At 71.2% G+C, this 56,589-nt stretch carries 51 protein-coding genes, 7 tRNA genes and 3 pseudogenes (1 of these 61 cut by a window edge); 45 read left to right on the plus strand and 16 right to left on the minus strand.

The features are described from left to right. Nucleotides 1–265: 265 nt before the first annotated feature. A complete protein-coding gene (locus ACWC91_RS06595) occupies nt 266–1,633 on the minus strand; it encodes a serine/threonine-protein kinase (RefSeq protein WP_225076204.1) in 1,368 nt (455 codons plus the stop codon). A gap of 570 nt (nt 1,634–2,203) precedes the next feature. Between ACWC91_RS06595 and ACWC91_RS06600 the strand changes: the two are divergent. Further along, nucleotides 2,204–2,397, plus strand: a pseudogene (locus ACWC91_RS06600) (hypothetical protein). A 205-nt stretch (nt 2,398–2,602) separates the two neighbouring features. On the opposite strand, the gene ACWC91_RS06605 reads toward ACWC91_RS06600, so the two are convergent. The 5 genes from ACWC91_RS06605 to ACWC91_RS06625 all read right to left on the minus strand — a co-directional run bounded on the left by ACWC91_RS06605 (nt 2,603) and on the right by ACWC91_RS06625 (nt 3,066). Next, a tRNA-Val gene (locus ACWC91_RS06605) sits at nt 2,603–2,674 on the minus strand. Between the two features lie 37 nt (nt 2,675–2,711). Beyond that, nucleotides 2,712–2,783: transfer RNA gene (locus tag ACWC91_RS06610), tRNA-Val, on the minus strand. Nucleotides 2,784–2,808: 25 nt separating this feature from the next. Further along, a tRNA-Val gene (locus ACWC91_RS06615) sits at nt 2,809–2,880 on the minus strand. Nucleotide 2,881: 1 nt separating this feature from the next. Beyond that, nucleotides 2,882–2,955: transfer RNA gene (locus ACWC91_RS06620), tRNA-Cys, on the minus strand. Between the two features lie 38 nt (nt 2,956–2,993). Continuing rightward, a tRNA-Gly gene (locus tag ACWC91_RS06625) sits at nt 2,994–3,066 on the minus strand. 178 nt (nt 3,067–3,244) lie between these two features. Here ACWC91_RS06625 and ACWC91_RS06630 point away from each other — a divergent pair. The 3 genes from ACWC91_RS06630 (at nt 3,245) to ACWC91_RS06640 (ending at nt 6,030) form a co-directional block, all read left to right on the plus strand. Further along, nucleotides 3,245–4,297: a chorismate-binding protein gene (locus ACWC91_RS06630; RefSeq protein WP_281157068.1), complete on the plus strand. Its 1,053-nt coding sequence runs from the start codon at nt 3,245–3,247 to the stop codon at nt 4,295–4,297. Then, complete coding sequence (locus tag ACWC91_RS06635) at nt 4,294–5,115, plus strand: aminotransferase class IV (protein WP_281157067.1); 822 nt, start codon at nt 4,294–4,296, stop codon at nt 5,113–5,115. Before ACWC91_RS06630 ends, ACWC91_RS06635 begins: the two co-directional genes overlap by 4 nt. A gap of 90 nt (nt 5,116–5,205) precedes the next feature. Continuing rightward, nucleotides 5,206–6,030, plus strand: coding sequence for a GNAT family N-acetyltransferase (locus ACWC91_RS06640; RefSeq protein WP_281157066.1), 825 nt, complete (start codon nt 5,206–5,208; stop codon nt 6,028–6,030). 50 nt (nt 6,031–6,080) lie between these two features. Here ACWC91_RS06640 and ACWC91_RS06645 read toward each other — a convergent pair whose 3' ends face one another. Beyond that, nucleotides 6,081–6,611, minus strand: a complete 531-nt coding sequence (locus ACWC91_RS06645; protein WP_225076208.1) for a DsbA family protein — start codon at nt 6,609–6,611, stop codon at nt 6,081–6,083. Nucleotides 6,612–6,802: 191 nt separating this feature from the next. On the opposite strand from ACWC91_RS06645, the gene ACWC91_RS06650 reads away from it, so the two are divergent. After that, entirely contained in the window at nt 6,803–7,249 is a 447-nt protein-coding gene (locus tag ACWC91_RS06650) for a hypothetical protein (protein WP_225076209.1), read from the plus strand. A 138-nt stretch (nt 7,250–7,387) separates the two neighbouring features. Continuing rightward, nucleotides 7,388–7,540 (plus strand): hypothetical protein, encoded by a 153-nt coding sequence (locus tag ACWC91_RS06655; RefSeq protein WP_172633024.1) that lies wholly within the window; start codon nt 7,388–7,390, stop codon nt 7,538–7,540. A gap of 99 nt (nt 7,541–7,639) precedes the next feature. On the opposite strand, the gene ACWC91_RS06660 is transcribed toward ACWC91_RS06655, so the two are convergent. Continuing rightward, nucleotides 7,640–8,200 carry a CGNR zinc finger domain-containing protein gene (locus tag ACWC91_RS06660; RefSeq protein ID WP_225076210.1) on the minus strand — a complete coding sequence of 187 codons (561 nt, stop codon included), beginning with the start codon at nt 8,198–8,200 and terminating at the stop codon, nt 7,640–7,642. A gap of 235 nt (nt 8,201–8,435) precedes the next feature. After that, nucleotides 8,436–8,849 (minus strand): SsgA family sporulation/cell division regulator, encoded by a 414-nt coding sequence (locus ACWC91_RS06665; protein ID WP_004002642.1) that lies wholly within the window; start codon nt 8,847–8,849, stop codon nt 8,436–8,438. A gap of 192 nt (nt 8,850–9,041) precedes the next feature. Here ACWC91_RS06665 and ACWC91_RS06670 point away from each other — a divergent pair, with 192 nt between their 5' ends. The 4 genes from ACWC91_RS06670 to ACWC91_RS06685 all read left to right on the plus strand — a co-directional run bounded on the left by ACWC91_RS06670 (nt 9,042) and on the right by ACWC91_RS06685 (nt 10,543). Then, the gene (locus ACWC91_RS06670; RefSeq protein ID WP_281157064.1) at nt 9,042–9,506 is read left to right on the plus strand and encodes a TIGR02611 family protein; all 465 of its coding nucleotides are present in this window, start codon (nt 9,042–9,044) and stop codon (nt 9,504–9,506) included. 80 nt (nt 9,507–9,586) lie between these two features. Continuing rightward, a tRNA-Val gene (locus ACWC91_RS06675) sits at nt 9,587–9,658 on the plus strand. 327 nt (nt 9,659–9,985) lie between these two features. Beyond that, on the plus strand, nt 9,986–10,432 hold the full coding sequence (locus tag ACWC91_RS06680; RefSeq protein ID WP_225076212.1) for an SRPBCC family protein: 447 nt from the start codon (nt 9,986–9,988) through the stop codon (nt 10,430–10,432). 39 nt (nt 10,433–10,471) lie between these two features. Next, nucleotides 10,472–10,543 (plus strand) — tRNA-Val (locus ACWC91_RS06685). A gap of 44 nt (nt 10,544–10,587) precedes the next feature. On the opposite strand, the gene ACWC91_RS06690 is transcribed toward ACWC91_RS06685, so the two are convergent. After that, a complete protein-coding gene (locus ACWC91_RS06690; RefSeq protein ID WP_225076213.1) occupies nt 10,588–11,316 on the minus strand; it encodes a 3'-5' exonuclease in 729 nt (242 codons plus the stop codon). Between the two features lie 181 nt (nt 11,317–11,497). Here ACWC91_RS06690 and ACWC91_RS06695 point away from each other — a divergent pair, with 181 nt between their 5' ends. From ACWC91_RS06695 to ACWC91_RS06710, 4 genes are all read left to right on the plus strand, one after another. Continuing rightward, on the plus strand, nt 11,498–12,064 hold the full coding sequence (locus ACWC91_RS06695) for a DUF4365 domain-containing protein (protein ID WP_225076214.1): 567 nt from the start codon (nt 11,498–11,500) through the stop codon (nt 12,062–12,064). Beyond that, nucleotides 12,061–13,296 (plus strand): hypothetical protein, encoded by a 1,236-nt coding sequence (locus ACWC91_RS06700; RefSeq protein ID WP_450641384.1) that lies wholly within the window; start codon nt 12,061–12,063, stop codon nt 13,294–13,296. Before ACWC91_RS06695 ends, ACWC91_RS06700 begins: the two co-directional genes overlap by 4 nt. Nucleotides 13,297–13,427: 131 nt before the next feature. Then, entirely contained in the window at nt 13,428–15,404 is a 1,977-nt protein-coding gene (gene thrS / locus ACWC91_RS06705) for a threonine--tRNA ligase (RefSeq protein ID WP_281155404.1), read from the plus strand. Between the two features lie 90 nt (nt 15,405–15,494). Then, on the plus strand, nt 15,495–16,040 hold the full coding sequence (locus tag ACWC91_RS06710) for an HIT family protein (protein ID WP_281155405.1): 546 nt from the start codon (nt 15,495–15,497) through the stop codon (nt 16,038–16,040). 21 nt (nt 16,041–16,061) lie between these two features. Here ACWC91_RS06710 and ACWC91_RS06715 read toward each other — a convergent pair whose 3' ends face one another. After that, complete coding sequence (locus ACWC91_RS06715; RefSeq protein ID WP_281155406.1) at nt 16,062–17,729, minus strand: hypothetical protein; 1,668 nt, start codon at nt 17,727–17,729, stop codon at nt 16,062–16,064. Nucleotides 17,730–17,898: 169 nt separating this feature from the next. Next, complete coding sequence (locus tag ACWC91_RS06720) at nt 17,899–20,097, minus strand: elongation factor G-like protein EF-G2 (RefSeq protein ID WP_225076219.1); 2,199 nt, start codon at nt 20,095–20,097, stop codon at nt 17,899–17,901. A 227-nt stretch (nt 20,098–20,324) separates the two neighbouring features. On the opposite strand from ACWC91_RS06720, the gene pgsA reads away from it, so the two are divergent. The 15 genes from pgsA (at nt 20,325) to ACWC91_RS06795 (ending at nt 36,052) form a co-directional block, all read left to right on the plus strand. Further along, nucleotides 20,325–21,053 (plus strand): phosphatidylinositol phosphate synthase, encoded by a 729-nt coding sequence (gene pgsA / locus ACWC91_RS06725; protein WP_225076304.1) that lies wholly within the window; start codon nt 20,325–20,327, stop codon nt 21,051–21,053. Next, nucleotides 21,050–21,979, plus strand: coding sequence for a phosphatidylinositol mannoside acyltransferase (locus tag ACWC91_RS06730; RefSeq protein ID WP_281155407.1), 930 nt, complete (start codon nt 21,050–21,052; stop codon nt 21,977–21,979). The genes pgsA and ACWC91_RS06730 overlap by 4 nt, the downstream gene beginning before the upstream one ends. Continuing rightward, entirely contained in the window at nt 21,976–23,139 is a 1,164-nt protein-coding gene (locus tag ACWC91_RS06735) for a glycosyltransferase family 4 protein (RefSeq protein WP_376501567.1), read from the plus strand. The genes ACWC91_RS06730 and ACWC91_RS06735 overlap by 4 nt, the downstream gene beginning before the upstream one ends. Nucleotides 23,140–23,219: 80 nt before the next feature. Further along, nucleotides 23,220–23,762, plus strand: coding sequence for a LemA family protein (locus tag ACWC91_RS06740; RefSeq protein WP_141362720.1), 543 nt, complete (start codon nt 23,220–23,222; stop codon nt 23,760–23,762). A 139-nt stretch (nt 23,763–23,901) separates the two neighbouring features. Beyond that, on the plus strand, nt 23,902–24,816 hold the full coding sequence (gene pdxS / locus ACWC91_RS06745; protein ID WP_225076222.1) for a pyridoxal 5'-phosphate synthase lyase subunit PdxS: 915 nt from the start codon (nt 23,902–23,904) through the stop codon (nt 24,814–24,816). Nucleotides 24,817–24,856: 40 nt separating this feature from the next. After that, nucleotides 24,857–25,465: a pyridoxal 5'-phosphate synthase glutaminase subunit PdxT gene (gene pdxT, locus ACWC91_RS06750; protein WP_225076223.1), complete on the plus strand. Its 609-nt coding sequence runs from the start codon at nt 24,857–24,859 to the stop codon at nt 25,463–25,465. Between the two features lie 47 nt (nt 25,466–25,512). Continuing rightward, nucleotides 25,513–26,265, plus strand: a complete 753-nt coding sequence (locus tag ACWC91_RS06755; RefSeq protein WP_225076224.1) for a YebC/PmpR family DNA-binding transcriptional regulator — start codon at nt 25,513–25,515, stop codon at nt 26,263–26,265. 155 nt (nt 26,266–26,420) lie between these two features. After that, nucleotides 26,421–26,969, plus strand: coding sequence for a crossover junction endodeoxyribonuclease RuvC (gene ruvC, locus ACWC91_RS06760; protein ID WP_225076225.1), 549 nt, complete (start codon nt 26,421–26,423; stop codon nt 26,967–26,969). After that, a complete protein-coding gene (gene ruvA / locus ACWC91_RS06765; protein WP_388476701.1) occupies nt 26,966–27,571 on the plus strand; it encodes a Holliday junction branch migration protein RuvA in 606 nt (201 codons plus the stop codon). The genes ruvC and ruvA overlap by 4 nt, the downstream gene beginning before the upstream one ends. A gap of 15 nt (nt 27,572–27,586) precedes the next feature. Next, nucleotides 27,587–28,681 (plus strand): Holliday junction branch migration DNA helicase RuvB, encoded by a 1,095-nt coding sequence (gene ruvB, locus ACWC91_RS06770; protein WP_225076227.1) that lies wholly within the window; start codon nt 27,587–27,589, stop codon nt 28,679–28,681. A gap of 165 nt (nt 28,682–28,846) precedes the next feature. After that, complete coding sequence (yajC, locus tag ACWC91_RS06775; protein WP_225076228.1) at nt 28,847–29,338, plus strand: preprotein translocase subunit YajC; 492 nt, start codon at nt 28,847–28,849, stop codon at nt 29,336–29,338. 135 nt (nt 29,339–29,473) lie between these two features. Continuing rightward, nucleotides 29,474–31,243, plus strand: coding sequence for a protein translocase subunit SecD (gene secD / locus ACWC91_RS06780; protein ID WP_225076229.1), 1,770 nt, complete (start codon nt 29,474–29,476; stop codon nt 31,241–31,243). Nucleotide 31,244: 1 nt separating this feature from the next. Beyond that, complete coding sequence (gene secF, locus ACWC91_RS06785) at nt 31,245–32,372, plus strand: protein translocase subunit SecF (RefSeq protein WP_225076230.1); 1,128 nt, start codon at nt 31,245–31,247, stop codon at nt 32,370–32,372. After that, nucleotides 32,369–32,908 carry an adenine phosphoribosyltransferase gene (locus ACWC91_RS06790; protein ID WP_225076231.1) on the plus strand — a complete coding sequence of 180 codons (540 nt, stop codon included), beginning with the start codon at nt 32,369–32,371 and terminating at the stop codon, nt 32,906–32,908. The genes secF and ACWC91_RS06790 overlap by 4 nt, the downstream gene beginning before the upstream one ends. Before the next feature lie 606 nt (nt 32,909–33,514). Then, nucleotides 33,515–36,052: a RelA/SpoT family protein gene (locus ACWC91_RS06795; protein WP_225076232.1), complete on the plus strand. Its 2,538-nt coding sequence runs from the start codon at nt 33,515–33,517 to the stop codon at nt 36,050–36,052. Nucleotides 36,053–36,170: 118 nt separating this feature from the next. Here ACWC91_RS06795 and ACWC91_RS06800 read toward each other — a convergent pair whose 3' ends face one another. Together ACWC91_RS06800 and ACWC91_RS06805 are read right to left on the minus strand one after the other, a co-directional pair. Next, on the minus strand, nt 36,171–37,400 hold the full coding sequence (locus ACWC91_RS06800; protein WP_225076233.1) for a DUF349 domain-containing protein: 1,230 nt from the start codon (nt 37,398–37,400) through the stop codon (nt 36,171–36,173). A 146-nt stretch (nt 37,401–37,546) separates the two neighbouring features. Then, nucleotides 37,547–38,380 (minus strand): peptidylprolyl isomerase, encoded by an 834-nt coding sequence (locus ACWC91_RS06805; RefSeq protein WP_225076234.1) that lies wholly within the window; start codon nt 38,378–38,380, stop codon nt 37,547–37,549. Between the two features lie 168 nt (nt 38,381–38,548). Here ACWC91_RS06805 and ACWC91_RS06810 point away from each other — a divergent pair, with 168 nt between their 5' ends. Further along, on the plus strand, nt 38,549–39,262 hold the full coding sequence (locus tag ACWC91_RS06810; RefSeq protein ID WP_225076235.1) for an MBL fold metallo-hydrolase: 714 nt from the start codon (nt 38,549–38,551) through the stop codon (nt 39,260–39,262). A gap of 13 nt (nt 39,263–39,275) precedes the next feature. Then, on the plus strand, nt 39,276–40,538 hold the full coding sequence (hisS, locus tag ACWC91_RS06815; protein ID WP_225076236.1) for a histidine--tRNA ligase: 1,263 nt from the start codon (nt 39,276–39,278) through the stop codon (nt 40,536–40,538). Nucleotides 40,539–40,615: 77 nt separating this feature from the next. Here hisS and ACWC91_RS06820 read toward each other — a convergent pair whose 3' ends face one another. Continuing rightward, nucleotides 40,616–41,461 (minus strand): ABC transporter permease, encoded by an 846-nt coding sequence (locus ACWC91_RS06820; protein ID WP_225076237.1) that lies wholly within the window; start codon nt 41,459–41,461, stop codon nt 40,616–40,618. Next, nucleotides 41,461–42,319, minus strand: a pseudogene (locus ACWC91_RS06825) (ABC transporter ATP-binding protein). The gene ACWC91_RS06820 and the pseudogene ACWC91_RS06825 overlap by 1 nt, the downstream one beginning before the upstream one ends. A gap of 143 nt (nt 42,320–42,462) precedes the next feature. Here ACWC91_RS06825 and ACWC91_RS06830 point away from each other — a divergent pair. The 14 genes and pseudogenes from ACWC91_RS06830 to ACWC91_RS06895 all read left to right on the plus strand — a co-directional run. Beyond that, nucleotides 42,463–43,119: a vitamin K epoxide reductase family protein gene (locus ACWC91_RS06830; RefSeq protein WP_225076239.1), complete on the plus strand. Its 657-nt coding sequence runs from the start codon at nt 42,463–42,465 to the stop codon at nt 43,117–43,119. A gap of 59 nt (nt 43,120–43,178) precedes the next feature. Further along, complete coding sequence (locus ACWC91_RS06835) at nt 43,179–44,534, plus strand: replication-associated recombination protein A (protein ID WP_225076240.1); 1,356 nt, start codon at nt 43,179–43,181, stop codon at nt 44,532–44,534. Between the two features lie 344 nt (nt 44,535–44,878). Further along, entirely contained in the window at nt 44,879–45,493 is a 615-nt protein-coding gene (gene rpsD, locus ACWC91_RS06840; protein ID WP_100567868.1) for a 30S ribosomal protein S4, read from the plus strand. 187 nt (nt 45,494–45,680) lie between these two features. Beyond that, nucleotides 45,681–46,130, plus strand: a complete 450-nt coding sequence (locus tag ACWC91_RS06845) for a DUF948 domain-containing protein (protein ID WP_172633025.1) — start codon at nt 45,681–45,683, stop codon at nt 46,128–46,130. A 9-nt stretch (nt 46,131–46,139) separates the two neighbouring features. Next, on the plus strand, nt 46,140–46,514 hold the full coding sequence (locus tag ACWC91_RS06850; RefSeq protein ID WP_225076241.1) for a hypothetical protein: 375 nt from the start codon (nt 46,140–46,142) through the stop codon (nt 46,512–46,514). Then, entirely contained in the window at nt 46,514–49,186 is a 2,673-nt protein-coding gene (gene alaS / locus ACWC91_RS06855) for an alanine--tRNA ligase (protein ID WP_281155412.1), read from the plus strand. The genes ACWC91_RS06850 and alaS overlap by 1 nt, the downstream gene beginning before the upstream one ends. Before the next feature lie 13 nt (nt 49,187–49,199). After that, nucleotides 49,200–49,664, plus strand: a complete 465-nt coding sequence (gene ruvX, locus ACWC91_RS06860; protein ID WP_225076243.1) for a Holliday junction resolvase RuvX — start codon at nt 49,200–49,202, stop codon at nt 49,662–49,664. A 122-nt stretch (nt 49,665–49,786) separates the two neighbouring features. Continuing rightward, nucleotides 49,787–51,577 carry an endolytic transglycosylase MltG gene (gene mltG, locus ACWC91_RS06865; protein ID WP_450641983.1) on the plus strand — a complete coding sequence of 597 codons (1,791 nt, stop codon included), beginning with the start codon at nt 49,787–49,789 and terminating at the stop codon, nt 51,575–51,577. After that, nucleotides 51,558–52,397 carry a shikimate dehydrogenase gene (locus ACWC91_RS06870; protein WP_450641985.1) on the plus strand — a complete coding sequence of 280 codons (840 nt, stop codon included), beginning with the start codon at nt 51,558–51,560 and terminating at the stop codon, nt 52,395–52,397. The genes mltG and ACWC91_RS06870 overlap by 20 nt, the downstream gene beginning before the upstream one ends. Nucleotides 52,398–52,649: 252 nt before the next feature. Continuing rightward, on the plus strand, nt 52,650–53,834 hold the full coding sequence (gene aroC / locus ACWC91_RS06875) for a chorismate synthase (RefSeq protein WP_376501546.1): 1,185 nt from the start codon (nt 52,650–52,652) through the stop codon (nt 53,832–53,834). Next, a complete protein-coding gene (locus tag ACWC91_RS06880; RefSeq protein WP_141362772.1) occupies nt 53,831–54,349 on the plus strand; it encodes a shikimate kinase in 519 nt (172 codons plus the stop codon). Before aroC ends, ACWC91_RS06880 begins: the two co-directional genes overlap by 4 nt. Continuing rightward, nucleotides 54,346–55,437, plus strand: a complete 1,092-nt coding sequence (gene aroB / locus ACWC91_RS06885) for a 3-dehydroquinate synthase (protein WP_225076247.1) — start codon at nt 54,346–54,348, stop codon at nt 55,435–55,437. Before ACWC91_RS06880 ends, aroB begins: the two co-directional genes overlap by 4 nt. 165 nt (nt 55,438–55,602) lie before the next feature. Next, a pseudogene (locus ACWC91_RS06890) lies at nt 55,603–55,812 on the plus strand (Pro-rich N-terminal domain-containing protein); the annotation flags it as partial. A 90-nt stretch (nt 55,813–55,902) separates the two neighbouring features. Further along, nucleotides 55,903–56,589, plus strand: partial view of an AAA family ATPase gene (locus ACWC91_RS06895; RefSeq protein WP_450641998.1) — the 5' portion only. It continues 312 nt past the right edge of the window; only the first 687 of its 999 coding nucleotides appear in the window; it begins with the start codon at nt 55,903–55,905; its stop codon lies beyond the right edge, outside the window.

Raw genomic sequence — 56,589 nt, forward strand, 5'->3', positions numbered from 1 at the left:
CGTAGGCCTTGCCGGGCGGGTCGGGGTCCGGCTCGATGAGCCGAGGGATCGCCGGGCGCCCGGCCCAACGCCCGTGGCGGTTCCCGCCGGCCCTTACGGCCGCCGCGGTCGCGGTCGATTTTCAGGCGGCGACGAGTCGTCCTCAGCCGTGGGCCCCGCCCGACGAGCCATAGCACCCGCCGCCCAACGAGCCCGACGAGCGTTGCACCCGCCCGACCCCCGACACCCGACCCCCGAGATCCACCCCGGCGACTCCCGCCGGCCCCTACGGCTGCCGTGGCGACGGTGCCTCCGTCGTCTGCCCGTGCCGCTGCTCCCGGACGCCGTGGCCGTCGCCGCCCAGCCCCCGCGCGGGCCCCTGGCAGCCCTGCGCCGCCGCGATGCCGAGCGCGACCAGCAGCGTCACCACCACGAACACGATCAGACGCTGCCGCAGCAGCCTCGGATTGGCGGGCCGCAGGCCGCTCGACGTGCCGCGCGGCCCCGTCCGCCCGGTGCCGTCACGCCGCACCGGACGGCTGCCGCTGCCCGAGCGCGAACCGCCCCGGGACGCCGGTGCCGGGCGCGAACCGCCCGTACGGGAGGGACCGCCGCCCCGGGACGAGCCGCCCGTGCGGGACGACGTGCCGCCCCGCGACGGAGGCACCGAGCCCTGTGGGGCGGGGGTGCCCGGCGGACGCCGCCGGCCCCGCGCCTGCTCGGGCTGACCGGTTCGCCGGCGTCCCGGATAGCTGTCGACCAGGGGTCCGGTCGACCGCTCGGCCTCCGCTCCACGCGGCGCGGGGGGTCGTGCCTCGTCCAGGTCCTGAGCCTCGCGCGCGGCGATCTCCTTCAGGCGCAGCGACAACTGCAGCGTGGTGGGGCGCTCCTCGGGGTCCTTCGCCAGACACGCCCGGACCAGCGGAGCGAGCGCGTCCGGCACGCCGTGCAGCTGCGGCTCCTCGTGCACCACGCGGTACAGCATCACCTCGGAACTGCCGTGCCCGAACGGCGAGTCGCCCGTCGACGCGTAGGCCAGGGTCGCCCCCAGTGAGAACACGTCGGTGGCCGGGGTGACAGCGGCGCCGCGCACCTGCTCCGGGGCGAGGAAGCCCGGAGAGCCGACCGCCGTGCCGACGTGCGTGAGCGTGGAGGCGCCGGTCGCCCACGCGATGCCGAAGTCGATGATCCGCGGCCCCTTGGGGGACAGCAGGATGTTGGAGGGCTTGAGATCCCGGTGCACCACCCCGGCCTCGTGCACGGCGACCAGCCCCTCGGACAGCGCGGCCCCGATCGCCGCCGTCTCCGCCGCGCGCAGGGCACCCTCTTCGGCCACCTTGTCGTGCAGGGAGGGCCCGGGCACGTACTGCGTGGCGAACCACGGCCGGTCCGCCTCCAGGTCCGCGGCCACCAGCCGCGCCGTGCACCCGCCCCGGATCCGCCGCGCCGCCGAGACCTCGCGCGCGAACCGCGAGCGGAACTCCTGGTCCTCCGCCAGATCCGGCCGGATGACCTTCAGCGCCACGCGTTGGCCCTTCCGGTCGGAGCCCAGGTAGACCACGCCCATCCCGCCCGCGCCGAGCCGTCGGTGAAGCCTGAACGAGCCGACGACGCGCGGGTCCTCGCGCCTCAGGCGCATCATCGCCATGTTCATCCCCGCTGCCCGGTCCCTGTGACGAGCCACAGCTTACGTATCCGGGACCGCCTGCGCGCAGAGGCCGCGCCCTCTCGACCCGATCGATTGTCCGCGCGAGACAGCGGATTTGACAGGCGGTCAACATGCTTGGGGCGAGCCCGTCTTGTGTTGCTGCAAGATCCCAACCACCCGCCGGGGGAAGGAGGTTGGACCTGTGCCGGGCAACCGTGGAGGCCGGGGGCGGACGGGCCCCGCCGCCGGGGTGGGCAGGCCCCGCGCCGGGGTGCGGCCGAGGTGAGCGAAGTCACGCACAGCGGGGGCGGCTCATCCGGCGGACCGGTGAGGGCGGCGGTGCCGCGGGCGACCCCTCCGGGAAGACCCCGAGGCCCGGAGCCATGTCTCCACCCAGGGGAGTAGTCCCCGGCGCACGGCTCATCCTCCGGGAGGCCCTCCAATCGGTACGAGGGCATGACGCCCCGGATGCGCCGCACGCCTAGATTTGAGGTCAAGCGGCGGGTGCGGCACTCGTCCCCCGAGGTCAAGCACCCGCCGCTGCGAACGACAACCGAGACGGTCAGGAGAGGGACCATGGCCCTGACGGCACCGCGGACGCTGCTCCGCGCACAGGAGCGCCTCACGCGCCCCACCGTACGGGCCGCCGCCACCCCCTGGTGGCGACGCTGATGGCCCTTCCCCTGGCGGCCCTGCTCCTGCTCGTTTTCGACGGCTGGAACACGGTGGCCACACAGGCGTCGTCCGTGGGTGTGATGCTGGGGCGCTGAGCGGCGACCCCAGGCCCGGAAGAGCGGTCCGGGCGGGGACATCCACCCATGAAACCCCGTGGGGACGGGGGTGCGGCGGACGGCAGAATGCCGGCGCAGCTGGGGAGCTGCGCCGGCATTGTCTTGTGCCCCGGCGTCCCGGCCCCGGTCGCATGGAACGACGAAGCCCCCGGCCGTGCGCGACGGCCGGGGGCTTCCTGGTGTGTGGACGATACTGGGATTGAACCAGTGACCTCTTCCGTGTCAGGGAAGCGCTCTCCCGCTGAGCTAATCGTCCTCAAGATCATGATCACGGGTAGGGATCACGATCCGCGTGCGCGATACTGGGATTGAACCAGTGACCTCTTCCGTGTCAGGGAAGCGCTCTCCCGCTGAGCTAATCGCGCGGGTAAGGATCTTCGGCAGATCCAGTGGACGATACTGGGATTGAACCAGTGACCTCTTCCGTGTCAGGGAAGCGCTCTCCCGCTGAGCTAATCGTCCTTGGAGGTGGAGACGGGATTTGAACCCGTGTAGACGGCTTTGCAGGCCGTTGCCTCGCCTCTCGGCCACTCCACCAGGAGTACAGGAGATCCGGGAGATCCCCTCTTCCTGCGAGCGGACGACGAGGCTCGAACTCGCGACCTCAACCTTGGCAAGGTTGCGCTCTACCAACTGAGCTACGTCCGCCTGTCGTTTCGGTCCGCTTGCGCGGCCCGGCGACGTGTTGAACTCTAGCGGATTCCCGGGCCAGTACAAAAACGCGTTTGCGCAGCGTGCTGCGCTGCGCCCGCTCGGCGACCCGGCCGGGGGCCCGGAACGACACGCCCGGACCGCCCGGGACGGCGCCCGCCATAGACTCGACGGCGTGCTCGACCTGCCTCCTCTTGCCCGTTTCGGCGACCGTGTCGCCACCGGCCTGACCGATGTCACCAGCGATCCCGCGGCCCTGGACTCCAGCGGTTTCTGGGCCGTCGCCGCGGACTACGAGGGCCGGCTGACCTGCGCCCGCTTCCGTGACGTGCGGGAGGAGCCCGTGCCCGCTCCCGTCCCGGGCCGGTGGCGCGGCCCGGCGGCCGGTGACTGGACCTCTTCCCTCGGCCACGCCGCGTACACGGCCGGCGTGCGCCGCATCCGCGAGCACATCGCGACCGGCGAGGTCTACCAGGTGAACCTCTGCCGCGTGCTCGGCGCGCCGGTCGCCCCCGACGCCGACGTGGACGCCCTGACCGCCGTACTGGCCCGCGGCAACCCGGCACCGTATGCGGGAACGATTCGCCTGCCCGGGCACGGGGTGGAGATCGCCACCGCGTCGCCCGAGCTCTTCCTGCGCCGCGACGGCCGGACCGTCGAGTCCGGCCCGATCAAGGGCACCGCCCGCACCGAGGCGGAACTCCTGGCCAAGGACTACGCCGAGAACGTGATGATCGTGGACCTGGTCCGCAACGACATCGGGCGCGTCTGCGCCACCGGCAGCGTCACCGTCCCCGACCTGTGCGTCGTCGAGAAGCACCCCGGACTGGTCCACCTCGTCTCCACGGTCCGCGGCGAGCTGCGCGAGGGCGCGGGCTGGCCCGAGCTGCTCGACGCCGCCTTCCCGGCCGGCTCGATCACCGGAGCCCCCAAGTCGAGCGCCGTCAGGATCATCGACGCGCTGGAGACCGTGCCCCGCGGCCCCTACTGCGGCGGTATCGGCTGGGTCGACGCCGACCGCGGTACGGGCGAGCTGGCCGTCGGCATACGCACCTTCTGGATCGACCGCGCCGCCGACACGCCCGTCCTGCGTTTCGGCGCCGGAGCCGGGATCACCTGGGACTCGGACCCCGAGGGCGAGTGGCGGGAGACCGAGCTGAAGGCGGCCCGGCTGCTCGCGATAGCGTCAGGCACGTACGAGGAAAGTGGAGAGGGACTGCAACGGTGAAGATCTGGCTCGACGGCGCGCTGCGGGACATCGAGTCCGCCCGTGTCTCCGCGTTCGACCACGGGCTGACCGTGGGCGACGGCATCTTCGAGACGGTGAAGGCGCTCGACGGCAAGCCGTTCGCGCTCACCCGCCACCTGGACCGGCTCACCCGGTCCGCCCGCGGCCTCGGCCTGCCCGACCCCGACCACGACGAGGTGCGCCGCGCCTGCGCCGCCGTGCTCGAGGCCAACCCGATGCCACTGGGCCGGCTGCGCATCACCTACACCGGCGGTCAGGGTCCCCTCGGCTCCGACCGCGGGGACCATGGCCCGACGCTGCTGGTCGCCCTCGGCGAGACCACCCGCCGCCCCGACTCCACCGCCGCCGTCACGGTGCCCTGGACCCGCAACGAGCGCGGCGCGCTCACCGGCCTGAAGACCACCTCGTACGCCGAGAACGTCGTCGCGCTCGCCCGCGCCCACCAACACGGCGCCACCGAGGCCCTGTTCGGCAACACCGTCGGACGGCTCTGCGAGGGCACCGGCTCCAATGTCTTCGTCGTCCTCGACGGGGAGATCCACACCCCGCCGCTCGCCTCCGGCTGCCTCGCCGGGATCACCCGCGCCCTCGCGATCGAGTGGACGGGCGCGAAGGAGACCGACCTGCCGCTGGACGTCCTGAGCCGGGCCGAGGAGGTCTTCCTCACCTCCACCCTGCGCGACATCCAGGCCGTGCACCGTGTCGACGACCGCGAACTGCCGGACGCCCCGGGTCCGGTGACCGCCAAGGCCATGCGCGTCTTCGACGAACGCTCGGCACACCGACTGGACCCCTAGGGCCTCTCGTTCTGACACGGCGGTCCGGATCCGCACACGCGGGCCATAATCCGGCTGCCGCATCGTGCCGCAGCGGGTAGAACATCCCTGATGACCACGACCCTGCGGCCGACCGAGCCGCTGCAGCAGAACGCCGACGGAACCCGTTCACGCCGCTACCAGGTGTGCGTGAACAGCCGTCCGGTCGGCGGGATACACCTCGCCACGCACCCCGTCTTCGGGCCCTCCGTCGCCAGGGTCCTCGACCTGCACATCGACGAACCGGACCGCCGCCGGGGCCGCGGCACGGTGGCCGCGCTCGCCGCCGAGGAGGTGGTGCGCGGCTGGGGCTGCAAGCGGATCGAGGCCTCCGTGCCCGCCGACGCCGAGGCCGCGGTCCGGCTGGTCACGGCGCTCGGCTACGTCGAACGCAACCGCGCCATGGAGAAGCGGCTGGACGCCACCGCGCCCGAACTGCCCGCCGGCAGTCGGGGCAGGCCCATGACCCCGGCCGAGTACGGCCCGTGGCTCGAGGACAGCAGGCGCGGCTACGCGCAGAGCTGGATCGACCGCGGTGTGCCCGCCGACGAGGCATGGGCCAAGTCGGAGGAGGACCACGCCCGGCTGCTGCCCCAGGGCCCCGACACCCCGGGCATGGTGCTCAGCGTCCTGGAGCACGAGGGCACCCCGGTCGGCACGCTGTGGCTGGCGATCACCGAGGAGCGGGCCTTCGTCTACGACGTCGAGGCCGACGAGCGCTTCCGCGGCCGGGGCCACGGCCGCTCCCTGATGCTGCTGGCCGAGGCCCAGGCGCTGGCCGCGGGCAGACGTGTCCTGGGCCTCAACGTCTTCGCGGGCAACACCCCGGCCGAGCGGCTGTACGAGTCCCTCGGCTACCAGCCCGTGCAGCGGGCCGTCTACAAGGAACTGCTCTGAGGAACCGCTTCGGCACTCCGTGCGAACGGGGGGGGCGACGGACGGGCCGGTCAGTTCCCCTGCCCGGCCTCGGCCAGCAGCCGGTCCACGATCTCCTCGACGCGCTCGCGCAGCCCCTCCTGGCTCTTGCCGCCGTCCAGGCGCTCGCCCCCGACCACGTACGTCGGCGTGCCGGTCACGCCGATCGCCTTGCCCTCGGCCTGGTCGGCGTCGACGATCAGGATGTGCCGGCCGTCGATCAGCGCGGTGTCGAACTCCTCGGCGTCCAGGCCCAGTTCACGGGCCACCTCGATCAGGACGGGCTCGCCCTCGCGGGCCAGCCGCTCGACCCGGCCCAGCACCGCCTCCACGTACGGCCACCCCTGCCCCTGCTCGGCGGCCTCCTCCGCGGCCTGCGCGGCGGCGAAGGAGTGCTGGTGCTTCTCCAGCGGGAAGTGCCGCAGCCGCAGCTCCAGCCGGTCGCCGTACCGGGCGCGCAGGGCACGCAGGTCGTCGAGCGCGGTACGGCAGTCGGGGCACTGGAGCTCGCACCAGACGTCGAGGACCGGGACGGGGACGTGGGCGGGGGAGGAGTCGCTCATGGGGACAGTCTCCCAGGCCCCCCGCGGGCGCCCCAACCGGGATCACACGTCGTACGCCCCACCGGGACCTGCGGAGGAGACGACCCGGAGATCCCCCTGAAGTCCGCCCGGAACATGGCCTCCCCGGCGGTGGGCGGTGCAGGATGGAAGGGACGAACCACCCCGACCGGTGAGCCTGCCTGGAGGACCGGATGATCGCCGAGACCGTATGTTCCGCCGTTTCCGCGGCCGGCCTGGGCATCGCCGCCGTCACGGCGTACCGGCGGCGCTTCCTCGCCGCGGCCCGTATCGCCGCCTACTCCCTGATCCCGGTCGGCCTGGCGATGACCGGAATCGTCGGCTGGCTGGCCGACACCGCCCTCAGCCCGACCGCCTGGGCGGGATTCGGCCTGCTCGGCGCCGCCTGGCTGCTCTTCGCGACGACCCGGGCGGTGGAGCGCCGCCGTGGCGGCACGCGCAAGGAGCGCAAGGAGACGACCCGGACGGCGGAGCGGGGAGCGGTGGCTCCGGCGGCGTCGGCGCCGTCCCTGGGACCGGCCGCCCGCACCTCCGGCCGGCCCGCCGCGAAGCCGGCGGCGTCCGGGAGCGAGGACGACTTCAGCGACATCGAGGCGATCCTGAAGAAGCACGGCATATGACGGTGATCATGGGTGCGCCCGTAAGTGATCACGGTCCGCGCCGAAGCGGACCGAAGATCACGGAATCCGGCTGACTCCCGCACAATCCTGGTGTGTTGATCGCGTCAGCCGCGGCGGCTGCGTCATCATCGCCCCGAGATGGTGGACACGACACAGAGCGAGTCCGCGCCGAAGCAGGACGAGCCGCGCGGATGTCTCTTCGCCCTATCCCAGCCGCCGCTGATGATCTTCCTTGCGGTGATCGGGTGTCTGCTGCTCATGGCTTCGTTGCACGACCTGCTGTTGCTGTGAGCCGTATCCGTGGGTCCTCGGCGTCACCCGCCGGGGACCACGACAACCATCGACGCGGCACCGGGACGGCCCGGACAGGTCCGTCACCCGCCCCCCGGCTCAGCCGGCCGCCTCCTTGCGGCGCGCCCGGTAGGCGGCCACATGCAGACGGTTGCCGCACGTACGGCTGTCGCAGTACCGCCGCGAGCGGTTGCGGGACAGATCGACGAAGGCACGCCGGCAGTCGGGAGCCTCGCAGCGCCGCAGCCGCTCCCGCTCCCCGGCCACCACGAAGAACGCGAGTGCCATCCCGCAGTCGGCGGCCAGGTGATCGGCCACGGAGGCACCGGGCGCGAAGTAGTGCACGTGCCAGTCGTACCCGTCGTGGTCCGTCAGCCGGGGCGTGGTGCCCGCGGCGGCCACCAGCTCGTTGATCATGCCCGCGGCCGTCCGGCAGTCCGGGGCCGCGAAGATCCCCGCGAACCGGCCGCGGATCCTGCGCACCGCGGAGAGATCGAACTCCGACAGCACACCCACATCGCTCATCTTGTGGTTCGCCACGAAATCCGCGAGCGCCGCGACGTCCGCCAGCCCGTCCGGTGCTCCGTCATCCTCCGGTGCGGTGTTCACCAGATCCACCACGGTGTCCAGCGCGCACCGGGTGTCGTGGGTGATCAGCACGTTTCGCTCCCTGGCCTGGGGATCGGGCACACGCCCGCCGATGCAGGCCGATGGTAGTGGCTCCACGCGCCCCCGAGCAGCTCACGGCGCCGCCGCTGCGGCCATGCGAGCACACCGGCACCAGCCCCCGCGGGAGACCGGTGCCGGTGTGCTCGCGTATGCGGTTGTCCTGACCCGAGCCGTCTCCCCGAGTGGACGGCGACGGGCAGCTTGAAGGGTTTCGACGGGCCTGCTCCTAACTCTCCGCGAGGATGTGCGACAGCTCCTGATCCAGATCGAAGTGCCGGTGTTCCGTGCCGGGGGGCACGGCCGCGTCCGTTCGCTTCAGGAAGGACTCCAGGGCCCGCGCAGGGGCCTCGAGCAGGGCTTCGCCCTCCGGAGAGCTCAGGGCGATGCACACGACGCCCTGGCCATGGCTGCGCGAAGGCCAGACACGGACGTCTCCGGTACCCGTGGGTCGGTGAAGCCCCTCGGCGAGGAGGTCGCGGGCGAACACCCACTCGACGGTCTCCTCGGCTCCGGTATGGAAGGTGGCGTGCACGGCGTAGGGGTCGGCCGTGTCGTACCGCAGGCCTGCGGGGACAGGCAGAGAGGACTCGCTCGATACAACGAGGCGCAGGTGCAGCTCGCAGCTGACCGTGGTGTTCATAAGCGCCATGGCCTTTCGCTCAGTGTGCGCTCGGGGATTCGCACGTCGGCGAAATCGACATGCCACCTACGGTGCCGTTGTAAACCCCTCTGAGTGTTTTGCTTGGCTTTACGTAACTCTTCCGGCCGAGGGCGTGTTCGTACGGTACGCCCATTCCGGTGACCGGATTCTCGTCCGGTACGGTTGAAACGTATGAATACGGGGAGTGACGAACCGGAGAAGCCGGCCGAGGCGCCGGGACGAGCGAAGGCCGAGGCGGAGGCCGGCGAGGTGCCGGACCGGCGGGGGCTGGGGTCGCGGGCTCCCGTGTTCGTCCGGTCACGCCGCGTGCTGCACCTGGGCTGGCAGGCGGGGATCTTCCTCGTCGGACTCCTGGTCGTGATCGCCGGCGCCGTCATGCTCGTGCTGCCCGGACCGGGCTGGCTGGTGATCTTCGGCGGCATGGCGATCTGGGCCACCGAGTTCGTCTGGGCCCAGCTCGTGCTGCGCTGGACCAAGCGCAAGGTCACCGAGGCGGCCCAGCAGGCCCTCGACCCCGAGGTGCGCCGCCGCAACATCGCGCTTACCCTGATCGGCCTGGTGATCGTCGCCGCGCTGGTCGGGGTGTACGTCTGGAGGTTCGGCCTGGTGCCGCCCTGGGACGTCGGCGGCCGCTGAGCGCGGCGGGCGGCATCCGGTGCTCGCCGGGCCGTGGTCCCGGGCATCCCCTGACATGCGGTAATGTTCTCTCTGTGCCCGGGCGATTAGCTCAGTGGGAGAGCGCTTCGTTCACACCGAAGAGGTCACTGGTTCGAACCCAGTATCGCCCACCCGGAACCGGCGGCCCGTCTGCGATCACGCGGACGGGCCGCCGGCGTATGCCTGGGGCGCCAGAGAGCGCGGTGACGATCCGTTACTTCTGAGTGGAGCGCCGGCGAACGCGCCGAGAAGTCGACCATCTCCGTCCCGTTCCTCCCGAAGAAGTATTTGAGGATCAAGGAGAAGGCCGACTTCCGGGACTATGTCCCATTCCGGGAGAAGTGCCGGACGCCACCGCCGGAGAAAATCCCCGGACCCTTTTCCAAAACACCGTCACCTTTCTTCATGGATACGGAAGGAGAGATCCCGGACCGGCGGGCGTGGGCCAGACTCGTCCCATGGACTGGACCCACTACCGTTTCCGCACCTGGTGGACCCTGCCCGCACCGCCCGACGCCGTCCACCGGGCGCTGGAGCGGGTCGAGGACTACCCGCGCTGGTGGCGGCAGGTGCGCGAGGTGACCCGGACCGACCCGGCCACCGCCGTCATCCGGATCCGCTCCCTCCTGCCCCACGATCTGGCCTTCACCGCGCGCGAGGTGCGCCGCGACCCGGCCGCCGGAGTCCTGGAGGCCGCGCTCACCGGGGACGTCGACGGCTGGGCGCGCTGGACGCTCACCGCGCACGGCACCGGCACCCTGGCCCGCTACGACCAGGTCGTCGACGTGAACAAACCGCTGCTCAGGCGGCTCGCCGTGCCCGGCCGGCCCTTCTTCCGCGCCAACCACCGGCTGATGATGCGAGCCGGACGACGCGGACTGGCCGCCCACCTGGAAGCGGTTTGAACGAACGCCTCGCAGGCCTGTATGGTTCAGTGCGTTCCCGGGCGATTAGCTCAGTGGGAGAGCGCTTCGTTCACACCGAAGAGGTCACTGGTTCGAACCCAGTATCGCCCACCGGGTAAGGCCGGTCCGCACATGCGGACCGGCCTTGCACATGTCTACGCGGCCGCCGCCGGCAGGTCCGGACGCAGCGGCCACGACGGGTCCACCGTCTCCTCCGTCCCGCTGCGCGCGAACCACGCCTGAAGACCGCGGGCCTGCGCCGCGTGCCATCCCGTCTGCAGCGTGTGCAGTTCCGCCGGGGTCAGCCGCTCCAGGCGGGCCGCGAAGTGGCGGCCGAGCGCGCGGACCACCTCCAGCGCGGCCAGGGCGTCCGCCGCCGCGTCGTGCGCGTCCTGCAAGGCCACGCCGTAGTGCGCGCACAGGTCGGTGAGGGTGCGCCTGCCCTTGCGGTAGCGGTCGAGATGCTTGTCCAGCACTCGCGGATCCAGCACCCGCAGCGGCGACGCCTCGAACCAGCGCTCCAGCGACGAGGCCCGATGGCGGCGCAACTCCCGGTCCAGCAGGGTCAGATCGAACGGCGCGTTCATCACCACCAGCGGCCGCCCCAGAGCGGCCTGCTCCGCCAGCTCCTCGGCCAACTCGTACACCACCGGCGCCGGCCAGCGCCCGTTGCGCTGGAGATGCTCGTCGGTCAGCCCGTGCACCGCCGTCGCCGCCTCCGGAACCGGCACGCCCGGGTTCACCAGCCAGCGGTGAACCCGCGGCCGGAAGCCGGGGCCGTCCTGGACGACGACGGCGGCCGACACGATGCGGTCGGTCTCGACGTCGACGCCCGTCGTCTCCGTGTCGAAGGCGGCCAGAGGCCCCTCGTACCAGCACGTCATACGCCCACAACTCCTCGGTCCACCAGGGCAGCTGACGCGGCGTCTCCTGCGTTCGCCTTCTGCCCGTTTGGTGATACCCGGGCTGTTTGCGCCGTACGCCGGAAGGACACAACAGGAGTGCGGGTCTTTGCAGTTCACGCGCCCGCAGCGGGGATTCACCAATCGTGGAAGGCTGTTGGTCATGGTGATGGCGCAGCCCGAGCGGGGCGGGCTGCTGCCCGAGCGCGCGAGCGCCCCACGGGGCACACTCGCCACCACCGCCTGCATGGAGACACTTCAGGTGGGCTATCTGCACGCGGTCGCCGCGGCGGCCGGCTGCTCGCTGTCGCAGCCCTTCCCCGACAACGGCATCGACTGGCACGTCAGCCACAGCGCCCCCGGACACACCGTCGACGACGAGGTGACCATCAAGGTGCAGCTGAAGTGCACCTACCAGGTACCGCCCAACCCCCCGGGCCGGTTCTTCTCCTTCACGCTCGACAACGCCCACCTGACGAAACTCGCCCGCACCCCGGTCTCGGTGCACAAGATCCTCGTCGTGATGATCGTGCCCCGGTCGCAGGACCAGTGGCTGCGCGCCGGCCACGACCGGCTCGACCTCAGACACTGCTGCTACTGGGTCAACCTCGCCGGCCACCCCGTCACCGGCCGGCACCGCACCACCGTGCGGATCCCGACCTCGCGCATCTTCGACGACCGGGCCCTGTGCGAGATCATGACGCGGGTCGGGACGGGAGGCAGACCATGACGCACCGCCCCCTCGACGAGCCGCTGCGACCGGTGCGGCCGCACCCCGTCGACGCCCACCGCAGCCGCCTCCCCGCGCCCTCCGACGTCGACCCCGCAGTCCTCGGGGCCCTGCTGCGCCGGCACGGCTGGGCGCGGCGCGGCGGCGCCGCCGGCCGCTACGGCCGCTGGACCCCGCCCGGCCCCGGCGGCGCCGGCACCAGCCTGCTCGTGCCCGAGAGCCGCGCCTTCCCCGACAGCGACGACCTGCTCGGCGAGGCACTGGACGCCCTCGCCCGCAGCGGCACGCCCTCCGCGCGCGAGGTACTGGTCGCGCTCAGCCTGCCCAGCGACGAGATCCGCTGGTGGCGGGACGTGCCGGAGGGGCCTGCCGACGCCGCCGGCTGGACCGTCGAGGAACGGCTGCGCGGCGCCGCCCGGCAGATGCTGCTCGCCGCCGCGCTCGCCACACGCGCGCGTGCCGGCTACCACGGCGCCCGCCACCGGCGTACGGCCGCCGCGTGCCTGGACCACGTCCTCGTCGGCTCCGCCGCCGACGGCCGCGGCCTGACCGCCTTCGTCCCCGTCGACCCCGTACGCCCCCTCGCCGTATGCCTCCACCAGGCCCTGTACGCCGTCCGCGAGGCCGTCGACTACCGCCGGGCCACCGGCGCCATGGACGCCTTCGACGGCGCCGTCCGCGCGGGCGCCAGCCGTGAGCTCACCGAGGCCGTCGCCGCCCTCGTCCGCGGCACCGAGGGCGCGCGCGTCGCCGTCGAGTGGGCGCCCGCCGCGGGCGTCCCCGAGGCCTGCGCGGCCGCCGCGGAGGCCGTCGAGTTCTCGCCGGGCGACCTGCCCGTGCTGCGCGAGGCGGGCGCCCGCTATCTGCACGCCGAACCGTCGGTGCCCGCGCGGATCACCGGCACCGTGGTGCGGCTCCGCAGAGCGCAGCCGCGCGGCGAGGGCACCGTACGGCTGCGGGTGCTCGCGGGCGCGGAAGTGCCGTACGTGCGCGCGACCCTGGACGAGGAGGACTACCGCATCGCCGGGCACGCCCATCTGGTCGGCCTGCCCGTGCGAGTGGTCGGACGGCTGGAGAGCCGCGGCGGCTTCCGCCGGCTCACGGGAGCCTCCGGCGTCGTACCCGTGCAGGTGGACGACGAGGAGCGGGACCGGCTGATGAAGTCGTTGCAGGAGAACGCCAAGGACACGGACTACTTCGAGGAGGCGTGCGGCGGGGACGACCGCGACTGACGCGGACGACCGCGACCGACCGTGGACCGTGCGTAATCGTTTCGCGGTCACGGGCCCGGGGTCGGTACGATCCCAGTCATGCGCGCGCTCCAGGTATGGCGCCGCACCCCACCTGCAGTCAGGAGAGACCGGTGTCAGACGTCCGTGTGATCATCCAACGCGATTCCGAGCGGGAAGAGCGCACGGTGACGACGGGCACCACGGCCGCCGACCTCTTCGCCGGCGAACGCTCGATCGTCGCCGCGCGCGTCGGTGGCGAACTCAAGGACCTCGCCCACGTGATCGAGGACGGCGAGACCGTCGAGGGCGTCGAGATCTCCTCCGAGGACGGCCTCAACATCCTGCGCCACTCCACCGCGCACGTCATGGCGCAGGCCGTGCAGGAGATCTTCCCCGAGGCCAAGCTGGGCATCGGCCCGCCGGTCAGGGACGGCTTCTACTACGACTTCGACGTCGAGAAGCCGTTCACGCCCGAGGATCTCAAGGCCATCGAGAAGAAGATGCAGGAGATCCAGAAGCGGGGCCAGCGCTTCTCCCGCCGCGTCGTCACCGACGAGGCCGCCCGCGAGGAGCTGGCCGACGAGCCGTACAAGCTGGAGCTGATCGGTCTCAAGGGCTCCGCTTCGCACGACGACGGGGCGGACGTCGAGGTCGGCGCCGGCGAGCTGACGATCTACGACAACCTGGACGCCAAGACCGGCGAGCTGTGCTGGAAGGACCTCTGCCGCGGTCCCCACCTGCCCTCCACCCGGCTGATCCCGGCGTTCAAGCTGATGCGCAACGCCTCGGCGTACTGGCGCGGCAACGAGAAGAACAAGCAGCTCCAGCGCATCTACGGCACCGCCTGGCCGTCCAAGGACGAGCTGAAGGCGTACCTGGACTTCCTCGCCGAGGCCGAGAAGCGCGACCACCGCAAGCTGGGCAACGAGCTGGACCTGTTCTCCATCCCCGAGCAGATCGGCTCCGGCCTGGCGGTCTTCCACCCCAAGGGCGGCATCATCCGCCGGGTGATGGAGGACTACTCGCGCCGCCGCCACGAGGAGGAGGGCTACGAGTTCGTCTACACCCCGCACGCGACCAAGGGGAAGCTCTTCGAGACCTCGGGCCACCTGGACTGGTACGCCGAGGGCATGTACCCGCCCATGCAGCTCGACGAGGGCGTGGACTACTACCTCAAGCCCATGAACTGCCCGATGCACAACCTGATCTTCGACGCGCGCGGGCGGTCGTACCGGGAACTGCCCCTGCGGCTCTTCGAGTTCGGCACGGTCTACCGCTACGAGAAGTCGGGCGTCGTGCACGGCCTGACCCGTGCCCGCGGCTTCACCCAGGACGACGCGCACATCTACTGCACCCGCGAGCAGATGGCCGACGAGCTCGACAAGACGCTCACCTTCGTGCTGAACCTGCTGCGCGACTACGGCCTGACCGACTTCTACCTGGAGCTCTCCACCAAGGACCCGGAGAAGTACGTCGGCTCCGACGAGGTCTGGGAGGAGGCCACCGAGACCCTGCGCCAGGTCGGCGAGAAGCAGGGCCTGCAGTTGGTCCCGGACCCGGGTGGCGCGGCGTTCTACGGCCCGAAGATCTCCGTCCAGGTCAAGGACGCGATCGGCCGCACCTGGCAGATGTCGACGGTCCAGCTCGACTTCAACCTGCCCGAGCGCTTCGACCTGGAGTACACGGCCGCGGACGGCACCAAGCAGCGCCCGGTCATGATCCACCGCGCGCTGTTCGGAAGCATCGAGCGGTTCTTCGCGGTGCTCCTGGAGCACTACGCGGGCGCGTTCCCGGCGTGGCTGGCGCCCGTCCAGGCGGTCGGCATTCCGGTGGGCGACGCCCACGTGGAGTACCTCCAGAAGTTCGCGGCGGACGCGAAGCGGAAGGGCCTGCGGGTCGAGGTGGACTCCTCCTCGGACCGCATGCAGAAGAAGATCAGGACGCATCAGAAGCTCAAGGTGCCGTTCATGATCATCGTCGGTGACGACGACATGAACGCGGGCACGGTGTCGTTCCGCTACCGCGACGGTTCGCAGGAGAACGGCATTCCGCGTGACGAGGCGCTGGCGAAGCTCCTCGACGTGGTGGAGCGCCGCGTACAGGTGTGATGCGGCGGCCACCGACATAGGCCTTCAGGCCCCCGGGGTATCCCCGGGGGCCTTTGCCTGCCCGCAGGCCGCACGCCATATGCTGCACGCATGACGAGTGAGCCGGAGCAGCAGATCGGAGTGGGGACGCAGGACGCGTTCCAGCGCCTGTGGACGCCCCATCGGATGGCCTACATCCAGGGCGAGAACAAGCCGAGCGGCCCCGGTGCCGACGACGGCTGCCCCTTCTGCTCGATCCCGGCCAAGTCCGACGAGGACGGGCTGATCGTCCGGCGCGGCGAGCTGGTGTACGCGGTGCTCAATCTGTACCCCTACAACGGCGGCCACCTGATGACGGTGCCCTACCGTCATGTCGCCGACTACACCGACCTGACCGAGGCGGAGACCACGGAGCTGGCGGAGCTGACCAAGCAGGCGATGCGGGCGCTGCGCGCCGCCTCCGGCGCCCATGGCTTCAACATCGGCATGAACCAGGGCACGGTCGCCGGCGCCGGTATCGCCGCCCATCTGCACCAGCACATCGTGCCCCGCTGGGGCGGTGACACGAACTTCATGCCGGTGGTCGGCCACACGAAGGTGCTGCCGCAGCTTCTCGCCGACACCCGCGAGATGCTCGCGGAGGCCTGGCGGGCGTAGCCCGCCCGGCGGGCGTACGCCTCACGCGTCGTAGGAGTCGGCCTTCCTCGGCGACACGTCCTGGACGGCGCCGCTGAGGACCGCGGAGCGGGAGCCGAACTTCTCGACGTTCACGCCGTTCTCCTTGAGGACCTTGAGCGCCGCGGCGTGCACCACCCGCAGCACGGGGGTGGCGGCGCGCAGCGCGTCGTCGGCCATGAAGCGGTGCCGCCAGGGCTGGTCGGCCCAGGCGTGCCGCAGGCCGAACGGCTCGGGCAGGGTGAGGCTGCCGCCGAGCCACTTCAGCAGCGGCGGATACCAGGACAGGGGGGCGCGGGCGGCGAGCCGTACCACCTCGTCGGCGTCGATCAGGGGCAGTTTCACCTTGCGGGTCTCCCAGAAGCGGAGCGCCTTCTGGACTTCCTTCTCCTTGGCCGCCGGTTTCTCGTTGAACAGGGGGTTGACCGGTCCCAGGGCGTGGCCGGTGACCTCGATGCGCAGGGTGTCGTGCAGCACCGTGACGGTGACCAGCATGGTGATCACCAGATGGCCGTCCCAGAGGGTCCACTGGACGCCGAGGTAGTGGCGGTCGCCGCTGCCGAACTGCTGCTTGTTGCAGATGTCCTGTATGGCGTGCGTCTTGACCGTGTACGTCTCGACGTCGGTGCCGCTCGGCCGGGAGACCTCCTTGGCGTTCTCCCCGATCGGTGTGACGACCCAGTGGGTGACGGTCGGCTTGGGGAAGCCCCCGGTGTTGATGGAGGTGCGTTCGAGCATGACCAGGCCGCCCTGGATCGCGGTGATGACGTCCCAGCTGCGGAAGGGGTGGAACTCCTTGCCCGGTTCGGCGGGGACCAGTTCCTCGGCGAGCTGCCAGCTGCCCCAGCGGGTGCCCATGCCGAGTATGCCCTTGGGCCCGGCGTAGAAGACGGAGTTGGAGCGCTGCTCGGCGCTGAGCCGGGCGAGTTCCTTGCGTACTTGCTCGGCCGCGTCGCCGGGGTTGCCCGGAACGGCTTCGGGGATCTTGGCGCCCACGCCGCCGCCGGTCAGGAGGCCTTCCCAGCGCTCCCGCAGTTCGCGCGCCGAGCGTTCGCAGATCTGCTTGGCCCAGAACCAGCCGATCACGGGCATGACGACCGCCGCGCGTGCGTACCAGGCCCAGAAGTCGGTGAAGGGCATCTTGATCAGGAAGAGCACGGCGAGTGCGGCCATGGCGACCAGCAGGGTGTTGGCGAGCGCGCCGGCTCGTTTGTCCTCACGTTTGCCGATGGTGGCGCGCAGGGTGAACACGAGCAGCCACACGAGGAGGCCGGGCAGGAAGAGCAGCCCGCACAGTACGGTCACCGCCGTCAGCCAGTTGTCGCGGTCGCGGCGGATGCGGTGGGCGGCCAGGCAGTGCTCCACGACGACCTGGGGTTCGAGGCCGAAGGACTGGATGAGCGGTTTGCGCCCGGCGCCGAGCATGCGGTCGATCACCGCGCGGGAGAAGGCCTCGCCGAACCTGGGGCGGAAGATCTTCGCCCAGGGGCGCGGCAGGCTGACCTTGGACTGGTGCCATTCGTTGTCCGCGGCCAGGATCTTGGTCACTTCGTCGTCCCGGTAGGCGGCCGCGGCGAGCGCGTTGGTCGCCGCCGTCTGCCCCGCCGAGCCGGACAGGGGCACCTGAGCCCCGGGACTGAAATCGAATCCGTCCGTCACTTCCGCCCCCATTGCCGCCGCTCCTGCATCTGCGGCCTTCCCGACTTCCCTGCCCCGCACACCTGTTGATCAGGTCATCAGGGTATCGGCAGCGGAGCGCGTGGACAGGTGGACGGCCGGAGCCGTCCACCTGTGCGCAACGATGCGTTCCAGTGCCCTGGTTGTGCGCCGGGCGCGCCGACTATGAGGCCTCGCGCTCCTGTTGGCGTACCCGGTCGGCCACCTGGGGCGGCATCGGCTCGTGCCGAACGTACCGGCGGTCGAAGCGGGCCGTTCCGTGCGACAGGGAGCGCAGGTCGATCGCGTACCGGCCGATCTCGATCTCGGGCACCTCGGCGCGGATCAGGGTGCGGCCGCTGCCCACCTGTTCGGTGCCCAGCACCCGGCCGCGCCGTCCGGACAGGTCGCTCATCACGGGGCCCACGTAGTCGTCGCCGACCAGCACGGTCACCTCGGCCACCGGCTCCAGCAGGTGGATCCGCGCGTCGGCCGCGGCCTCCCGCAACGCGAGCGCGCCCGCGGTCTGGAAGGCCGCGTCGGAGGAGTCCACCGAGTGGGCCTTGCCGTCCAGCAGGGTGACGCGTACGTCGATCAGCGGGTGGCCGGCGGCGACGCCCTTGGCGGCCTGGGTCCGTACCCCCTTCTCCACCGAGGGGATGAACTGCCGTGGCACGGCTCCGCCGACGACCTTGTCCACGAACTCGATGCCCGAGCCGCCCGGCAGCGGTTCCACCTCGATCTCGCAGATGGCGTACTGGCCGTGGCCGCCGGACTGCTTGACGTGCCGTCCGCGCCCCGCGGACCGGTCCGCGAAGGTCTCGCGCAGCGAGACCCGGTGCGGTACGACGTCGACCTGGACGCCGTAGCGGCTGCGCAGCCGTTCCAGGGCGACGTCGGCGTGGGCCTCGCCGAGGCACCACAGCACCACCTGGTGGGTGTCCTGGTTCTGCTCCAGGCGCATCGTCGGGTCCTCCGCGACGAGCCGGGCCAGGCCCTGGGAGAGCTTGTCCTCGTCGGGTTTGCTGTGGGCCTGGATGGCGAGGGGCAGCAGCGGGTCGGGCATCTGCCACGGCTCCATCAGCAGCGGGTCGTCCTTGGCGGAGAGCGTGTCGCCGGTCTCGGCGCGGCCCAGTTTCGCCACGCACGCGAGGTCGCCGGCGATGACGTGCGTCACCGGGCGCTGCTGCTTGCCGAAGGGGGTGGAGAGGGCGCCGACCCGCTCGTCGACATCGTGGTCCTCGTGTCCGCGGTCGGCCAGGCCGTGTCCGGAGACGTGCACGGTCTCGTCGGGGCGCAGGGTGCCGGAGAAGACGCGGACCAGGGAGACGCGGCCGACGTACGGGTCGGAGGAGGTCTTGACGATCTCGGCGACCAGCGGCCCGTCCGGGTCGCACGGCCGCAGTTCGCGCGGGCCGCCGTCGATGGTGGTGACCGCGGGTGCCTCGTGCTCCAGCGGGGTGGGGAAGCCGCGGGTGATCAGCTCCAGGATCTCCACGGTGCCGATGCCCTGCTTGGCGCCCTCGGCGGCGGGCGCGGCGGCCAGGACGGGGAAGAACGCCCCGCGGGCGACGGCTCGTTCCAGGTCCTCGATGAGCGTCTTGACGTCGACCTGTTCACCGCCGAGGTAGCGGTCCATGAGGGTCTCGTCCTCGCTCTCGGCGATGATGCCCTCGATCAGCCGGTTGCGGGCCTCCTCCAGCTGCGGCAGCTGGTCCTCGCCCGGTTCGGACTCCTTGCGCTCGCCGGAGGAGTAGTCGAAGAGCTTCTGCGTCAGCAGTCCGACCAGACCGGTCACGGGCGCGTGGCCGTCGGGTCCCTGCGGGCCGCGCAGCGGCAGGTAGAGGGGCAGGACGGCGTCGGGGTCGTCCGCGCCGAACGCCTCCGCGCACACCCGTGTCATCTCCTCGAAGTCCGCGCGGGCGGCCTCCAGGTGTGTGATCACGATGGCGCGGGGCATGCCGACGGCCGCGCACTCCTCCCAGACCATGCGGGTCGAGCCGTCCACGCCGTCGGAGGCCGAGACGACGAACAGGGCCGCGTCCGCGGCGCGCAGACCGGCCCTGAGCTCCCCGACGAAGTCGGCGTAGCCGGGGGTGTCCAGCACGTTGATCTTGATGCCGTCCCATTCGACGGGCACCAGGGAGAGCTGTACCGAGCGCTGCTGCCGGTGCTCGATCTCGTCGTAGTCCGAGATGCTGCCGCCGTCCTCCACACGGCCCGCACGGTTCACCGCTCCCGCGGTCAGCGCGAGAGCCTCCACCAGGGTCGTCTTGCCCGATCCGGAGTGGCCGACCAGCACCACATTGCGTACGGATGCGGGATGGTCGGCCGCCATTGCCCTGCCGGCGGCTCCGGGGTGGGTCTGCGTCTTGTCGCCCATGATCCTGCCTCCCGTTGAGGGTGAGGTCACTGTGGGCGCGGACACGCGGCACCGCGTGCACTGGCGGCTCCTGCGACGCCCGCGGTCCTTCGAGCTTTCCACTCCCGTCACGCTGCGTCCATACGAAGGACCCGATCCCGCCGTCGACCAGCGCTTGCGCACGGGTGGCCGCCGGTGCCCGCGGAGGTCGGGCGCCCGACCTCCGCGCACGCGCGTGCGTGGCTACGATGGGCCAGCCGGTGGCCAGCAGGGGCCGCCCGGCGACACCGACCCTCGGGAAGGCCATGCTGAACAAGTACGCGCGTGCATTCTTCACGCGTGTCCTCACACCGTTCGCCGCGTTTCTCATCCGCCGGGGCGTGAGCCCGGACACGGTCACGCTCATCGGGACCGCCGGAGTGGTCGCGGGCGCGCTGGTCTTCTACCCGCGGGGCGAGTTCTTCTGGGGCACGGTCGTGATCACGCTGTTCGTGTTCTCCGACCTCGTCGACGGCAACATGGCCCGCCAGCTCGGCCGCTCCAGCCGCTGGGGCGCCTTCCTCGACTCCACGCTCGACCGGGTCGCCGACGGCGCGATCTTCGGCGGTTTCGCCCTGTGGTACGCGGGTCATGGCAACGACAACGTGCTGTGCGCGGTGTCGATCTTCTGTCTGGCCAGCGGCCAGGTGGTGTCGTACACCAAGGCCCGGGGCGAGTCGATCGGCCTGCCGGTCGCCGTCAACGGGCTGGTCGAGCGTGCCGAGCGGCTGGTGATCTCGCTGGTCGCGGCCGGGTTCGCGGGCCTGCACAAGTTCGGGGTGCCGGGCATCCAGTACCTGCTGCCGATCGCCCTGTGGATCGTCGCCGCGGGCAGCCTGGTCACGCTGATCCAGCGGGTCGTCACGGTGCGCCGGGAGTCGGCCGAGGCGGAGGCCGAGGCGGCCCGGCGGGAGCAGGGGAGCGGGGCGGCGAAATGACCGTCCAGGAGCGGCTCACCGACGGGCTGTACGGGCTCGGCTGGGGCACCGTGAAGAAGCTCCCCGAACCGGTCGCCGTGCGGCTCGGCCGCACGGTCGCCGACCTGGCCTGGCGGCAGCGGGGCAAGGGCGTGCGGCGGCTGGAGGCCAACTACGCGCGCGTGGTCCCCGACGCGGCCCCCGAGCGCCTCGCCGAGCTGTCGCGTGCGGGGATGCGCTCGTACCTGCGCTACTGGATGGAGTCCTTCCGGCTGCCGGCCTGGAGCGCCGAGCGGATCAGGGCGGGCTTCGACCCCAAGGACCTGCACTACCTGACCGACGGCCTGGCGGCAGGCAAGGGCGTCGTCCTCGCCCTGCCCCACCTGGCCAACTGGGACCTGGCCGGCGCCTGGGTCACCACCGAGCTGAAGACGCCGTTCACGACGGTCGCCGAGCGGCTGAAGCCGGAGACGCTCTACGACCGGTTCGTCGCCTACCGCGAGGGCCTCGGCATGGAGGTCCTGCCGCACAGCGGCGGCTCCGCGTTCGGCACGCTGGCCCGGCGGCTGCGCGACGGCGGCCTGGTCTGCCTGGTCGCCGACCGTGACCTGTCGGCCTCCGGGGTGGAGGTGTCGTTCTTCGGCGAGACGGCCCGGATGCCCGCCGGGCCCGCCCTCCTCGCCCAGCAGACGGGAGCCCTGCTGCTGCCCGTCACCCTCTGGTACGACGACTCGCCCGTCATGCGGGGCCGGGTCCATCCCCCGGTCGACGTGCCCGGGACAGGTACGCGGGCCGAGAAGACGTCTGTCATGACACAGGCGCTGGCCGACGCCTTCGCCACGGGGATCGCCGAGCATCCGGAGGACTGGCACATGCTTCAGCGCTTGTGGCTCGCGGACCTGGATCCCGGGCGGGGTCCGGCGCGTCCCGGGAAGGCGACGGCGTGAGGATCGGCATCGTCTGCCCGTACTCGTGGGACGTGCCCGGTGGTGTGCAGTTCCACATCCGGGACCTGGCGGAGTACTTCACCGGCCTCGGCCACGAGGTGTCCGTCCTCGCCCCCGCGGACGACGACACCCCGCTGCCGCCCTACGTCGTCTCGGCCGGCCGGGCGGTCCCGGTGCCCTACAACGGCTCGGTGGCCCGGCTCAACTTCGGCTTCCTGTCGGCGGCCCGGGTGCGGCGCTGGCTGCACGAGGGCCGGTTCGACGTGATCCACATCCACGAGCCGACCTCGCCGTCGCTGGGCCTGCTGGCCTGCTGGGCGGCCCAGGGACCGATCGTCGCCACCTTCCACACCTCCAATCCCCGGTCGCGGGCGATGATCGCCGCGTACGCCATCCTCCAGGCGGCCCTGGAGAAGATCAGCGCGCGGATCGCGGTGAGCGAGTACGCCCGCCGCACCCTCGTCGAGCACCTCGGCGGCGACGCGGTGGTCATCCCCAACGGCGTCGACGTCGACTTCTTCGCCCGGGCCGAGCCCAAGCCCGAGTGGCAGGGGGACACGATCGGCTTCATCGGCCGCATCGACGAGCCCCGCAAGGGCCTGCCCGTGCTGATGCGGGCGCTGCCCGGGATCCTCGCCGCCCGCCCGGGGGCCCGTCTGCTGGTCGCGGGCCGCGGGGACGAGGAGCAGGCGGTGGAGGACCTGCCGAGGGAACTGCGCCCGCGTGTGGAGTTCCTGGGCATGATCAGCGACGAGGACAAGGCGCGTCTCCTGCGCAGCGTCGACCTGTACGTGGCCCCGAACACCGGCGGGGAGAGCTTCGGCATCATCCTGGTCGAGGCCATGTCGGCCGGAGCCCCGGTCCTCGCCTCGGACCTGGACGCCTTCGCCCAGGTCCTGGACCAGGGCAAGGCCGGTGAACTCTTCGCCAACGAGGACGCCGACGCCCTCGCCGAAGCCGCCGTGCGCCTGCTGTCCGACCCGTCCCGCCGAGCCGAACTGCGCGAACGCGGCAGCACCCATGTGCGCCGCTTCGACTGGTCGACCGTCGGCGCCGACATCCTCTCGGTCTACGAGACGGTCACCGCCGGCGCGGCGGCCGTCGCCGCCGACGAACGCACCACGGGGCTGCGGGCCCGCCTGGGCCTGGCCCGCGACTGACCTCGGCGACGCATCCGGGACGCATCCGGGACGCAAGGCCCAGGCCGTCCGGGCGGCGTGTCCCGGTAGCCTTGCCGCCCGTGACCGTAACGCTCATCTGGATTGTCGTCGCGCTCGTGGCCATCGGGCTGTACCTGAGCTGGACGGCCGGGCGGCTGGACCGGCTGCACGCCCGTATCGACGCCGCGCGGGCCGCGCTGGACGCGCAGTTGCTGCGGCGGGCCTCGGTGGCGCAGGAACTGGCCACCTCCGGAGTGCTGGACCCGGCCGCCTCCATCGTGCTGTACGAGTCCGCGCACGCCGCGCGGCAGGCCGAGGAGGAGCAACGGGAGGTCGCGGAGAGCGAGTTGAGTCAGGCTCTGCGGGCCGTGTTCGCGGAGGCCCAGCAGGTCGAGGCGGTGCGCGAGGCGCCCGGGGGAGAGGAGGCGGCGCACGAGCTGACCGAGGCCGTGCGCAGGGTGCCGATGGCCCGCCGCTTCCACAACGACGCCGTGGGAGCCGCCCGCCGGCTGCGCGAGCACCGCAAGGTGCGGTGGTTCCGGCTGGCCGGACACGCCCCGTTCCCCATGGCCTTCGAGATGGACGACGAGCCGCCGACGGCCCTGGCGGAGCGGGCCGCCTGACCGGAACCAGTGGCGCCGTTTCGGGCGGTGCCCGGGCGAAAAGGATCCACCGGGTTCCCATTGGCCCTTGCCGTGGACTGGTCCAATCCCGTTTCCTCGGTGGCGCACCACACCCTCTTCTCACCAAGTGAGGTCACCCGTGTCCACCACGATTTCCGACTCCGCCCAGACCCCCGAGACCGGTACCGCCCGTGTGAAGCGCGGCATGGCCGAGCAGCTCAAGGGCGGCGTGATCATGGACGTCGTCACGCCGGAGCAGGCGAAGATCGCCGAGGACGCGGGCGCCGTCGCGGTCATGGCCCTGGAGCGCGTCCCCGCCGACATCCGCAAGGACGGCGGCGTGGCCCGCATGTCCGACCCGGACATGATCGAGGGCATCATCGACGCCGTCTCCATCCCGGTCATGGCCAAGTCCCGCATCGGCCACTTCGTCGAGGCCCAGGTCCTTCAGTCGCTCGGCGTCGACTACATCGACGAGTCCGAGGTCCTCACCCCGGCCGACGAGGTCAACCACTCCGACAAGTGGGCCTTCACCACCCCCTTCGTCTGCGGCGCCACCAACCTCGGCGAGGCCCTGCGCCGGATCGCCGAGGGCGCCGCGATGATCCGCTCCAAGGGCGAGGCCGGCACCGGCAACGTCGTCGAGGCCGTCCGCCACCTGCGCCAGATCAAGAACGAGATCGCCCGCCTGCGCGGCTACGACAACCACGAGCTGTACGCCGCCGCCAAGGAGCTGCGCGCCCCGTACGAGCTGGTCAAGGAGGTCGCCGAGCTGGGCAAGCTCCCGGTCGTGCTGTTCTCCGCCGGCGGTGTGGCCACCCCCGCCGACGCGGCCCTGATGCGCCAGCTCGGCGCCGAGGGCGTTTTCGTCGGCTCCGGCATCTTCAAGTCCGGCGACCCGGCCAAGCGCGCCGCCGCCATCGTGAAGGCCACCACCTTCTACGACGACCCGAAGATCATCGCGGAGGCGTCCCGCAACCTCGGCGAGGCCATGGTCGGCATCAACTGCGACACCCTCCCCGAAGCCGAGCGCTACGCCAACCGCGGCTGGTGAGCCGGCTCCGAGGGACCGCACGCAGAGAGACCCCACGTACATGACCGACTCACCCGTCATTGGCGTCCTGGCCCTCCAGGGCGACGTACGGGAGCACCTCATCGCCCTGGCCGCGGCGGACGCCGTGGCCAGGCCGGTGCGGCGCCCCGAAGAGCTCGCCGAGGTCGACGGCCTCGTCCTTCCCGGCGGCGAGTCCACCACCATCTCCAAGCTGGCCGTCCTCTTCGGAGTGATGGACCCTCTTCGCGCGCGCGTGCGGGACGGCATGCCCGTCTACGGGACCTGCGCCGGCATGATCATGCTCGCCGACAAGATCCTCGACCCGCGTTCGGGCCAGGAGACCGTCGGCGGTATCGACATGATCGTGCGCCGCAACGCCTTCGGACGGCAGAACGAGTCGTTCGAGGCGGCCGTCGACGTCAAGGGCGTTCTGGGAGATCCTGTGGAGGGCGTCTTCATCCGCGCCCCCTGGGTCGAGTCCGTCGGCGCCGGGGCCGAGGTGCTCGCCGAGCACGACGGCCACATCGTCGCGGTCCGCCAGGGCAACGCGCTGGCCACGTCGTTCCACCCGGAGCTGACCGGCGACCACCGTGTGCACGGCCTGTTCGTCGACATGGTGCGCGCGAACCGGACACCGGAGTCCTTGTAGGATTCCTGCGTTCGTACGCAGACGGGTTACGCGAAGGAGACAGGCAGATGTCCGGCCACTCTAAATGGGCCACGACGAAGCACAAGAAGGCCGTCATCGATGCCAAGCGCGGCAAGCTCTTCGCGAAGCTGATCAAGAACATCGAGGTCGCGGCTCGCATGGGCGGCGTCGACCTGGACGGCAACCCGACGCTCTACGACGCCGTGCAGAAGGCCAAGAAGCAGTCGGTGCCGAACAAGAACATCGACTCGGCCATCAAGCGCGGCGGTGGTCTCGAGGCCGGCGGCGCCGACTACGAGACGATCATGTACGAGGGTTACGGGCCGAACGGTGTCGCGGTGCTCATCGAGTGCCTCACCGACAACCGCAACCGCGCCGCCTCCGACGTCCGCGTCGCCATGACCCGCAACGGCGGCTCCATGGCCGACCCGGGCTCGGTGTCGTACCTCTTCAACCGCAAGGGCGTCGTGATCGTCCCCAAGGGCGACTTGTCCGAGGACGACGTCCTGACGGCCGTCCTGGACGCGGGCGCCGAGGAGGTCAACGACCTCGGCGAGTCCTTCGAGGTGCTCAGCGAGGCCACCGACCTGGTGGCGGTCCGCACCGCCCTCCAGGAGGCCGACATCGACTACGACTCGGCCGAGGCCAACTTCGTCCCCACCATGCAGGTGGAGCTGGACGAGGAGGGCGCCAAGAAGATCTTCAAGCTGATCGACGCGCTCGAGGACAGCGACGACGTGCAGAACGTCTTCGCCAACTTCGACGTCAGCGACGAGATCATGGAGAAGGTCGAGGCGTAAAGCCGCCGCGGATCGCGCGGTCGCCCCGCACGCATGACGGGCCGGTGGGACATTCCCGCCGGCCCGCCGTCGTTGTCGGTGGCAGCGGATAGCCTGGCGTCAGGCAAAGATCACCACCACGGACCGCGACCATGTCACGAGGGGAGGGGACACGCGTGCGCGTACTGGGAGTCGACCCCGGACTGACCCGCTGCGGCGTCGGTGTCGTCGAGGGAGTCGCGGGCCGGCCGCTGACCATGCTCGGCGTCGGAGTCGTCCGCACCCCGGTGGACGCCGACCTGAGCCACCGCCTGGTCGTCGTCGAGCAGGGGATGGAGCGGTGGCTGGACGAGCACCGCCCCGAATACGTGGCGGTGGAACGCGTGTTCAGCCAGCACAACGTGCGCACGGTGATGGGCACCGCCCAGGCCAGCGCCGTGGCGATGCTGTGCGCGGCCCGCCGCGGCATCCCGGTCGCCCTGCACACCCCCAGCGAGGTCAAGGCCGCCGTCACCGGCAGCGGCCGCGCCGACAAGGCGCAGGTCGGCGCCATGGTCACCCGGCTGCTGCGGCTCGCCGCGCCCCCCAAGCCGGCCGACGCCGCCGACGCTCTCGCCCTGGCCATCTGCCACATCTGGCGAGCCCCCGCCCAGAACCGGCTCCAGCAGGCCGTCGCCGCGCACGCGGCCGGACAACCCTCGACAACGAAAGGCCGTACGGCATGATCGCCTTCGTCAGCGGCACGGTCGCAGCCCTCGCCCCCGACGCCGCGGTGATCGAGGTCGGCGGTGTCGGCATGGCCGTGCAGTGCACCCCGAACACGCTGTCCACGCTCCGCCTCGGCCGCCCGTCCAGGCTCGCCACCTCCCTCGTCGTACGGGAGGACTCACTGACCCTGTACGGCTTCGCGGACGACGACGAGCGCCAGGTCTTCGAGCTGCTGCAGACCGCCAGCGGGGTGGGACCGCGCCTTGCCCAGGCGATGCTGGCCGTGCACACGCCCGACGCCCTGCGCCGGGCCGTCGCCACCGGCGACGAGAAGGCCCTCACCGCCGTCCCGGGCATCGGCAAGAAGGGCGCCCAGAAGCTCCTGCTGGAGCTCAAGGACCGGCTCGGCGAGCCCGTCGGCGCACCCGTCGTCGGCGCACCGGTCACCCAGGGCTGGCGCGACCAGCTGCACGCGGCGCTGATCGGCCTCGGGTACGCCACCCGCGAGGCCGACGAGGCGGTGACCGCCGTGGCGCCCCAGGCCGAGGCCGCCGGCGGCACGCCCCAGGTGGGCCAGTTGCTCAAGGCGGCCCTGCAGACCCTGAACCGAGCCCGCTGAGCCAGGAGTACGTGAGTGAACTGGGACGACACGACCGACACGCCCGCCGCCGAGGAGCGCGTCGGCCCCGGGGCGGAGCGGCTGGTGGGCTCCGCCGCCGACGGTGAGGACCAGGCCGTCGAGGCCGCCCTGCGCCCCAAGGACCTGGGCGAGTTCATCGGCCAGGAGAAGGTCCGCGAACAGCTCGACCTCGTGCTGCGCGCCGCCCGGGCGCGTGGCGCCACCGCCGACCACGTGCTGCTGTCCGGCGCCCCCGGCCTGGGCAAGACCACCCTGTCCATGATCATCGCGGCCGAGATGGGCGCCCCCATCCGCATCACCTCGGGTCCCGCCATCCAGCACGCCGGCGACCTCGCGGCCATCCTGTCCTCCCTCCAGGAGGGCGAGGTGCTCTTCCTCGACGAGATCCACCGCATGTCGAGGCCCGCCGAGGAGATGCTCTACATGGCGATGGAGGACTTCCGGGTCGACGTGATCGTCGGCAAGGGCCCCGGCGCCACCGCCATCCCGCTCGAACTGCCGCCGTTCACCCTCGTGGGCGCCACGACACGCGCGGGCCTGCTGCCGCCCCCGCTGCGCGACCGCTTCGGCTTCACCGCGCACATGGAGTTCTACGGGCCCGCGGAGCTGGAGCGCGTCGTCCACCGCTCGGCGAGCCTCCTCGACGTCCGGATCGACACCGACGGCGCCGCCGAGATCGCCGGCCGCTCCCGGGGCACCCCGCGCATCGCCAACCGCCTGCTGCGCCGCGTCCGCGACTACGCGCAGGTCAAGGCGGACGGGACCATCACGCGCGAGATCGCCGCCGCGGCCCTGGCGGTCTACGAGGTCGACGCCCGCGGCCTCGACCGGCTCGACCGGGCGGTCCTCCAGGCACTGCTGAAGCTCTTCGGTGGCGGCCCGGTCGGCCTGTCGACGCTCGCGGTCGCCGTGGGGGAGGAGCGCGAGACCGTCGAGGAGGTCGCCGAGCCGTTCCTCGTCCGCGAGGGCCTGCTCGCCCGCACTCCGCGCGGCCGTGTCGCCACCCCCGCCGCCTGGGCGCACCTCGGTCTCACCCCGCCCGGCTCGTCAGCTGCGGGAAACGGACAACAGGGCCTGTTCGGGGCGTGAGGGCTGAGGTATTGGCCCGGGGAGGAACCCAGGTGTCATGCTGAGCGTTGTTCCTTGCATGCGGACTCGCCTAGACTCCGCCGATGCCGCCTTTGTAGGCAGTACACATACCCCCAACCAATCAGGCCGCTCCCCATCGCGGTCGTGTGAAGGAAGTTCCGACCCGTGAGTCTCGTGACCCTCCTCCCGTTCATCGTGCTCATCGGGGCCATGTTCCTGATGACCCGGTCGGCCAAGAAGAAGCAGCAGCAGGCCGCGGAAATGCGCGACCAGATGCAGCCCGGTAGTGGTATCCGCACCATCGGGGGCATGTACGCCACGGTCAAGGAGGTCAACGACGACACGGTCCTCCTCGACGCGGGCCCGGGCGTCGAGCTGCTGTTCGCCAAGAACGCGATCGCGACCGTCCTGAGCGACGACGAGTACAACCGCATCGTCCATGGCGTCGAGCACGACCTGAAGTCCGACGCCGACCTCGTCCCCGACGACGCCTCCTCCCTCACCGGTACCGACGAGTCCGCCGACACCGACGGCGCCTCCGACGACAAGCCCGTCGACCTCGGCAAGAAGGACGCGGCCGAGGAGCCGGCCGACGCGGCCGAGGCGAAGGCGGAGGACGCGCCGAAGAAGACCGACGGCGACTCCGAGGCGAAGTAGTCACCACCCAGGGCGCGCGGCACGACCTGCGCGCGCCCTGGGATGCGTTCACTTCGCGCGGGATTCCGACACCATGTGATGGCCGTCGCCGAGCTCACCCGGCGCGGGACGGCCCGAGAGGGAGTAGCTGAAAAGGTGGCTGTATCCAAAAAGGGACGCAGTGCGAGCGCCCAGAGCAAGCCGGGGCGCTCGCTGGCCCTCATTCTGATCGCCATCGTGGCGCTCACCGGAGGCATGTTCGTCACCGGCAACACCGCTCCGCGCCTGGGCATCGACCTGGCCGGCGGTACGAGTATCACGCTGCGGGCGGTACCGGAGCGCGGTCAGGAATCCGCGGTCAACAAGGCCAACATGGACACGGCCGTCAACATCATGGAACGCCGTGTCAATGGTCTCGGTGTCTCGGAGGCCGAGGTCCAGACCCAGGGGAATGACAACATCATTGTCAACATCCCCAAGGGCACCAACTCCAAGCAGGCCCGGGAGCAGGTCGGCACCACCGCGAAGCTGTACTTCCGTCCGGTCCTCGCCACCGACATCAGCGGCGCCGCCCCGGCCGAGCCGTCGCCCAGCACCTCCCACAAGGCGAGCGACAAGTCCACCGGCGCGGCGACCCCCTCCGGTTCCCCGACTCCCTCGGCCACCGCGACCAAGCAGGGCCGCCCGGTCACCGACGCCCTGAAGGCGGACGCCACCCCGTCCGCGAGCGGCTCCCCGGCGAGCCCGAACGCCTCGGCGAGCCCGTCGGCCTCCGCCAGCGCCGCACCGTCCCCGAGCAGCGGCTCCGGTGACGCGAACAGCAAGCTCCAGGCCGAGTACGCCGCCCTGGACTGCAGCAAGCAGGACGTGCGCGCCACCGCCGGCAAGGGCGTGCTGCCCGCCGAGTCGACCGTCGCCTGCGGCCAGAACTCGCAGGGCCAGTGGCAGAAGTACCTGCTCGGCCCCGCCGAGGTGGACGGCACCGACGTCAAGAAGGCGGACGCCGTCTTCAACACGCAGACGGCCTCCGGCTGGACCGTGACCATGGAGTTCACCTCCAAGGGCGCCACGAAGTTCGCCGACATCACCGGCAAGCTGGCCCAGAACCCCTCGCCGCAGAACCAGTTCGCCATCGTCCTGGACGGCGACGTCGTCTCCGACCCGTACGTCAGCCAGGCGCTGACCGGCGGCAGCGCGGAGATCTCCGGCCACTTCACCCAGGAAGAGGCGCAGAGCCTCGCCAACATGCTGTCCTACGGCGCGCTGCCGCTGACCTTCAAGGAGGACAGCGTCACCACCGTCACCGCCGCTCTCGGCGGTGAGCAGCTGCACGCCGGTCTGATCGCGGGCGCCATCGGCCTCGCCCTGGTCGTGATCTACCTGGTGGTCTACTACCGCGGACTGGCGATGATCGCCATCGCCTCCCTGTTGGTCTCCGCGATCCTCACCTACACGCTCATGTCGCTGCTCGGCCCGACCATCGGCTTCGCGCTGAACCTGCCGGCGGTGTGCGGCGCGATCGTCGCGATCGGTATCACCGCGGACTCGTTCATCGTGTTCTTCGAACGCATAAGGGACGAGATCCGCGAGGGCCGCTCGCTGCGCCCCGCGGTGGAGCGCGGCTGGCCCCGGGCCCGGCGTACCGTCCTCGTCTCGGACTTCGTGTCGTTCCTGGCCGCCGCCGTGCTGTTCATCGTGACCGTCGGCAAGGTGCAGGGCTTCGCGTTCACGCTCGGTCTGACCACGCTGCTCGACGTGGTCGTCATCTTCCTGTTCACCAAGCCGCTGATGACGATCCTCGCCCGCCGCAAGTTCTTCTCCAGCGGCCACACCTGGTCCGGTCTGGACCCCAAGCGCCTGGGTGCCAAGCCTCCGCTGCGCCGCACCCGCCGTCCCTCCGCCCCCATCGAGACGAAGGAGGCGTGAGGTGTCCAAGCTCGGCAACCTCGGCGCCCGACTGCACCATGGTGAGGTCGGCTACGACTTCATCAAGAACCGCAAGATCTGGTACGGCATCTCGATCCTGATCACCATCACGGCCATCCTGGGCCTGGCGGTGCGCGGCCTGAACATGGGCATCGAGTTCCAGGGCGGGGCGGTCTTCACCACGCCGAAGCACATGAGCGCGTCGGTGGCCCAGGCCGAGGACTTCGCCCACGGCGCCTCCGGCCAGGAGTCGATCGTCCAGAAGCTCGGTGACGGCAGCCTGCGCATCCAGATCGCCGGCATCGAGACCGGAAAGTCCGACCAGATCAAGGAAGCCCTGGCCAAGGACCTGAAGGTCAACCCGGAGCACATCAACGCCGACCTGGTCGGTCCGAGCTGGGGCGAGCAGATCGCCAACAAGGCCTGGCAGGGCCTGGCGATCTTCATGATCCTGGTCGTGATCTACCTGGCGATCGCCTTCGAGTGGCGCATGGCGCTGGCCGCGCTGGTCGCGCTGATCCACGACCTGACGATCACCACCGGCGTCTACGCCCTCGTCGGCTTCGAGGTCACGCCCGGCACGGTGATCGGTCTGCTGACGATCCTCGGTTACTCGCTCTACGACACGGTCGTCGTCTTCGACAGCCTCAAGGAGCAGACGAAGGACATCACCCGGCAGACCCGCTGGACGTACAGCGAGATCGCGAACCGCTCGATCAACGGCACGCTGATCCGTTCCATCAACACCACCGTGGTGGCGCTGCTGCCCGTGGCGGGCCTGCTGTTCATCGGCGGCGGTGTGCTCGGCGCGGGCATGCTGAACGACATCTCGCTGTCGCTGTTCGTCGGCCTCGCGGCCGGTGCGTACTCCTCGATCTTCATCGCCACGCCGCTCGTCGCCGACCTCAAGGAGCTCGAGCCGCAGATGAAGGCCCTCAAGAAGCGCGTGCTCGCCAAGCGGGCGCAGGCGGCGGCGCAGGGCGAGCCCCTGGAGGCGGAGCCCGCCGGGTTCACCGCCGATGACGACCCGGAGGACCCCGAGGACGCCGCACCCGCCGTGGTGGGCCCGCGCAACCAGCCCGCCTCCCGCGGCCGGGGCCGCGGCCGACCCTCGGGGAAGCGCCGATGACCGAGGTCCAGGAACTGCTGCTCAGCCGTATCCGTGATGTGGCCGACTATCCGTCGCCGGGGGTGATGTTCAAGGACATCACCCCGCTCCTGGCGGATCCGGCGGCGTTCACCGTCCTCACGGACGCGCTGGCGGAGGTCGGCACCCGGGAGGGGGCGACGAAGGTCGTCGGCCTGGAGGCCCGCGGCTTCATCCTCGGCGCCCCGGTCGCGCTCCGCGCGGGCCTCGGCTTCATCCCCGTGCGCAAGGCGGGCAAGCTCCCCGGAGCGACGCTGAGCCAGGCGTACGACCTGGAGTACGGCTCGGCGGAGATCGAGGTCCACGCGGAGGATCTGAGCGCGGGGGACCGTGTTCTCGTCGTCGACGACGTGCTCGCGACGGGAGGTACCGCGGAGGCGTCCATCCAGCTCATCCGGCGGGCCGGGGCGGAGGTCGCCGGTGTGGCGGTACTGATGGAACTCGGGTTCCTCGGTGGGCGGACGCGGTTGGAGCCGGCGCTGTCAGGGGCGCCGCTGGAGGCGCTCCTCCGGCTCTGAGCGTGGAGTGTGGGGGCCCGGGGCGCAGCCCCGGGCCCCCTGTTCCGGGGCTGCGCCCCGGCGCCGCCCACCCTCCCCACCTGTCTCGGTGGGTGGGGAGGGTCCCGTCCCTGGGGCTTCGCCCCTGGCCCCCTGCGGGGGCTTCGCCCCCTGCGCCCTCTGGCTTTCCCACTCGCCCATCTGTCTCGGTGGGTGGGGAGGGTCCCGTCCCTGGGGCTTCGCCCCTGGCCCCCTGCGGGGGCTTCGCCCCCTGCGCCCCCTGGCTTTCCCACCCGCTCACCCGACTCGGTGGGTGAAAAGGGTCCCTCCCTGCGGCTTCGCCCCACTTCGCCCCCGGTTTCCCGGCCGTCTGCCCGGCTTGGTGGGGGAGAGGTGCCGTCCCGGGGGTCTGCCCAGGTCCCGGTGAGGTTTCGGACCCCGTACAACGGGCGGTGCCCGGTTGTTCGGGGGCTTGAAAGGGGGGTACCGGAATCTCGTGTCCGTCTTGTGTGTTTGTCCCGTAAACGGTCCTTCGATCGGGCTGGAGGGGATCCTGGAGCTGTGGATCGCTACCATGGGGGCTCCGGAGCCTGACCGGGGGACCCGGATCGCGCACGAGGAGTCCTCTTGCCAGACGAGGCCCAGCCACTGACCGCCGCCAAGCCCGAGTCCGCCTCGGCGCCCGCGGTGAAGCCCGCGCCGCACGCGAAGAGCGACACCCGCGGGACGGCCGAGCACGCCCAGTCGGCCCCCGTCGGCAAGTCGACAGAGGCCGCGCGCCCCAAGCCGGCCCCGACCGAGCGTCCCGCGCCGCCGCCCGTCGTGCGCCCCTCCGTCGGCCAGCCCGGCCGTTCCGGCTCCTCCAACCGAGTCCGCGCCCGCCTCGCCCGTCTCGGCGTGCAGCGCGCCAACCCGTACAACCCGGTGCTGGAGCCGCTGCTGCGGATAGTGCGCAGCAACGACCCGAAGATCGAGAACTCGACCCTGCGCCAGATCGAGCGCGCCTATCAGGTCGCCGAGCGCTGGCACCGCGGTCAGAAACGCAAGAGCGGCGACCCGTACATCACGCACCCGCTCGCCGTGACCACCATCCTCGCCGAACTCGGCATGGACCCGGCCACGCTGATGGCGGGACTGCTGCACGACACCGTCGAGGACACCGAGTACGGCCTGGACCAGTTGCGCCGCGACTTCGGCGACACCGTCGCCCTGCTCGTCGACGGCGTCACCAAGCTGGACAAGGTCAAGTTCGGCGAGGCCGCGCAGGCCGAGACCGTACGCAAGATGGTCGTCGCCATGGCCAAGGACCCCCGCGTCCTGGTCATCAAGCTCGCCGACCGCCTGCACAACATGCGCACCATGCGTTACCTCAAGCGCGAGAAGCAGGAGAAGAAAGCCCGCGAGACGCTCGAGATCTACGCCCCGCTCGCCCACCGGCTGGGCATGAACACCATCAAGTGGGAGCTGGAGGACCTCGCCTTCGCGATCCTCTACCCCAAGATGTACGACGAGATCGTCCGCCTCGTCGCCGAGCGCGCCCCCAAGCGCGACGAGTACCTGGCCATCGTCACCGACGAGGTCCAGGCCGACCTGCGCGCCGCGCGCATCAAGGCGACCGTCACCGGCCGGCCCAAGCACTACTACAGCGTCTACCAGAAGATGATCGTCCGCGGCCGTGACTTCGCGGAGATCTACGACCTGGTGGGCATCCGCGTCCTTGTCGACACGGTCCGCGACTGCTACGCCGCCCTCGGCACCGTGCACGCGCGATGGAACCCGGTCCCCGGCCGGTTCAAGGACTACATCGCGATGCCCAAGTTCAACATGTACCAGTCGCTGCACACGACGGTCATCGGCCCCAACGGCAAGCCGGTCGAGCTGCAGATCCGCACCTTCGACATGCACCGCCGCGCGGAGTACGGCATCGCCGCGCACTGGAAGTACAAGCAGGAGGCCGTCGCCGGCGCCTCCAAGGTCCGCACCGACGCGCCGAAGCCCGCCGGCAAGGCCGGCAAGGACGCGGGCGCCATCAACGACATGGCGTGGCTGCGGCAGTTGCTGGACTGGCAGAAGGAGACCGAGGACCCCGGCGAGTTCCTGGAGTCGCTGCGCTTCGACCTGTCCCGCAACGAGGTCTTCGTCTTCACGCCCAAGGGCGACGTCATAGCGCTCCCTGCGGGCGCCACCCCGGTGGACTTCGCGTACGCCGTCCACACCGAGGTCGGCCACCGCACCATAGGAGCACGCGTCAACGGCCGGCTCGTTCCGCTGGAGTCGACCCTGGACAACGGCGACCTGGTGGAGGTCTTCACGTCCAAGGCGGCCGGCGCCGGTCCCTCCCGTGACTGGCTCGGCTTCGTCAAGTCCCCGCGCGCCCGCAACAAGATCCGGGCCTGGTTCTCCAAGGAGCGCCGGGACGAGGCGATCGAGCAGGGCAAGGACGCCATCGTCCGCGCGATGCGCAAGCAGAACCTGCCGATCCAGCGCATCCTGACCGGCGACTCACTGGTCACCCTCGCGCACGAGATGCGCTACTCGGACATCTCCGCGCTGTACGCGGCGATCGGCGAGGGGCACGTCTCCGCGCCGAACATCGTGCAGAAACTGGTGCAGGCGCTCGGCGGCGAGGAGGCGGCCACCGAGGAGATCGACGAGAGCGTGCCGCCGTCGCGCGGACGCTCCCGCAAGCGCCGCTCCAGCGCCGACCCGGGTGTCGTCGTCAAGGGCGTCGACGACGTGTGGGTCAAGCTGGCCCGCTGCTGCACACCGGTCCCCGGCGACCCGATCATCGGCTTCGTCACGCGGGGCAGTGGCGTATCGGTTCACCGCAGTGACTGCGTCAACGTGGAGTCACTGTCGCGTGAGCCGGAGCGGATCCTCGACGTCGAGTGGGCGCCCACCCAGTCCTCGGTCTTCCTGGTCGCCATCCAGGTCGAGGCCCTGGACCGCTCCCGGCTGCTCTCGGACGTCACACGCGTCCTGTCCGACCAGCACGTCAACATCCTCTCCGCGGCCGTCCAGACCTCCCGCGACCGCGTCGCCACCTCCCGCTTCACCTTCGAGATGGGCGACCCCAAGCACCTGGGGCACGTCCTGAAGGCCGTGCGGGGCGTGGAGGGCGTCTACGACGTCTACCGGGTCACGTCCGCGCGCAGCCGGGCGTAGCCGCCACCGGACGAGTACGGGGAAGGACAAGCACAGAGAACGGCCGAGGGCCCCCGTAGGCGCTACGGGGGCCCTCAGCCGTCAGTGGAAGCGTCGCCGGATCCCAGGCGGACCCGGATCAGCCGCCGAACTCCTGGAGGCCCTTCAGGGCCTGGTCCAGGAGCGCCTGCCGGCCCTCGAGCTCCTTCTCGAGCTTGTCGGCCCTGGAGGAGTTGCCCTGGGCGCGGGCCTGCTCGATCTGCCCCCGCAGCTTGTCCACGGCGGCCTGGAGCTGACCGGTCAGACCCTCGGCACGGGCCCGCGCCTCCGGGTTCGTCCGGCGCCACTCGGCCTCCTCGGCCTCCTGGATGGCCCGGTCGACCGTCTGCATCCGGCCCTCCACCCGCGGACGGGCGTCGCGCGGCACATGGCCGATGGTCTCCCAGCGCTCGTTGATCGAGCGGAAGGCGGCACGGGCGGCCTTCAGGTCCGTGATCGGCAGGAGCTTCTCGGCCTCCCCGGCCAGCTCCTCCTTCAGCTTCAGGTTCTCCGCCTGCTCGGCGTCCCGCTCGGCGAACACCGAGCTGCGGGCGGCGAAGAAGACGTCCTGGGCACCGCGGAAGCGGTTCCACAGGTCGTCCTCGTGCTCGCGCTGGGCACGGCCTGCGGCCTTCCACTCCGTCATCAGCTCGCGGTAGCGGGCCGAGGTGGGACCCCAGTCCGTCGAGCCCGACAGCGCCTCGGCCTCGGCGACCAGCCGCTCCTTGGCCTTGCGTGCGTCCTCGCGCTGCGCGTCCAGTTGCGCGAAGTGCGCCTTGCGCCGCTTGGAGAACGCCGACCGCGCGTGCGAGAAGCGGTGCCACAGCTCGTCGTCGGACTTGCGGTCCAGACGCGGCAGCCCCTTCCAGGTGTCCACCAGCGCGCGCAGCCGCTCGCCGGCCGCCCGCCACTGATCGGAACGGGCCAGCTCCTCGGCCTCCGTGACCAGGGCCTCCTTGGCGTGCCGGGCCTCGTCCGCCTGCCGGGCGCGCTGCGCCTTGCGCTCCTCACGGCGTGCCTCGACCGTCCCGACCAGCTTGTCCAGGCGGGCACGCAGCGCGTCCAGGTCGCCGACCGCGTGGTGCGCGTCGATCTGCTCCCGCAGATGGCCGACGGCGGCCTGGGCATCCTTGGCCGACAGGTCGGTGGTCTGCACTCGCTTCTCGAGGAGGCCGATCTCGACAACCAGGCCCTCGTACTTGCGCTCGAAGTAGGCCAGCGCCTCCTCAGGGGAGCCGGCCTGCCAGGAACCGACGACCTGCTCGCCATCGGCCGTACGCACGTACACGGTCCCCGTCTCGTCGACGCGGCCCCACGGGTCGCTGCTCACAGCGCCTCCTCCACATGATGCCTGCGGAGGGCCTCGAAGCTCCCCCGGGCATCGTCCACAGTTTCGTCACCGCCAACATAGGCGACCGGCGGGCGGCCTGTCCGCATCCAGCGCGACCGAAATTTCCCAGCCGGTCGTCGCTGCTGTCAGGACTTCGTCACCGTCGCCTTGTTGATCACCACGGTCGCGTTCGGGGCGGTGTTGCCCGTCTCCGGATCGGCGGGCTCCGCCCCGGCGTCCGCGATCTTCTTCAGCACCTTCATACCCGACTCGGAGACGGTGCCGAAAGGCGTGTAGCTGGGCGGGAGAGGACTGTCCTGGTACACCAGGAAGAACTGGCTTCCACCGGAGTGCGCCTGCCCCGTGTTGGCCATCGCCACGGTGCCCGCCGGATAGACGTCGCCCTTCAGGCTTTTGTCCTTGAGGTTCTCGTCGGGAATCGTGTATCCGGGACCGCCCCGGCCCGTACCCTCCGGGTCGCCGCACTGCAGGACGTAGATGCCCTCAGCGGTGAGCCGGTGGCACTTGGTGTGGTCGAAGAAGCCCTTTCCGGCCAGGAAGTCGAAGGAGTTCACGGTGTGCGGTGCCGCGGACGCCTTCAGATCCAGGTCGATCCCGCCGCACGTGGTGTCGAGCGTCATCGTGTACTTCGCCGACTTGTCGATGGACATCGCCGGTTCCTTGGCCCAGCTCAGCTTCTTCACCGAGCCCGCGGCCGGCTTCGCGCACGGGTCCGGCGCCTTGCTGGTGGCCGAGGCGCTGGGGGTGACCTCGGCGCTCGCGTTGGCCTTGTCGTCCTTGCCGTTCTTCAGCACCCCGGTCGTGTACAGCGCGACACTGCCGATCAGGACCACGCCCAGTACCGACGCGATCACGGAGGTGCGTACGCGTGACTTGCGCCGCGCGGCGGTGCGCCGCTGCTGCTGCCGCAAGAACTTCTCCCGGGCGAGCTGACGCCGCCGCTGCTCCTGGCTGACCACCGCGTTCTCTCCTCATGCGTCTCGTGTGTCCACCGGTTACGGGTGCGTCGCCCGAGGCGGCCACCCGCGTGTGCCCGTACCGTATATGGGTTACCTGAGGATCCGGCAGCGCCGGTAGGCTCTGACAACAGCTGCAGCCGCCCGTAATCGACACAACGAAGGACGATCGTGCTCATTGCCGGGTTCCCCGCCGGGGCCTGGGGGACGAACTGCTACCTCGTCGCCCCCGCCGCCGGTGAGGAGTGCGTGATCATCGACCCCGGCCACCAGGCCGCCCAAGGCGTCGAGGAAGCGGTCAGGAAGCATCGGCTCAAGCCCGTCGCCGTCGTCCTCACCCACGGCCACATCGACCACGTGGCCTCGGTCGTCCCGGTGTGCGGCGCGCACGACGTACCGGCCTGGATCCACCCGGCCGACCGGTACATGATGAGCGACCCCGAGAAGGCGCTCGGCCGTTCCATCGGCATGCCGCTCATGGGCGAGCTGACCGTGGGGGAACCGGACGACGTGAAGGAACTGGCCGACGGCGCCGAGCTGAAGCTGGCCGGCCTGGAGTTCTCCGTCGCGCACGCGCCCGGCCATACCAAGGGGTCGGTGACCTTCCGGATGCCCGGGGCCGCGGACATCCCGCCGGTCTTCTTCTCCGGGGATCTGCTGTTCGCCGGCTCCATCGGACGCACCGACCTGCCCGGCGGTGACACGGCCGAGATGCTCGACTCGCTGGCCCGCGTGTGCCTGCCGCTCGACGACTCGACCGTGGTGCTGTCCGGCCACGGCCCCCAGACGACCATCGGCCGGGAGCGCGCCACCAATCCCTATCTGCGGCAGGTGGCCGCCGGCCCGGGAGCGGACCTGGACGACGCTCCCCGACGAGGAATGTGACGAGAGACCTTCCGTGAGCACCTTCAAGGCCCCCAAAGGCACCTACGACCTGATCCCGCCGGACTCCGCGAAGTACCTGGCGGTCCGCGAGGCGATCGCCGCCCCGCTGCGCAACTCCGGCTACGGCTACATCGAGACCCCCGGCTTCGAGAACGTGGAGCTGTTCGCGCGCGGCGTCGGCGAGTCCACCGACATCGTGACCAAGGAGATGTACGCCTTCGAGACCAAGGGCGGCGACAGGCTCGCCCTGCGCCCCGAGGGCACCGCCTCCGTGCTCCGCGCCGCCCTGGAGGCCAACCTCCACAAGGCCGGCAACCTGCCGGTCAAGCTGTGGTACTCCGGCTCCTACTACCGTTACGAGCGCCCCCAGAAGGGCCGTTACCGCCACTTCTCGCAGGTCGGCGCGGAGGCGATCGGGGCGGAGGACCCGGCGCTCGACGCCGAGCTGATCATCCTGGCCGACCAGGCCTACCGTTCGCTGGGCCTGAGCAACTTCCGCATCCTGCTCAACAGCCTGGGCGACAAGGAGTGCCGTCCGGTCTACCGGGCCGCCCTCCAGGACTTCCTGCGCGGCCTGGACCTGGACGAGGACACCCGCACCCGGATCGACATCAACCCCCTGCGCGTCCTGGACGACAAGCGGGAGTCGGTGCAGAAGCAGCTGACGGGCGTCCCGCTGCTGCGCGACTACCTGTGCGACGGCTGCAAGGCGTACCACGAGGAAGTGCGGGCGCTGCTGGAGGCCCAGGGGGTCGCCTTCGAGGACGACGCCAAGCTGGTCCGCGGACTCGACTACTACACCCGCACCACCTTCGAGTTCGTGCACGACGGGCTGGGTTCCCAGTCCGCGGTGGGCGGCGGCGGCCGGTACGACGGCCTGTCCGAGATGATCGGCGGCCCCGCGCTGCCGTCGGTGGGCTGGGCGCTGGGCGTGGACCGTACGGTCCTGGCCCTGGAGGCGGAGGGAGTCGAGCTCCAGCTCCCGTCGGCCACCAGCGTGTTCGCGGTCCCGCTCGGCGAGGAGGCGCGCCGGGTGCTGTTCGCGAAGGTCTCCGAACTGCGCAAGGTGGGCATCGCCGCCGACTTCGCCTACGGCCACAAGGGCCTCAAGGCCGCCATGAAGGCGGCCAACCGGTCCGGTGCCCGCTTCACGCTCGTCGCCGGTGAGCGCGACCTCGCCGACGGCGTCGTCCAGCTCAAGGAGATGGAGTCCGGAGAGCAGACGGCGATCGCGGTCAACGAGATCGTCGCGGAACTGGAATCCCGCCTCGGCTGACGCTCCTCACGCATGGGCGCCGGTGCTCGTCCGGGCACCGGCGCCCTTTGCCGTTCCCGCCGCGGCCGCCTCCGGACTCAGCCCGCCCGCCGGTCCTTCCAGCGGAACGTCAGCAGGCAGAGCACCAGTCCGCCGGCGCACCAGGCCGCGAGCACCAGGGCGATCCGCCCGAACTCCCAGCTCCCCGCCTGTTCCAGCACCCGCGCCGAGTCCGGCAGGAACACCCCGCGCAGGCCCTGGCACAGCCACTTCAGCGGGAAGAGGGCGCCGACGTTCAGCATCCAGCCGGGGAGGGCGTCGACCAGGATGTAGACCCCGGAGACGAACTGGAGCACCAGGAACGGCAGCACGACCACCGAGGCGGCGCTCTTCGCCGACCTGGGCACCGAACTGATCGCGATGCCCAGCAGCGCGCACCCGGTCAGGCCGAGCACGAAGATCCACGCGAAGTGGAACCACCGGGTCGCGTCCGAGGGCAGCCGGACGCCGTACAGCGTGGTGCCGACGAGCAGCAGGATCGCCGTCTCCAGCAGGCCGGTGAAGAGAACCAGCCAGATTTTCCCCAGGAAGTACGCCGTCGGCGGCATCGGCGTGCCGCTCAGCCGGCGCAGCGCCTTCTCGTCCCGTTCGACCGCGATCGATATGCCCAGGGACTGGAAGCTGGTCGACATGATGCCCGAGGCCAGCATCGAGGAGACGTAGAGCTGCGAGGCGGTGACGCCGGTGCCGCTGACGTCGTCGCGGAAGATCGACGCGAACAGGAACAGGAACACCACCGGGAAGGCGAAGGTGAACACCACCTGCTCGCGCTGCCGGAAGAACTGCCTGATCTCCAGGGCGCCCCGGTGCAGCCCGAGGTTCCACGCCCCGGGCAGCCGCGCGGCCGCCGCCCCGGCGCGGGTCCGTCCGGCCGTCGAGGTCATCACGCGTCCTCCTGTCCGGTGAGCCGGAGATAGACGTCCTCCAGCGTGGGGCGGTCCACCCGCAGGCCCGGTATCTCTCCGTCGAAGCGGCGCATCAGGCCGGCGACGGTCCTGGTGGGGGTGCCGGTGTGCTCGGCGCGCGGGGTGCCGTCGGGGTCCGTCCACTCGACGGTGGCGCCGGTGGCGTGCCGTTCCCGCAGCTCGCGGGAGGTGCCCTCGGCGACGATCCGGCCCCGGGCGACCACCGCCAGCCGGTCCGCGAGGGCCTCCGCCTCCTCCAGGTAGTGCGTGGTCAGCAGGATCGTCGTGCCCTCCTGCGCGAGTGTGCGGATCAGCGTCCAGAACCGCCGTCGCGCCGCCGGGTCGAAACCGGTCGTCGGCTCGTCCAGGAGCAGCAGCTCCGGGCGGCCGATCACCCCGAGGGCCACGTCCAGCCGACGCCGCTGGCCGCCCGACAGCGCCTTTGATCCGGGTCCCCGCCTTCGCCTCCAGACCCACCAGGGCGATGACCTCCTCCGGGTCGCGCGGCCGGGGGTAGTACCGGGCGAAGTGCCGCACGGTCTCGCGGACCGTCAACTCGGCGGGCGCCGATTCGTCCTGCCAGACGATTCCGACGCGCGAGCGCCACGCGCGCGTGGCGCTCGCCGGGTCCGCCCCCAGGACCGAGACCTCGCCCGCGTCCCGTGAGCGGTGGCCCTGGATGATCTCGACCGTGGTGCTCTTGCCCGCGCCGTTGGGTCCGAGCAGCCCCAGGACCTCGCCCTTCCTGATCGCCAGGTCCATTCCGTCGACCGCGGTGACGTCCCCGTACCGCTTGCGCAGCCCCCGTACGTCCACCGCGAGTTCGTTTCGCGTCATGGTCCGAGCATCGTCCGGAACCGAACGTTCGGATACGGCCGTGCACACCCGTGTGTCACCACCTGACGGTGCTCACACACGCATGTGCGGCACAATGGCCGTGCCCGAAGAAGGTCCGACTCACAAGTGACGGAATCGGCGTGATGAGCAAGACGACAGTCAGACACGTCTCCGCGGAGCCCGAGCCGGAGCGCGCGGTGACCGCGCCGCGGACGGTGGGCGGCAGCCGCGCCTTCGCACTGCTGCTGGTGATCACCGGAGCGGCCGGTCTGCTCGCCGCGTGGATCATCACGATCGACAAGCAGAAGATCCTCGAAGGCAAGCTCAGCGGCAAGACCTTCACCCCGAGCTGCAGCCTCAACCCGATCGTGTCCTGCGGCAGTGTCATGGAGAGCAAGCAGGCCACCGTCTTCGGGTTCCCCAACCCGCTGCTCGGCCTGGTCGCCTACGGCATCGTCATCTGCGTCGGCATGAGCCTGCTCGCCCGCACCACCTTCCCGCGCTGGTACTGGCTGACCTTCAACTTCGGCACGCTCTTCGGCGTCTGCTTCGTCACCTGGCTCCAGTTCCAGTCGCTGTACCGCATCAACGCGCTGTGCCTGTGGTGCTCGCTGGCCTGGGTGGCCACGATCGTCATGTTCTGGTACGTGACCTCCTTCAACATCCGCAACGACTTCCTGCCCGCCCCGCGCCCGGTGAAGAACTTCCTCGCCGAGTTCACCTGGGTGCTGCCGGTCACGCACTGCGGTGTCATCGTCATGCTGATCCTGACCCGCTGGGGCACCAGCCTCTGGGCCTGAGCCGGAGCCGGTGATCACCGTCCGGCCACGTTGTCGGTGGTGTGCCATAGGGTTTCAGCGTGGAGCCCGACCTGTTCACCGCCGCAAGTGAAGACCGCCAGGAGAAGGACCCGGCCGCGAGTCCCCTGGCGGTCCGGATGCGTCCGCGCACCCTCGACGAGGTGGTGGGCCAGCAGCACCTGCTCAAGCCCGGCTCGCCGCTGCGTCGGCTGGTCGGCGAGGGCGCGGGCGGCCCCGCGGGACCCTCCTCGGTGATCCTGTGGGGCCCGCCCGGCACCGGCAAGACCACCCTGGCGTACGTGGTCTCCAAGGCCACCAACAAGCGCTTCGTGGAGCTGTCGGCGATCACCGCGGGAGTCAAGGAGGTCCGTGCGGTCATCGACGGCGCCCGCCGAGCCTCCGGCGGGTACGGCAAGGAGACCGTCCTCTTCCTGGACGAGATCCACCGTTTCAGCAAGGCCCAGCAGGACTCCCTGCTCCCGGCGGTCGAGAACCGCTGGGTGACCCTGATCGCGGCCACCACGGAGAACCCGTACTTCTCGGTGATCTCCCCGCTGCTCTCCCGCTCGCTCCTGCTCACCCTCGAACCGCTCACCGACGACGACGTGCGCGGTCTGCTCCGCCGCGCGCTCACCGACGAGCGCGGCCTGAGGTCGGCCGTCGGCCTCCCCGAGGACACCGAGGGCCATCTGCTGCGCATCGCCGGCGGCGACGCCCGCCGCGCCCTGACCGCCCTGGAGGCCGCCGCCGGGGCCGCCCTCGACAAGGGCGAGAGCGAGATCGGCCTGACCACGCTCGAGGAGACCGTCGACCGGGCCGCGGTGAAGTACGACCGCGACGGCGACCAGCACTACGACGTCGCCAGCGCCCTGATCAAGTCCATCCGGGGCTCCGATGTCGACGCCGCCCTGCACTACCTGGCCCGGATGATCGAGGCCGGCGAGGACCCCCGGTTCATCGCCCGCCGCCTGATGATCTCCGCCAGTGAGGACATCGGGCTGGCCGACCCGCACGCGCTGCCCATAGCCGTCGCCGCCGCCCAGGCCGTCGCCATGATCGGCTTCCCGGAGGCCGCCCTGACCCTCAGCCACGCCACCATCGCCCTGGCCCTCGCCCCCAAGTCCAACGCGGCGACCACGGCGATCGGCGCCGCCCTGGACGACGTGCGCAAGGGACTGGCCGGACCGGTCCCGCCCCATCTGCGGGACGGGCACTACAAGGGGGCGGCCAAGCTCGGGCACGCGCAGGGGTACGTCTACCCGCACGACCTGCCCGAGGGCATCGCCGCCCAGCAGTACGCGCCGGACGCCCTGAAGGACCGCGAGTACTACTCCCCGGGCAGGCACGGCGCCGAGGCGCGGTACGCGGACGCGGTGGAGTGGACCCGCAAGCACCTCGGTCGAAAGCGGTCCTGAGCGCCCTGTAGACTGCCGGGAAGCGCTGAGTTCCGTGTCCGGAACCCCGAAAGGGGAACCGGCGCCACCAGAGCGGGACATTCAGCCGGAACTCCGCCGTTCCAGGACGGCGGGGATCCAGGAGCGTCGCGCACCGTCGAACGGTGTCGCGGGCAGCCCACCACCACCCGGAGCTCCGGGAGCGGTCGGTGGGCCACTCGCGTGCTGCACGTATGTGCCCAGACCAGGGGAGCGGCTGCCCACCAGGCCCGGCAGGGCCACGGCGGGTTTCCCCGGCTGCGGATGCGACCTCCCCTAACCCTGGTGAAGCCGTATTCGCACAGAAAAAACGAGGTGTTTGGTTCATGGCGAACCAGTCCCGCCCCAAGGTCAAGAAGTCGCGTGCCCTCGGCATCGCGCTGACCCCGAAGGCCGTCAAGTACTTCGAGGCGCGTCCCTACCCGCCGGGTGAGCACGGCCGTGGCCGCAAGCAGAACTCGGACTACAAGGTCCGTCTGCTGGAGAAGCAGCGTCTGCGCGCTCAGTACGACGTCAGCGAGCGTCAGCTCGTCCGCGCCTACGAGCGTGCCGCCAAGACGTCGATGAAGACCGGTGAAGCCCTGGTCATCGACCTCGAGAAGCGTCTTGACGCCCTGGTGCTGCGTTCGGGCATCGCCCGCACGATCTACCAGGCCCGCCAGATGGTCGTCCACGGCCACATCCAGGTCAACGGCAAGAAGGTCGACAAGCCGTCCTTCCAGGTCCGTCCCGACGACGTGGTCCAGGTCCGCGAGCGCAGCCGCGAGAAGACCCTCTTCCAGGTCTCCCGCGAGGGTGGCTTCGCCCCCGACGGCGAGACCCCCCGCTACCTCCAGGTGAACCTCAAGGCCCTGGCGTTCCGCCTGGACCGCGAGCCGAACCGCAAGGAGATCCCGGTGATCTGCGACGAGCAGCTCGTCGTCGAGTACTACGCCCGCTGATCACCGGCAGGCCGTAGCACCACAGCACCACCCGGCCCGCCGTCTCCCCGCCCTTCCGGGCGGGCGGGACGGCGGGCTCGCTCGTTCCACCGGCGCACGGGCGCGAAATCCGGTACGGAGCCCCACCCTCGGCGCGATAGGCTCGGTGCACGACTTTCTCGATGTACAGGTACGTTTCAGAGAGCGGGTGCGCACAGTGTCCGGTGGAGAGGTGGCCGGGATTCTGGTGGCCGTGTTCTGGGCGATCCTGGTCTCCTTCCTCGCCGTCGCACTGGCGAGGCTGGCCCAGACGCTCAAGGCGACCACCCGGCTCGTGGCGGACGTGACCGACCAGGCGGTTCCGCTGCTGGCCGACGCCTCCCAGGCGGTGCGCTCCGCGCAGAGCCAGATCGACCGCGTCGACGCGATCGCCTCCGACGTCCAGGAGGTCACGTCCAACGCCTCCGCGTTGTCGACCACCGTCGCCTCCACCTTCGGCGGTCCGCTGGTCAAGGTCGCGGCCTTCGGCTACGGCGTGCGCCGGGCGCTCGGGGGCCGCAAGGAGGACGTGCCCGGCAAGGCGTCGAGGCGTACCGTGATCGTGGGCCGCACCGTCCCGGCCGCGCGGCGGGGGAAGCGGAACAACCGGGAGAAGTAAGGACTAGCGATGTTCCGCCGTACGTTCTGGTTCACCACTGGTGTCGCCGCCGGAGTGTGGGCCACCACCAAGGTCAACCGCAAACTCAGGCAGCTGACCCCCGAGAGCCTCGCCGCGACCGCGGCGACCAAGGCGGTCGAGGCGGGTCACCGGCTCAAGGACCGCGCCCTCGGCTTCGCGCTCGACGTCCGCGACAACATGGCCCAGCGGGAGGCCGAACTCGGCGAGGCACTGGGCCTGAACGCCCCGGTCGACCCGGAACTGCCCCCGTCCAGGCGGTACACCGCCATCGAGAACCGCAATCACCCGAAGTACGTCGAGGGCCCGGCGTCCTCGGAACACCCCTACACGACGTACTCGTACAACCGGAATGAGGACCACTGATGGAGTCGGCTGAGATCCGCCGCCGCTGGCTGAGCTTCTTCGAGGAGCGCGGGCACACCGTCGTCCCTTCGGCGTCGCTCATCGCGGACGACCCGACTCTGCTCCTCGTCCCGGCCGGCATGGTGCCCTTCAAGCCCTACTTCCTGGGTGAGGTCAAGCCGCCCTTCCCGCGTGCCACCAGCGTGCAGAAGTGCGTGCGCACGCCCGACATCGAAGAGGTCGGCAAGACCACCCGGCACGGCACCTTCTTCCAGATGTGCGGCAACTTCTCCTTCGGCGACTACTTCAAGGAGGGCGCCGTCAAGCTCGCCTGGGAGCTGCTCACCTCGCCCCAGGACAAGGGCGGTTACGGCCTGGAGCCGGAGAAGCTCTGGATCACCGTCTACCAGGACGACGACGAGGCCGAGCGGATCTGGCACGAGGTCGTCGGCGTGCCCAAGGAGCGCATCCAGCGCCTGGGCAAGAAGGACAACTTCTGGTCCATGGGCGTACCCGGCCCGTGCGGCCCCTGCTCCGAGATCAACTACGACCGCGGCCCCGAGTTCGGCGTCGAGGGCGGCCCCGCCGTCAACGACGAGCGGTACGTGGAGATCTGGAACCTCGTCTTCATGCAGTACGAGCGCGGCGAGGGCACCGGCAAGGACGACTTCGAGATCCTCGGCGACCTGCCGAGCCAGAACATCGACACCGGGCTCGGCCTGGAGCGGCTCGCCATGATTCTGCAGGGCGTGCAGAACATGTACGAGATCGACACCTCCATGGCCGTCATCGGCAAGGCCACCGAGCTCACCGGTGTCGCCTACGGCGACGCCCACGACTCGGACGTGGCGCTGCGCGTGGTCACCGACCACATGCGCACCGCCACCATGCTCATCGGCGACGGCGTCACCCCCGGCAACGAGGGCCGCGGCTACGTCCTGCGTCGCATCATGCGCCGCGCCATCCGCAACATGCGGCTGCTGGGCGCCACCGGTCCGGTCGTCGGGGACCTGATCGACGTGGTGATCGGCATGATGGGGCAGCAGTACCCCGAGCTGATCACCGACCGCGAGCGGATCGAGAAGGTCGCCCTCGCCGAGGAGGCCCGCTTCCTCAAGACCCTCAACGCCGGTACGAACGTGCTGGACGGCGCCGTCGCCGAGACCAAGGCCGCCGGCTCCGCCGTGCTGCCCGGCGACAAGGCCTTCCTGCTCCACGACACCTGGGGCTTCCCGATCGACCTCACCCTGGAGATGGCCGCCGAGCAGGGCCTGTCCGTGGACGAGGAGGGCTTCCGCCGCCTGATGAAGGAGCAGCGGGAGCGCGCCAAGGCCGACGCCCAGGCCAAGAAGACCGGCCACGCCGACCTCGGCGCCTACCGGGAGATCGCCGACTCCGCCGGTGCGACCGACTTCATCGGCTACACCGACACCGAGGGCGAGTCCACGATCGTCGGCATCCTCGTCGACGGGGTCTCCTCCCCGGCCGCCGCCGAGGGCGACGAGGTCGAGGTCGTCCTGGACCGCACCCCGTTCTACGCCGAGGGCGGCGGCCAGATCGGCGACACCGGCCGCATCAAGGTCGACTCCGGTGCCGTCATCGAGGTCCGCGACTGCCAGAAGCCGGTCCCGGGCGTGTACGTCCACAAGGGCGTCGTCCAGGTCGGCGAGGTCACCGTCGGTGCCAAGGCCCAGGCCTCGATCGACTTCCGCCGCCGCAAGGCCATCGCCCGCGCCCACTCCGCCACGCACCTGACCCACCAGGCCCTGCGTGACGCCCTCGGCCCGACGGCCGCCCAGGCCGGCTCCGAGAACCAGCCCGGCCGCTTCCGCTTCGACTTCGGCTCCCCGTCCGCCGTCCCGACGGCCGTGATGACCGATGTCGAGCAGAAGATCAACGAGGTGCTCGCCCGCGATCTGGACGTGCACGCCGAGGTCATGGGCATCGACGAGGCCAAGAAGCAGGGCGCCATCGCCGAGTTCGGCGAGAAGTACGGCGAACGTGTGCGCGTGGTGACCATCGGCGACTTCTCCAAGGAGCTGTGCGGCGGCACCCACGTGCACAACACCGCCCAGCTGGGCCTGGTGAAGCTGCTCGGCGAGTCGTCGATCGGCTCCGGTGTGCGCCGTATCGAGGCCCTGGTCGGCGTGGACGCCTACAACTTCCTCGCCCGTGAGCACACGGTCGTCGCCCAGCTCCAGGAGCTGATCAAGGGCCGGCCGGAGGAGCTGCCGGAGAAGGTCTCCGCCATGCTCGGCAAGCTGAAGGACGCCGAGAAGGAGATCGAGAAGTTCCGCGCCGAGAAGGTGCTCCAGGCCGCCGCCGGTCTCGCCGAGTCCGCCAAGGACGTCCGCGGTGTGGCCGTCGTGACCGGCCGGGTCCCGGACGGCACCACGCCGGACGACCTGCGCAAGCTGGTGCTCGACGTGCGCGGCCGGATCCACGGCGGCCGGGCCGCCGTGGTCGCCCTGTTCACGGTGAACAACGGCAAGCCGCTCACGGTGATCGCCACCAACGAGGCCGCCCGCGAGCGCGGCCTGAAGGCCGGTGACCTGGTCCGCACGGCCGCCAAGACCCTCGGCGGCGGCGGTGGCGGCAAGCCGGACGTCGCCCAGGGCGGGGGACAGAACCCGGCCGCCGTCGGCGAGGCCGTGGACGCCGTCGAGCGGCTCGTGGCCGAGACGGCGAAGTAGGGCGGCCGAAGCGATGCGCAGAGGACGTCGGCTCGCGATCGACGTCGGGGACGCCCGCATCGGGGTCGCCTCGTGCGACCCCGACGGGATCCTCGCCACCCCGGTGGAGACGGTCCCCGGCCGGGACGTCCCCGCGGCACACCGTCGGCTCGGGCAACTCGTCGCGGAGTACGAGCCGATCGAGGTCGTCGTCGGTCTCCCGCGCTCCCTCAAGGGGGGCGAGGGGCCGGCCGCGGCCAAGGTCCGCGCCTTCGCCGGCGAGCTGGCCAAGGGCATCGCCCCGGTGCCGGTCCGCCTGGTGGACGAGCGGATGACCACGGTGACGGCCAGTCAGGGACTGCGTGCCTCCGGGGTGAAATCCAAGAAGGGACGCTCCGTGATCGACCAGGCCGCGGCCGTCATCATCCTCCAGCAAGCCCTGGAATCCGAACGAGCGTCAGGGAAAGCACCCGGCGAGGGCGTCGAAGTGGTCATCTGATCGCGATACGGTAACGTTCCGCGCGATGCGCCTGCGTTCGAACAGACGACGCACAGAAAGAGGCGGAACGGAAGCCGGGGCACACAGCCGTGTGACCGCCGCCTCGCGGCTCTAGGGGATCGATGACTGAGTATGGCCGGGGTCCAGGCCCCGAACCGTGGCATCCGGAGGACCCGTTGTACGGGGACGGCGGATGGGGGGGACAGCAGGCCCACGCGGGCCCGCAGTCCCCCTACGGGGGTGGGCCGCAGCACCATCCGCAGCAGCCGCAGCAACAGCAGTACGGCGAGTGGGATCAGCAGCAGGCCGGCTACGACGGGCAGTACCAGCAGCAGTCCTACGGCAACCAGGGGCAGCAGCAGCCCTACGGTGACCAGGGGCAGCAGCACTACGACCCGCAGGCGCAGCAGCCCTACGGTCAGCAGGGGCAGCAGCAGTACGACCCGCAGGGGCAGCAGCAGTACGACCAGCAGTACCCGGGCCTCCAGCAGCAGGGCTACGGCCAGGGCGGCTGGGACGGCTCCGGCGGGCAGCAGCAGCCGGCCTACCCCGGCGACCCGGCCGACCCGTACGGCCAGCAGGCCGCGGCCTACGGCGCGCAACAGCCCGATGATTACGGCGCCCCCGAGGCCTACCCGCCGCCGGAGCCGCCGAGCCGTCGGCGCGCCGAGCCGGAGCCGCGGCCGGACTGGGACCCGGATCCCCAAGCCGAACAGGACGACCACGCGTTCTTCGCGGGCGGCGACGGCGAGGACGACGAAGACGGCGACGATCCGAACGAGGGCCGGGGACGGGGCGACCGCAAGGGCCGCGGCGGCAAGGGCAAGGACAAGAAGCGCCGCAGCGGCTGCGCCTGCCTGGTCGTCGCCCTGGTGTTCGGCGGAGGTACGGCCGGAGTCGTCTACTACGGCTACCAGTTCTACCAAAATCGTTTCGGCGCCGCCCCGGACTACGCGGGCGACGGAATCAACGAGATGGTCACCGTCGAAATCCCCAAGGGCGCGGTCGGCTACGACATCGGCCGGGCGCTGAAGGCGGCAGGCGTGGTCAAGAGCGTCGACGCCTTCGTGGCGGCGCAGTCGAAGAACCCCAGTGGAGACCGGATCCAGGCGGGCGCCTATCTGCTGAAGAAACAGATGTCCGCGGCGAGCGCCATCACGATGATGCTCGACCCCAAGAGCCAGAGCAATGTCCTGGTCAAGCCGGGCGAACGCAATGCACTGGTCTACGAGGACATCGACAAGCAGCTGGAACTGGCCGCCGGCACCACGCGAAAGATCGCCACGCAGAAGTACAAGGACCTCGGCCTGCCCAAGTGGGCCCAGAACAGCAGCCGGATCAAGGATCCGCTGGAGGGCTTCCTCTACCCGGGCACCTATCCCGCGGCCAAGGGCATGAAGCCCGAGGCGGTCCTGAAGGAAATGGTCAAGCAGGCCGACGAGGCCTACGCCCGGTACAAGTTCGCCGACAAGGCGAAGGAACTGAACCTGGACGATCCGTTCCAGCTCGTCACGGTCGCGAGCCTGGTCCAGGCCGAGGGCAAGACGCACGACGACTTCCGCAAGATGGCGGAAGTGATCTACAACCGCCTGAAGCCGACCAACACCGAGACCAACCAGTTGCTGCAGTTCGACTCGACCTTCAATTACCTGAAGGGCCAGAGCAACATCCACATCAGCGAAAAAGAGATCAACAGCAACCAGGACCCGTACAACACCTACACCAACAGGGGCCTTCCGCCCGGACCGATCGGAAACCCCGGCGACGACGCGCTGAGGGCGGCATTGAATCCGACCCAGGACGGCTGGATCTATTTCGTGGCGACCGACGGCTTGCACAAGACGGAATTCGCCAAGACGTACGCCGAATTCCTCAAGCTCAAGGACAAGTTCGATGCCACCAAGAGCAACTGACGCCCGTCGGGCGGCTGTGCTCGGTTCACCGATCGCCCACTCGCTCTCCCCGGTGCTGCACCGGGCGGCGTACGCGGAGCTCGGGCTCACGGACTGGTCGTACGACCGGTTCGAGATCGACGAGGCAGGCCTGCCCTCGTTCTTCGAGGGCCTGGGACCCGAGTGGGCCGGGCTGTCGCTGACCATGCCGCTGAAGCGGGCGGTCATCCCGCTGCTCGACGAGATCAGCGACACCGCCGCCTCCGTCGAGGCGGTCAACACGGTCGTGTTCACCGCGGACGGCCGCCGGGTCGGGGACAACACCGACGTGCCGGGCATGGTCGCGGCCCTGCGCGAGCACGGCATCGAGCAGGTCGGCTCGGCGGCGATCCTCGGAGCCGGCGCCACCGCCTCCTCCGCGCTGGCCGCGCTCGCCCGCGTCTGCACCGGCGAGGTCGTCGCCTACGTCCGCAGCGAGGCCCGCGCGGCCGAGATGCGGGAGTGGGGTGCGCGGCTGGACGTCGAGGTCCGCACGGCGGACTGGGCGGACGCCGCGCAGGCCCTGAAGGCGCCGCTGGTGATCGCCACCACCCCGGCCGGGACGACGGACGCGCTCGCCGACGCCGTACCCGGACGGCCCGCCACGCTCTTCGACGTCCTCTACGACCCGTGGCCCACGCCGCTGGCGGCCCGCTGGTCCATGGCCGGCGGCGCCGTCGTCGGCGGCCTCGACCTGCTGGTGCACCAGGCGGTCCTCCAGGTCGAGCAGATGACGGGCCACAGCCCGGCCCCCCTGCACGCCATGCGCGCAGCGGGCGAGAAGGCCCTCGCGGCGCGCTGACCAGGGAGCATCCGCTCCGGCGCGGAAGCGCCGGCCCTCGCGGCCCGGATGACCCACTCGCCGTGTGCCCGTGACGGGCCGACGGGAGTGCGTGACATGCCGGTGCCGCGGGGCGGGCCCGTGCGCCGGGCGTCCGACTGCTGGACCGGCACCGGGGCCGGCGTCCGGACGTGGGAGGATCGGAGGTGGCGGGCCAGGGCCGCGCACCCGGTCGCGCCGTCGCAGTTCCAGGCGCGAGCATGAGGAGCACCGTTGAGCAGGTTGCGCTGGCTGACCGCGGGGGAGTCCCACGGCCCCGCACTCGTCGCCACGCTGGAGGGCCTTCCCGCCGGCGTGCCCGTCACCACGGAGATGGTGGCGGACCACCTCGCACGGCGGCGCCTGGGCTATGGACGCGGTGCCCGTATGAAGTTCGAGCGGGACGAGGTCACCTTCCTCGGCGGCGTCCGGCACGGCCTCACCATCGGCTCCCCCGTGGCGATCATGGTGGGCAACACCGAGTGGCCCAAGTGGGAGAAGGTCATGGCCGCCGATCCGGTCGACCCGGCGGAGCTGGCCGAGCTCGCGCGCAACGCGCCGCTGACCCGGCCCCGGCCCGGGCACGCCGACCTGGCGGGCATGCAGAAGTACGGCTTCGACGAGGCCCGGCCGGTGCTGGAGCGGGCCTCCGCGCGCGAGACCGCGGCCCGGGTCGCGCTGGGCGCCGTGGCCCGGTCGTACCTGAAGGAGACCGCCGGCATCGAGATCGTCAGCCACGTCGTCGAGCTGGCCGCGGCCAAGGCGCCCTACGGCGTGTACCCGACCCCGGCGGACGTGGAGAAGCTGGACGCGGACCCGGTGCGCTGCCTGGACGCGGACGCCTCCAAGGCGATGGTCGCGGAGATCGACCAGGCCCACAAGGACGGCGACACGCTCGGCGGCGTGGTGGAGGTGCTGGCCTACGGCGTGCCGGTGGGACTGGGCTCCCACGTGCACTGGGACCGGCGGCTCGACGCCCGGCTCGCGGCCGCGCTCATGGGCATCCAGGCGATCAAGGGCGTCGAGGTCGGCGACGGCTTCGGCCTGGCGCGGGTGCCCGGCTCCCAGGCCCACGACGAGATCGTCACCACCGACGAGGGCATCCGGCGTGCCACGGGCCGCTCCGGCGGCACCGAGGGCGGGCTGACCACGGGAGAGCTTCTGCGGGTGCGCGCCGCGATGAAGCCGATCGCGACCGTGCCGCGGGCCCTGCGGACCGTGGACGTCTCCACCGGCGAGTCCGCGCAGGCCCACCACCAGCGCTCCGACGTGTGCGCGGTGCCGGCCGCCGGCATCGTGGCCGAGGCCATGGTGGCCCTCGTCCTCGCCGACGCCGTCGCGGAGAAGTTCGGCGGCGACAGCGTGCCCGAGACCCGCCGCAACGTGCGGTCCTACCTCGAGAACCTGGCGATCCGGTGAGCGCCGAGCCGGTCGTCGTCCTGGTCGGACCCATGGGCGTCGGCAAGTCCACCGTCGGGCGGATGCTGGCCGACCGCCTCGGGATCGCCTACCGGGACGTCGACGACGACATCGTCGCGGAGCAGGGCCGCACCATCGCCGAGATCTTCGTCGACGAGGGCGAGCCGTTCTTCCGTGCCGTCGAGAAGGAGGCGGTGCGCCGGGCGCTCGCCGGGCACGACGGCGTACTGGCCCTCGGCGGCGGCGCGATCCTGGACCCGGACACACGGGCCCTGATCGCCCGACTGCCGGTCCTGTACCTGTCGATGGACGTCGAGGAGGCCGTCAGGCGCACCGGCCTGAACGTGGCCCGCCCGCTGCTCGCCGTGAACCCGCGCAAGCAGTGGCGCGAGCTGATGGAGGCCCGGCGGCACCTGTACGAGGAGGTCGCCACCGCGGTCGTGCCGACCGACGGGCGCACCCCCGAAGAGGTCACCCAAGCCGCCCTGGACGCACTGGAGTTGAAGGAAGTATGAGCGAGTCGGTCACGCGGATCCACATCGCCGGCACGGCCGGCACCGAGGCGTACGACGTCCTGGTGGGCCGCCGGCTCCTCGGTGAACTCACCGGCCTGGTCGGCGAGAAGGCCAAGCGGGTCGCCGTGATCCACCCCGAGGCGCTCGCCGAGACCGGGGACGCGCTCCGCGCCGACCTGGCCGAGCAGGGCTACGAGGCCGTCGCCATCCAGGTGCCGAACGCGGAGGAGGCCAAGACCGCGGAGGTCGCCGCCTACTGCTGGAAGGCGCTGGGCCAGTGCGGGTTCACCCGCACCGACGTCATCGTGGGCGTGGGCGGCGGCGCCACCACCGACCTGGCCGGGTTCGTGGCCGCGACCTGGCTGCGCGGGGTGCGCTGGATCGCCGTCCCGACCACCGTGCTGGCCATGGTGGACGCGGCCGTCGGCGGCAAGACCGGCATCAACACCGCCGAGGGCAAGAACCTCGTGGGCGCCTTCCACCCGCCCGCCGGCGTGCTGTGCGACCTGGCCGCGCTGGACTCCCTCCCGGTCAACGACTACGTGTCCGGGCTCGCTGAGGTCATCAAGGCCGGCTTCATCGCCGACCCGGTGATCCTCGACCTGATCGAGTCCGACCCCGAGGCCGCCCGCACCCCGGCCGGCCCGCACACCGCCGAACTCGTCGAGCGGTCCATCAGGGTCAAGGCGGACGTCGTCTCCGCCGACCTGAAGGAGTCGGGCCTGCGGGAGATCCTCAACTACGGCCACACGCTGGGCCACGCGATCGAGAAGAACGAGCGGTACAAGTGGCGGCACGGCGCCGCGGTCGCCGTCGGCATGCACTTCGCCGCCGAACTCGGCCGTCTGGCAGGCCGGTTGGACGACGCGACGGCCGACCGCCACCGCACGGTCCTCGAATCGGTGGGCCTGCCCCTGCACTACCGCTACGACCAGTGGCCCAAGCTGCTGGAGACGATGAAGGTCGACAAGAAGTCCCGCGGCGACCTGCTGCGCTTCATCGTCCTGGACGGCCTCGCCAAGCCCACCGTCCTGGAGGGCCCCGACCCGGCCGTGCTGCTCGCCGCGTACGGCGAGGTCGGCCAGTAAGTCCCACCGAGCGGCATCCGCCCCGTTCTGCCTGCCGCGACGGGCACTTCGGACCGCGCCCGGCCGTTCACCATATGGCGGCCGGGGACGGTACCGTTCGGTAGGCGGCGGGGCTCGGACCCGCTGCCGGCGCCAATTGCCCCGTACGAGACGGAGTCGCACCGGATGCAGCACGCAGTGGGTTCACCGCTGCCGCCGCCCCGCCAGCCGGGGCACGGACCGGCCGCCGGCTGGGCGCCGGACGCACATCACCCGGGGCCGCGGCACCCGGGAGCGTCCCAGGGCTCCGCGCCCGTGCCCCCGCCGCCTCCGGCATCGGGCTATCCCGGCGCCCCGGCACCGCAACCGCCGGGCCCGCACCCGTCGGCGCCCCATCCTCAGAACCCACGCCCTCAGGGTCCGCCCCCGGCGGCACCGCAATCGCCGGGCCCGCGTCCGTCGGCACCGCAACCTCAGGGCCCGCCCCTGTCGGCACCGCGTCCCCAGAGTCCGCATCACCAGGGTCCGCCTTCGTCGGCGCCGCATCCCCAGGGTCCGCCGCCGTCGGCGCCGCGTCCTCAGGGTCCGCCTGCGCCGCAACCGCCGGGCCCGCGTCCGTCATCACCGCACCCTCAGGGCCCGCCCAGGTCGGCACCGCATCCTCAGCAGCCGCCTCCGTCGGCGCCGCATCACCAGGGGCCGCCTCCGTCGGGGCCGCGTCCTCAGGGTCCGCTCCCGTCAGCGCCGCACCCCCAGAACCCGCAGCCCCAGAGGCCGCACCCCCAGAGCCCCCACCAGTCGGCCCCCGGGGTCCCGCCGCCCGCCGCGCCGCCCGCGACGGACGCCACCGGACATGTCCGGCTGCCGCCGGGCGGTCCCGTCGGCATGCCCAGCGTGCCGCCGGCCCAGACCGCGCCCGACCCGACGACCACCACGCTGGCGGTGCTGCTGATCGGGCCGGCGGGCGCGGGCAAGACGAGCGTCGCCAAGTACTGGGCCGACCACCGCCGCGTGCCCACCGCGCATATCAGCCTCGACGACGTCCGCGAGTGGGTCCGCTCCGGCTTCGCCGACCCGCAGTCGGGCTGGAACGACCACTCCGAGGCGCAGTACCGCCTCGCCCGCCGCACCTGCGGATTCGCCGCCCGCAACTTCCTCGCCAACGGCATCTCG

This window comes from Streptomyces sp. NPDC001204 (assembly GCF_053598035.1).

What these genes read in the sequence shown, in the direction of transcription:
- ACWC91_RS06595 (WP_225076204.1), bottom strand. Translation starts at nt 1,633, where the DNA reads ATGAACATGGCGATGATGCGCCTGAGGCGCGAGGACCCGCGCGTCGTC.
- ACWC91_RS06640 (WP_281157066.1), top strand. Translation starts at nt 5,206, where the DNA reads ATGACCACGACCCTGCGGCCGACCGAGCCGCTGCAGCAGAACGCCGAC.
- ACWC91_RS06645 (WP_225076208.1), bottom strand. Translation starts at nt 6,611, where the DNA reads ATGAGCGACTCCTCCCCCGCCCACGTCCCCGTCCCGGTCCTCGACGTC.
- ACWC91_RS06650 (WP_225076209.1), top strand. Translation starts at nt 6,803, where the DNA reads ATGATCGCCGAGACCGTATGTTCCGCCGTTTCCGCGGCCGGCCTGGGC.
- ACWC91_RS06655 (WP_172633024.1), top strand. Translation starts at nt 7,388, where the DNA reads ATGGTGGACACGACACAGAGCGAGTCCGCGCCGAAGCAGGACGAGCCG.
- ACWC91_RS06665 (WP_004002642.1), bottom strand. Translation starts at nt 8,849, where the DNA reads ATGAACACCACGGTCAGCTGCGAGCTGCACCTGCGCCTCGTTGTATCG.
- ACWC91_RS06670 (WP_281157064.1), top strand. Translation starts at nt 9,042, where the DNA reads ATGAATACGGGGAGTGACGAACCGGAGAAGCCGGCCGAGGCGCCGGGA.
- ACWC91_RS06680 (WP_225076212.1), top strand. Translation starts at nt 9,986, where the DNA reads ATGGACTGGACCCACTACCGTTTCCGCACCTGGTGGACCCTGCCCGCA.
- ACWC91_RS06690 (WP_225076213.1), bottom strand. Translation starts at nt 11,316, where the DNA reads ATGACGTGCTGGTACGAGGGGCCTCTGGCCGCCTTCGACACGGAGACG.
- ACWC91_RS06695 (WP_225076214.1), top strand. Translation starts at nt 11,498, where the DNA reads ATGGTGATGGCGCAGCCCGAGCGGGGCGGGCTGCTGCCCGAGCGCGCG.
- ACWC91_RS06700 (WP_450641384.1), top strand. Translation starts at nt 12,061, where the DNA reads ATGACGCACCGCCCCCTCGACGAGCCGCTGCGACCGGTGCGGCCGCAC.
- ACWC91_RS06710 (WP_281155405.1), top strand. Translation starts at nt 15,495, where the DNA reads ATGACGAGTGAGCCGGAGCAGCAGATCGGAGTGGGGACGCAGGACGCG.
- ACWC91_RS06715 (WP_281155406.1), bottom strand. Translation starts at nt 17,729, where the DNA reads ATGGGGGCGGAAGTGACGGACGGATTCGATTTCAGTCCCGGGGCTCAG.
- ACWC91_RS06720 (WP_225076219.1), bottom strand. Translation starts at nt 20,097, where the DNA reads ATGGGCGACAAGACGCAGACCCACCCCGGAGCCGCCGGCAGGGCAATG.
- pgsA (WP_225076304.1), top strand. Translation starts at nt 20,325, where the DNA reads ATGGGCCAGCCGGTGGCCAGCAGGGGCCGCCCGGCGACACCGACCCTC.
- ACWC91_RS06730 (WP_281155407.1), top strand. Translation starts at nt 21,050, where the DNA reads ATGACCGTCCAGGAGCGGCTCACCGACGGGCTGTACGGGCTCGGCTGG.
- pdxT (WP_225076223.1), top strand. Translation starts at nt 24,857, where the DNA reads ATGACCGACTCACCCGTCATTGGCGTCCTGGCCCTCCAGGGCGACGTA.
- ACWC91_RS06755 (WP_225076224.1), top strand. Translation starts at nt 25,513, where the DNA reads ATGTCCGGCCACTCTAAATGGGCCACGACGAAGCACAAGAAGGCCGTC.
- ruvA (WP_388476701.1), top strand. Translation starts at nt 26,966, where the DNA reads ATGATCGCCTTCGTCAGCGGCACGGTCGCAGCCCTCGCCCCCGACGCC.
- ACWC91_RS06790 (WP_225076231.1), top strand. Translation starts at nt 32,369, where the DNA reads ATGACCGAGGTCCAGGAACTGCTGCTCAGCCGTATCCGTGATGTGGCC.
- ACWC91_RS06820 (WP_225076237.1), bottom strand. Translation starts at nt 41,461, where the DNA reads ATGACCTCGACGGCCGGACGGACCCGCGCCGGGGCGGCGGCCGCGCGG.
- ACWC91_RS06830 (WP_225076239.1), top strand. Translation starts at nt 42,463, where the DNA reads ATGAGCAAGACGACAGTCAGACACGTCTCCGCGGAGCCCGAGCCGGAG.
- rpsD (WP_100567868.1), top strand. Translation starts at nt 44,879, where the DNA reads ATGGCGAACCAGTCCCGCCCCAAGGTCAAGAAGTCGCGTGCCCTCGGC.
- ACWC91_RS06850 (WP_225076241.1), top strand. Translation starts at nt 46,140, where the DNA reads ATGTTCCGCCGTACGTTCTGGTTCACCACTGGTGTCGCCGCCGGAGTG.
- alaS (WP_281155412.1), top strand. Translation starts at nt 46,514, where the DNA reads ATGGAGTCGGCTGAGATCCGCCGCCGCTGGCTGAGCTTCTTCGAGGAG.
- ruvX (WP_225076243.1), top strand. Translation starts at nt 49,200, where the DNA reads ATGCGCAGAGGACGTCGGCTCGCGATCGACGTCGGGGACGCCCGCATC.
- mltG (WP_450641983.1), top strand. Translation starts at nt 49,787, where the DNA reads ATGACTGAGTATGGCCGGGGTCCAGGCCCCGAACCGTGGCATCCGGAG.
- ACWC91_RS06870 (WP_450641985.1), top strand. Translation starts at nt 51,558, where the DNA reads ATGCCACCAAGAGCAACTGACGCCCGTCGGGCGGCTGTGCTCGGTTCA.
- aroB (WP_225076247.1), top strand. Translation starts at nt 54,346, where the DNA reads ATGAGCGAGTCGGTCACGCGGATCCACATCGCCGGCACGGCCGGCACC.